The 44805-nt window shown below is 43.9% G+C and carries 41 protein-coding genes, 1 tRNA gene and 2 pseudogenes; 23 read left to right on the top strand and 21 right to left on the bottom strand.

Annotated features, from left to right (window positions below; all coding sequences use genetic code 11):
* From IM485_RS18780 to IM485_RS18735, 10 genes are all read left to right on the top strand, one after another.
* The coding region (locus IM485_RS18780; RefSeq protein ID WP_287744981.1) for a beta strand repeat-containing protein at positions 1-2800 on the top strand (2800 nt) is incomplete at its 5' end.
* A 207-nt stretch (positions 2801-3007) separates the two neighbouring features.
* Positions 3008-4693 (top strand): dihydroxy-acid dehydratase, encoded by a 1686-nt coding sequence (ilvD, locus tag IM485_RS18775; protein WP_045361701.1) that lies wholly within the window; start codon positions 3008-3010, stop codon positions 4691-4693.
* A gap of 403 nt (positions 4694-5096) precedes the next feature.
* Positions 5097-5957: a tetratricopeptide repeat protein gene (locus IM485_RS18770; RefSeq protein WP_287744978.1), complete on the top strand. Its 861-nt coding sequence runs from the start codon at positions 5097-5099 to the stop codon at positions 5955-5957.
* Positions 5958-6185: 228 nt separating this feature from the next.
* A complete protein-coding gene (locus IM485_RS18765) occupies positions 6186-6620 on the top strand; it encodes a ferritin-like domain-containing protein (RefSeq protein WP_002731529.1) in 435 nt (144 codons plus the stop codon).
* 34 nt (positions 6621-6654) lie between these two features.
* Positions 6655-7575, top strand: coding sequence for an FTR1 family iron permease (locus tag IM485_RS18760; RefSeq protein ID WP_045361704.1), 921 nt, complete (start codon positions 6655-6657; stop codon positions 7573-7575).
* Between the two features lie 185 nt (positions 7576-7760).
* Positions 7761-9374, top strand: a complete 1614-nt coding sequence (locus IM485_RS18755; protein WP_287744977.1) for an ABC transporter substrate-binding protein — start codon at positions 7761-7763, stop codon at positions 9372-9374.
* 43 nt (positions 9375-9417) lie between these two features.
* On the top strand, positions 9418-9876 hold the full coding sequence (locus IM485_RS18750) for a hypothetical protein (RefSeq protein WP_104397174.1): 459 nt from the start codon (positions 9418-9420) through the stop codon (positions 9874-9876).
* A gap of 201 nt (positions 9877-10077) precedes the next feature.
* The gene (locus IM485_RS18745) at positions 10078-10425 is read left to right on the top strand and encodes a helix-turn-helix domain-containing protein (protein WP_104397176.1); all 348 of its coding nucleotides are present in this window, start codon (positions 10078-10080) and stop codon (positions 10423-10425) included.
* Entirely contained in the window at positions 10347-10904 is a 558-nt protein-coding gene (locus tag IM485_RS18740) for a winged helix-turn-helix domain-containing protein (protein WP_287744975.1), read from the top strand. The genes IM485_RS18745 and IM485_RS18740 overlap by 79 nt, the downstream gene beginning before the upstream one ends.
* 14 nt (positions 10905-10918) lie before the next feature.
* A complete protein-coding gene (locus IM485_RS18735) occupies positions 10919-12004 on the top strand; it encodes a class I SAM-dependent methyltransferase (RefSeq protein WP_287744974.1) in 1086 nt (361 codons plus the stop codon).
* 193 nt (positions 12005-12197) lie between these two features.
* Here IM485_RS18735 and IM485_RS18730 read toward each other — a convergent pair whose 3' ends face one another.
* The 4 genes from IM485_RS18730 to ftsY form a co-directional block, all read right to left on the bottom strand.
* Positions 12198-13481 carry a DUF3086 domain-containing protein gene (locus IM485_RS18730; protein ID WP_287744968.1) on the bottom strand — a complete coding sequence of 428 codons (1284 nt, stop codon included), beginning with the start codon at positions 13479-13481 and terminating at the stop codon, positions 12198-12200.
* Between the two features lie 198 nt (positions 13482-13679).
* Complete coding sequence (locus IM485_RS18725) at positions 13680-14096, bottom strand: DUF3119 family protein (RefSeq protein WP_193961118.1); 417 nt, start codon at positions 14094-14096, stop codon at positions 13680-13682.
* 39 nt (positions 14097-14135) lie between these two features.
* Positions 14136-14936 (bottom strand): metal ABC transporter ATP-binding protein, encoded by an 801-nt coding sequence (locus tag IM485_RS18720; RefSeq protein WP_287744965.1) that lies wholly within the window; start codon positions 14934-14936, stop codon positions 14136-14138.
* Positions 14937-15151: 215 nt separating this feature from the next.
* Positions 15152-16507 carry a signal recognition particle-docking protein FtsY gene (gene ftsY, locus IM485_RS18715; RefSeq protein WP_104397182.1) on the bottom strand — a complete coding sequence of 452 codons (1356 nt, stop codon included), beginning with the start codon at positions 16505-16507 and terminating at the stop codon, positions 15152-15154.
* Between the two features lie 225 nt (positions 16508-16732).
* On the opposite strand from ftsY, the gene IM485_RS18710 reads away from it, so the two are divergent.
* Both IM485_RS18710 and IM485_RS18705 read left to right on the top strand, forming a co-directional pair.
* Positions 16733-17320, top strand: a complete 588-nt coding sequence (locus IM485_RS18710; RefSeq protein WP_104397183.1) for a Uma2 family endonuclease — start codon at positions 16733-16735, stop codon at positions 17318-17320.
* A gap of 100 nt (positions 17321-17420) precedes the next feature.
* On the top strand, positions 17421-17606 hold the full coding sequence (locus IM485_RS18705) for a PCP reductase family protein (RefSeq protein WP_002751785.1): 186 nt from the start codon (positions 17421-17423) through the stop codon (positions 17604-17606).
* Positions 17607-17610: 4 nt separating this feature from the next.
* On the opposite strand, the gene moaA is transcribed toward IM485_RS18705, so the two are convergent.
* Entirely contained in the window at positions 17611-18600 is a 990-nt protein-coding gene (gene moaA / locus IM485_RS18700; RefSeq protein WP_104397184.1) for a GTP 3',8-cyclase MoaA, read from the bottom strand.
* A gap of 318 nt (positions 18601-18918) precedes the next feature.
* Between moaA and IM485_RS18695 the strand changes: the two genes are divergently transcribed.
* Positions 18919-20262, top strand: coding sequence for a DUF3370 domain-containing protein (locus tag IM485_RS18695; protein WP_104397185.1), 1344 nt, complete (start codon positions 18919-18921; stop codon positions 20260-20262).
* Between the two features lie 7 nt (positions 20263-20269).
* Here the strand turns inward: IM485_RS18695 and IM485_RS18690 are convergent, their stop codons facing one another.
* Genes IM485_RS18690 through IM485_RS18680 form a run of 3 tightly spaced genes read right to left on the bottom strand, consistent with a single transcriptional unit; the run spans position 20270 to position 21203 of the window.
* Positions 20270-20782 (bottom strand): TolB family protein, encoded by a 513-nt coding sequence (locus IM485_RS18690; RefSeq protein WP_104397186.1) that lies wholly within the window; start codon positions 20780-20782, stop codon positions 20270-20272.
* A gap of 23 nt (positions 20783-20805) precedes the next feature.
* Entirely contained in the window at positions 20806-21021 is a 216-nt protein-coding gene (locus IM485_RS18685) for a hypothetical protein (RefSeq protein WP_002737387.1), read from the bottom strand.
* A gap of 32 nt (positions 21022-21053) precedes the next feature.
* The gene (locus IM485_RS18680; protein ID WP_002748420.1) at positions 21054-21203 is read right to left on the bottom strand and encodes a hypothetical protein; all 150 of its coding nucleotides are present in this window, start codon (positions 21201-21203) and stop codon (positions 21054-21056) included.
* A gap of 297 nt (positions 21204-21500) precedes the next feature.
* Here IM485_RS18680 and IM485_RS18675 point away from each other — a divergent pair, with 297 nt between their 5' ends.
* The 3 genes from IM485_RS18675 to IM485_RS18665 all read left to right on the top strand — a co-directional run bounded on the left by IM485_RS18675 (position 21501) and on the right by IM485_RS18665 (position 26022).
* On the top strand, positions 21501-23243 hold the full coding sequence (locus IM485_RS18675) for a hypothetical protein (RefSeq protein ID WP_287744930.1): 1743 nt from the start codon (positions 21501-21503) through the stop codon (positions 23241-23243).
* Positions 23201-24169 (top strand): DUF1822 family protein, encoded by a 969-nt coding sequence (locus tag IM485_RS18670; RefSeq protein WP_104397188.1) that lies wholly within the window; start codon positions 23201-23203, stop codon positions 24167-24169. Before IM485_RS18675 ends, IM485_RS18670 begins: the two co-directional genes overlap by 43 nt.
* Before the next feature lie 161 nt (positions 24170-24330).
* The gene (locus tag IM485_RS18665; RefSeq protein WP_287744927.1) at positions 24331-26022 is read left to right on the top strand and encodes a CHAT domain-containing protein; all 1692 of its coding nucleotides are present in this window, start codon (positions 24331-24333) and stop codon (positions 26020-26022) included.
* 57 nt (positions 26023-26079) lie between these two features.
* On the opposite strand, the gene IM485_RS18660 is transcribed toward IM485_RS18665, so the two are convergent.
* The 3 genes from IM485_RS18660 to IM485_RS18650 are packed head-to-tail and all read right to left on the bottom strand — an operon-like array spanning position 26080 to position 29644.
* Complete coding sequence (locus IM485_RS18660) at positions 26080-28164, bottom strand: serine protease (RefSeq protein ID WP_287744924.1); 2085 nt, start codon at positions 28162-28164, stop codon at positions 26080-26082.
* Between the two features lie 27 nt (positions 28165-28191).
* Positions 28192-29037, bottom strand: a complete 846-nt coding sequence (locus tag IM485_RS18655; protein WP_223210784.1) for a S1 family peptidase — start codon at positions 29035-29037, stop codon at positions 28192-28194.
* A 22-nt stretch (positions 29038-29059) separates the two neighbouring features.
* Entirely contained in the window at positions 29060-29644 is a 585-nt protein-coding gene (locus tag IM485_RS18650) for a COP23 domain-containing protein (RefSeq protein WP_287744920.1), read from the bottom strand.
* A 633-nt stretch (positions 29645-30277) separates the two neighbouring features.
* Between IM485_RS18650 and IM485_RS18645 the strand changes: the two genes are divergently transcribed.
* Positions 30278-30351: transfer RNA gene (locus IM485_RS18645), tRNA-Asp, on the top strand.
* 85 nt (positions 30352-30436) lie between these two features.
* Here the strand turns inward: IM485_RS18645 and IM485_RS18640 are convergent.
* A complete protein-coding gene (locus tag IM485_RS18640; RefSeq protein WP_287744917.1) occupies positions 30437-32971 on the bottom strand; it encodes a glycogen/starch/alpha-glucan phosphorylase in 2535 nt (844 codons plus the stop codon).
* Positions 32972-33185: 214 nt separating this feature from the next.
* Between IM485_RS18640 and IM485_RS18635 the strand changes: the two are divergent.
* A pseudogene (locus IM485_RS18635) lies at positions 33186-33360 on the top strand (dihydroflavonol 4-reductase); the annotation flags it as partial.
* 146 nt (positions 33361-33506) lie between these two features.
* Here IM485_RS18635 and crcB (IM485_RS18630) read toward each other — a convergent pair.
* Together crcB (IM485_RS18630) and crcB (IM485_RS18625) are read right to left on the bottom strand one after the other, a co-directional pair.
* Complete coding sequence (gene crcB, locus IM485_RS18630; protein WP_104397194.1) at positions 33507-33911, bottom strand: fluoride efflux transporter CrcB; 405 nt, start codon at positions 33909-33911, stop codon at positions 33507-33509.
* 145 nt (positions 33912-34056) lie between these two features.
* Positions 34057-34446, bottom strand: a complete 390-nt coding sequence (gene crcB / locus IM485_RS18625; RefSeq protein ID WP_002738216.1) for a fluoride efflux transporter CrcB — start codon at positions 34444-34446, stop codon at positions 34057-34059.
* Between the two features lie 124 nt (positions 34447-34570).
* Between crcB (IM485_RS18625) and rsmA the strand changes: the two genes are divergently transcribed.
* Together rsmA and ispE are read left to right on the top strand one after the other, a co-directional pair.
* Positions 34571-35377 carry a 16S rRNA (adenine(1518)-N(6)/adenine(1519)-N(6))-dimethyltransferase RsmA gene (rsmA, locus tag IM485_RS18620; RefSeq protein ID WP_287744913.1) on the top strand — a complete coding sequence of 269 codons (807 nt, stop codon included), beginning with the start codon at positions 34571-34573 and terminating at the stop codon, positions 35375-35377.
* 17 nt (positions 35378-35394) lie between these two features.
* Positions 35395-36336, top strand: coding sequence for a 4-(cytidine 5'-diphospho)-2-C-methyl-D-erythritol kinase (gene ispE, locus IM485_RS18615; RefSeq protein WP_287744911.1), 942 nt, complete (start codon positions 35395-35397; stop codon positions 36334-36336).
* A gap of 21 nt (positions 36337-36357) precedes the next feature.
* Here ispE and IM485_RS18610 read toward each other — a convergent pair whose 3' ends face one another.
* The 3 genes from IM485_RS18610 to IM485_RS18600 are packed head-to-tail and all read right to left on the bottom strand — an operon-like array spanning position 36358 to position 37821.
* A complete protein-coding gene (locus IM485_RS18610) occupies positions 36358-37170 on the bottom strand; it encodes an urease accessory protein UreD (RefSeq protein WP_104397197.1) in 813 nt (270 codons plus the stop codon).
* A complete protein-coding gene (locus tag IM485_RS18605) occupies positions 37170-37694 on the bottom strand; it encodes a hypothetical protein (protein WP_104397198.1) in 525 nt (174 codons plus the stop codon). Before IM485_RS18605 ends, IM485_RS18610 begins: the two co-directional genes overlap by 1 nt.
* Positions 37687-37821: a hypothetical protein gene (locus tag IM485_RS18600; protein ID WP_272948738.1), complete on the bottom strand. Its 135-nt coding sequence runs from the start codon at positions 37819-37821 to the stop codon at positions 37687-37689. Before IM485_RS18600 ends, IM485_RS18605 begins: the two co-directional genes overlap by 8 nt.
* A gap of 240 nt (positions 37822-38061) precedes the next feature.
* Between IM485_RS18600 and gyrA the strand changes: the two genes are divergently transcribed.
* Complete coding sequence (gyrA, locus tag IM485_RS18595; RefSeq protein ID WP_287744906.1) at positions 38062-40614, top strand: DNA gyrase subunit A; 2553 nt, start codon at positions 38062-38064, stop codon at positions 40612-40614.
* A 253-nt stretch (positions 40615-40867) separates the two neighbouring features.
* Here the strand turns inward: gyrA and IM485_RS18590 are convergent, their stop codons facing one another.
* Both IM485_RS18590 and IM485_RS18585 read right to left on the bottom strand, forming a co-directional pair.
* Positions 40868-41398, bottom strand: a complete 531-nt coding sequence (locus tag IM485_RS18590) for a ComEA family DNA-binding protein (protein ID WP_287744904.1) — start codon at positions 41396-41398, stop codon at positions 40868-40870.
* On the bottom strand, positions 41398-41793 hold the full coding sequence (locus IM485_RS18585; protein ID WP_287744902.1) for an NINE protein: 396 nt from the start codon (positions 41791-41793) through the stop codon (positions 41398-41400). The genes IM485_RS18590 and IM485_RS18585 overlap by 1 nt, the downstream gene beginning before the upstream one ends.
* An 81-nt stretch (positions 41794-41874) precedes the next feature.
* Here IM485_RS18585 and asnS point away from each other — a divergent pair, with 81 nt between their 5' ends.
* A complete protein-coding gene (asnS, locus tag IM485_RS18580; protein WP_287744899.1) occupies positions 41875-43239 on the top strand; it encodes an asparagine--tRNA ligase in 1365 nt (454 codons plus the stop codon).
* A gap of 162 nt (positions 43240-43401) precedes the next feature.
* On the opposite strand, the gene IM485_RS18575 is transcribed toward asnS, so the two are convergent.
* Both IM485_RS18575 and IM485_RS18570 read right to left on the bottom strand, forming a co-directional pair.
* Positions 43402-43725: a Txe/YoeB family addiction module toxin gene (locus IM485_RS18575; RefSeq protein ID WP_002771556.1), complete on the bottom strand. Its 324-nt coding sequence runs from the start codon at positions 43723-43725 to the stop codon at positions 43402-43404.
* Positions 43715-43999, bottom strand: a complete 285-nt coding sequence (locus IM485_RS18570; protein WP_002737712.1) for a type II toxin-antitoxin system Phd/YefM family antitoxin — start codon at positions 43997-43999, stop codon at positions 43715-43717. The genes IM485_RS18575 and IM485_RS18570 overlap by 11 nt, the downstream gene beginning before the upstream one ends.
* Before the next feature lie 347 nt (positions 44000-44346).
* Here IM485_RS18570 and IM485_RS18565 point away from each other — a divergent pair.
* Positions 44347-44670, top strand: a pseudogene (locus tag IM485_RS18565) (NF041680 family putative transposase); the annotation flags it as partial.
* Between the last annotated feature and the right edge of the window lie 135 nt (positions 44671-44805).

The raw sequence follows: 44805 nt of genomic DNA, 5'->3' as shown, positions 1-44805 counted from the left end.
TGGACAAACCACAGGGACAGTTACCTTTACCATTGTGGATGATGCTTTAGTGGAAGGTACAGAGACTGCTACCCTAACCTTGACTAACCCCTCATCTGGTTTGATTTTAGGTAGTACAATTTCCCAAGCTATCACCCTGACGGATAATGATTTTGCGCCGCCTGAAGATGGTAACTTTGATGGTATTCCTGATGACCAACAAGATAACGTTCTTTCCCTGCAAGCACCTAACAACCAATACGTCACTTTCGCCGCACCCTTGGGTCAACCGTCTGTCAATGTTCAAACAACTCCTAATCCTGACCCCGCGAATACCCCCCCAAATGTCGATTTTTCCCTAGGATTCTTTGCCTTTAACTTGCCTCAAGTTACTCCAGGTGACGCAACAACTATCACCCTATTCTTACCCCAAGGAAGCACCGTCAATAGTTATTGGAAATATGGGCCGACTCCTGATAACCCTAACCCTCATTGGTATGACTTTACCTTCGATTCCTTGACCAATACAGGGGCAATTTTCCAAGACATTAACAGTGACGGTCAAAATGAAATTATCCTCCATTTCGTTGATGGTCAAAGGGGAGATGAGGATTTAACTGCTAATGGAGAAATTATCGACCCTGGCGCACCTGCTTTTACTGAAAATCTTCCTAATACTCCTCCCACTGTCATCAATCCGATTACTGATGTCAATGTTAACGAAGATTCAGCTAATACCGTCATTGATTTAACTAATGTCTTTAGTGATGTTGATGGAGATGTGATTGTTAAATCAGTATTGACCAATGACAATACGGGATTAGTCACCGCTACCATCGTTAACAATCAATTAACCCTTGACTACCAAGATAATAAATTTGGTACGGCAAATATTACGATTCGGGGAACATCCAACGGTAAAACTGTTGAAGATACTTTCCTAGTAACAGTTAACCCAGTAGATGACGCACCAACCGTCCTCAATCCGATTACAGATGTCAATGTTAACGAAGATGCAGCCAATACCGTCATTGATTTAAGCAACGTCTTTAGTGACCCCGATGGAGATGTAATTACCAAGAGTGTGTTATCCAACACAAATACTAGCTTGGTGACAGCAACTATCGTTAATAACCAATTAATCCTAGATTATCTCCAAAATCAGTTTGGAACGGCTCAAATTACCATCAGAGGAACATCGAAAGGTTTATTTATTGAGGATACCTTTACCATTACCGTCAACCAAGTGACGGAAGGTATACTCATTACAGGCACATCTGGCAATAATAATCTTGTCGGTGGAGACGGAAACGACACCCTACAAGGATTAGCCGGAAACGACACCCTAAATGGAGGACTGGGTTCGGATTCTCTCGAAGGAGGCAATGGCAATGATGTCTATTATGTGGATAATAGTGGAGATCTTGTTCTAGAAACCGTTACAGGTAGCACAGGCGGAACGGACTTAGTTTATGCGAGTGTCTCTTATACTTTACCTAACCTAGTGGAAAATCTGACCCTAACAGGCAATTCAGCCATTAACGGTACAGGAAACACCCTTAATAATACAATTATCGGCAATAACGGTAATAACTACCTCCTAGGCGATGGGGGGAACGATACATTAGACGGCAAAGCAGGGGTAGATACCCTAGACGGAGGAGCAGGTAATGACACTTATACTATTGATAATATCAACGATGTGATTATTGATAGTGCAGGAACAGATACGGTTTCCGCCTCCATTAGTTATACCCTAGCAGCGGGATTAGAAAATCTAACCTTAACTGGGAATGGTAACTTAAATGGCACAGGAAACACCCTTAATAACACAATTATCGGCAATAACGGCAATAATTACCTACTAGGCGATGGGGGGAACGATACATTAGACGGCAAAGCAGGGGTAGATACCCTAGACGGAGGAGCAGGTAATGACACTTATACTATTGATAACCTCAATGATGTGATTATTGATAGCGCAGGAACAGATACGGTTTCCGCCCCCATTAGTTATACCTTGGCCGATAACCTTGAAAATCTCACCTTAACAGGTAGTACAGCGATTAATGGCACGGGCAACAGTGCGAATAATACCATAATCGGCAATAACGGCAATAATTACCTCCTAGGCGATGGGGGGAACGATACATTAGACGGCAAAGCAGGGGTAGATACCCTAGACGGAGGAGCAGGTAATGACACTTATACCATTGATAACCTCAACGATGTGATTATTGATAGTGCAGGAACAGATACGGTTTCCGCCTCCATTAGTTATACCTTGGCCGATAACCTTGAAAATCTCACCTTAACAGGTAGTACAGCGATTAATGGTATGGGGAACAATGGTAATAATGTGATAACGGGAAATTCAGGTGCCAATCTTCTCTCTGGGTTGGATAGTAATGATAGCCTTAATGGGGGAAATGGAAATGATACCCTACTCGGCGGAAATGGCGATGATACCCTCATAGGAGGGACAGGAAATGACAGCTTGACGGGAGGAAGTGGCCGTGATTTCTTCCGCTATAACTCCCGCACGGAAGGCATTGACACGATTACCGACTTTAATGTGCTAGATGACACGGTTTTGGTATCTCGGAGTGGATTTAGTGGCGGTTTAACGGTTGGTACGTTACTAAACACCCAGTTGACTACCGGAACATCAGCGACGACCTCCGCTCATCGTTTTATTTATAATGCCAGTAATGGTCAATTGTGGTACGACATTGATGGTACAGGAACAACAGCAGCCAGCCAAATTGCGACACTTTCTCCAACTTTAGCTTTAACTGCCAGCAATTTTGTGGTTTTCTAAGCATCATTAAAGGGAGTAGGCAATCATCGGGATAACTGTTACAGGATTTCCAGCTTTTTTCAAATGCAGTTTTATATTTTCTTTAGAGATGGGCTGTCCTAAAACCTGCTCAGAGCGGCCAAAAGTCAGAAAATAGAAATAAAGGTGCGATTGGAGAACTTGAGCCGCGATCGCACACATAAGCCGCCATTGGAGAAAGATAAAGTTATGGCAGATAACTACAGAAGTCGCATTGTTACCCAAGGTACCCAACGCAGTCCTAATCGGGCCATGTTAAGAGCGGTAGGTTTTGGGGATGAGGACTTTAGCAAACCAATCATCGGCATCGCTAACGGATTTAGCACCATTACCCCCTGTAACATGGGAATTAATGATTTAGCAATGCGTGCCGAAGCAGGAACCAGATTAGCGGGGGGAATGCCGCAACTTTTCGGGACTATCACCATTAGTGACGGGATTTCCATGGGAACAGAAGGAATGAAATATTCTCTCGTTTCTAGGGAAGTAATCGCCGATTCCATTGAAACCGTCTGTAATGGTCAAAGTCTCGATGGAGTCCTCGCTATCGGGGGTTGTGACAAAAATATGCCGGGGGCAATGATTGCCATGGCCCGGATGAATATTCCCGCTATTTTCGTCTATGGTGGCACGATTAAACCGGGGCGCTACAAAGATTGCGATTTAACCGTGGTCAGTTCCTTTGAAGCCGTAGGACAGTACAGCGCCGGTAAAATCAGTGAAGAAGACCTCATCGGAATCGAACGCAACGCTTGCCCCGGGGCCGGTTCCTGTGGTGGAATGTTTACCGCTAATACCATGTCTTCCATTTTTGAAGCCATGGGGATGAGTTTACCCTATTCCTCAACCATGGCCGCCGAAGATGCGGAAAAAGCCGATAGTACCGAAGAATCGGCCAAGGTTTTGGTCGAGGCGGTTAGAAAACAGATTCTACCTAGCCAAATTTTGACCCGTAAAGCCTTTGAAAACGCCATTTCGGTAATTATGGCGGTGGGAGGTTCCACTAACGCTGTGCTGCACCTTTTAGCCATTTCCCGCACCATCGGGGTAGAATTATCGATCGATGATTTTGAAACCATCCGCCAGCGTGTACCAGTTATCTGCGATCTTAAACCCTCCGGGCGTTACGTTACCGTGGATCTGCATAAAGCTGGTGGTATTCCCCAAGTGATGAAAATTCTCCTGGTTAATGGTTTACTGCACGGGGATGCTCTCACCATTAGCGGTCAGACTATCGCCGAGATTTTAGCCGATATTCCCGACCAACCGCCCTCAGGCCAAGATGTTATCCGTCCTTTTAGCAATCCTGTCTATAAAGAGGGTCATTTAGCCATTTTAAAAGGAAATCTGGCCACGGAGGGGGCCGTGGCCAAAATCAGCGGCGTGAAAACTCCGGTCATCACCGGACCTGCGCGGGTGTTTGAGTCGGAAGAAACCTGTTTAGAGGCAATTTTAGCCGGAAAAATTCAAGCCGGGGATGTGGTGGTTGTCCGTTACGAAGGACCAGTAGGCGGACCGGGTATGCGGGAAATGTTAGCTCCCACTTCGGCAATTATTGGCGCCGGTTTAGGGGATTCCGTGGGATTAATTACCGATGGTCGTTTTTCCGGGGGAACCTATGGCATGGTGGTCGGTCACGTCGCTCCAGAAGCGGCGGTGGGTGGTACAATTGCCCTAGTAGAGGAAGGGGATCAAATCACTATTGATGCTCGTCAGCGTCTCTTGCAGTTAAATGTATCGGAGGAAGAATTAACCCGTCGTCGTAACCATTGGCAACCGCGTCCCCCACGCTATAAAACGGGAATTCTCGGCAAATTCGCCAAGTTAGTCTCCTCTAGCAGTCTCGGCGCTTTAACAGATCTGAATCTGTTCTAAAAGTATAACGGGGAATGGCGATCAATTGCGATCGCCGTTTCCGCCACTGCTCACTGAACACCCCCAGTGATAACTGGTAACTGATAACTGATAAGACTGACGGCTCTAATTAGGGTTTGCGGCAAAAAGTAGGGGCGAAGCATTCGGATAGAAAATCTACGGTTTCACCGATAGGTTATTGCCCGAATGCTTCGCCCCTACAGGACGCGGGCCGATGAAGACACAAGGTTTTGAAGCATGATTCTCTCAAAATCTGGCACCTGTTTCGCTCGTAAAGCCACAAAACCCTTACCTTGCCTACATTTCACATTTATTCAGCCAGCCCTAATTAATGCTCATTCTTAATTCTCCTGACTCCTGACTCCTGACTCCTGACTCCTGACTCCGTTAAAGATTAATAACTATGACCTATCTACTCACTGTCTATCGAGCGCTCGAATGCCGTCCAGATACCTATCGGGACTGGTATGACCAAGGCAATATTTTAAGAGAAAGAATGGACTATTTTGGAGCCTTAATCAGCTACGAAAAAGCCTTAGAATATTATCCAGATGATTATTGGGCATGGTACAAAAGGGGTATGATACTAGAAGACTTGGGAATGTATGAAGAAGCGGCTCAAAGTTACGCTAACGCCGCACAGGTGAAGGATGATAACTATTGGGCTTGGTATGATCAAGGTTGTGTTTATCTACAGGAATTAAAGGAGTACGAAAAAGCGATCGCTTGTTTTCAACGGGCCCTAAGTCATAGTCCGGGGGACTATTGGGCAGCCTACCGGCAAGGGGAGGCCTATCGATTGCTGAAAAATTACGAACGCGCTATCACTTTTTATGATTTGGCCCTAGGGGCGCGACCCCGGGATTATTGGGCCTGGTATCGTCGCGGCGACGCTTTCCGGGATTGGGGCAATCCCCAAGAGGCTTTATTTAATTATCGTACCGCCCTCGATATCCGACCGCAAGATTACTGGTCCTGGTATCAACAGGGTGTGATCCTACAGGAATTACAGCGTTTACCAGAAGCGATCGCCTGTTATGAAGAATCGTTAAAAATCGATCGAGATGATCGCTATGCGTGGTATAATGCCGCCTGCTGTTATGCCGCCCTCGGTCAACAAGAAAAAGCGATCGACTGTTTACGCGAAGCCATGGACATAGAACCGGATATATGTGGCGAATTAGTGCGTAATAACTTTGTTTTCGATGGTTTAAGGCAAAATGAAACCTTTAATGACCTCTTGAGTTGCTATTCCCCCGGCTAAAGTCTTTTTGCAGCACCTAGGGTTTGCTGAAAGGGTTTGTCCTGGGGTGTGTGGGATTTTAGGCATTTTCAGGGAAAAAGTGCCTAAATTTTCCCCCGGATTGCTCAAATGGCTGGCACTTTTTGACGACAAAAAAGCCTAAAGATATTAGCCAACAAGGTTTTTAGATTTATTCAGCCAGTTTGGATTAGCTACAATTGCAATTAGAGAAAAATTATTGAGAATCTTATGCGAGAACTAGACAGAGACAAAACCATCGAACAACTAAACGAAATCATGGAATTTGAACTAGCGGGAGTTGTCCGTTATACCCACTATTCCCTGATGGTGACAGGTCCCCATCGCATCCCCATCGTCCAATTTTTCCAGACCCAGGCCACGGAATCCCTCACCCACGCGCAACAAGTTGGGGAAATTCTCACCGGTTTAGAAGGTCATCCCAGCTTAAAAATTGCCCCCATCGAGGAAAGCTATGAACACAATATCAAAGCAATCTTGAGTGAGAGCCTCAATCATGAGAAAAAATCCCTTGATTTGTACAAAGCACTCCTAGAAACCGTCGAAGATGCCAGTATTTACCTGGAAGAATTCGCTCGCGGTATGATCGGACAAGAAGAATTACACAATCTGGAAATTCGCAAGATGCTGCGGGATTTTGCTTGAGCTAGGATCAAAGCTAGAGTTTATCGACTAGCTTATGAATCTTAGTTCCGCTTTACCGACTTTTATTATCACTCTCCGGGAAGGTTTCGAGGCCGCTTTAGTGGTGGGAATTGTCCTCGCTTGTTTACAAAAATCGGGTCGATCGCAACTTAACTCATGGGTGTATCGTGGTATTGGTGCGGGAGTAGTGGCTAGTGTTTTGGTCGGTATTTTGCTAGGGGGAATCCTTTTGCAAGTGGATGCCTCTCCTAGTCCATTTGTACCAATGATTAAGGAATTGCTGGCCGCCACTTTTGGACTGATTGCCGTCTTGATGTTGAGTTGGATGTTAATTTGGATGACTCAACAGGCCAAATCTTTGAAATCTGAGGTAGAAAGTGCGGTAAAAGCGGGTTTAAAATCGGAAAATGGGGCAGGAAAAGCGATTTTTCTGCTCGTTTTTATCGCTGTCTTGCGAGAGGGATTTGAAACTGTCCTCTTTATCCTGGCCCAATTCCAAAAAGATTGGCAGATACAAACGTTCGGTGCGATAGCGGGGTTAAGTGTGGCGACTTTGTTGGGAATTCTCCTATTTGCAGGGGGAGTAAAAATTAATATCCGTCTTTTTTTCCAAATTATGGGGACTTTCCTCCTCTTAATCGTTGCGGGATTACTCATCGGTGTTTTGAAACATATCGACGCAGGAATCAGTCTTTTAAGTGAAATTGACCCTTTTTATCGCAATTTCTGTCCTTCTCTCCCCTCCTCCTGTCTTCTCGGTTTTCAAGTTTGGGACGGTTCCCAAATTTTGAGCGATCGCACTTTCCCCGGACTCCTCCTTAAATCCCTGTTTGGTTATCGTCAAAACCTCTATATCAGTCAAATTGTTGCCTATATCCTCTTTTTAATGCTTATCGGTGGCCTCTATTTCCAAAGCTTACGACAACGTCCTCAAACAGTGACCAGTAAACAGTAAACAGTAATCAGTAATCAGTGATCAGTAAACAGCGAAAAGATGGCAAGAAACTTCTATTTAATACTGCTCACTTAAAAACTCACATCTGATAACTGTTAACTTACCCACTGATAACTTACCCACTGATAACTGATAACTGATAACTTACCCACTGATAACTGATAACTGATAACTGATAACTGATTATGACTACTTGGCAATGTGACGGTATCCCTAAAGATGGTAAAACTTATCCGCAAGCGATTGCGGGAGGTCATGAACCCTGCGAAAATACTACTCCTGATTGTCCTATCTGTGGCCTGCCTAGGGAAGCGATGGATCCCGTCACAACGACGGTTAAAACCACAGTTGTCGTCTCCCCGGGGGGTACAACTAGAGTCGGTCAAAAATCTAACTGGTTACTTCCCTTCGCTTTGATAATTACCGCTTTAACCGCAGGTTTAGGGGGTTGGAGTCTATTGCAAATGCTGATTCCCAAACCCGATACTCCCCAAGTTGTCGGGGAAGAAACCCCAGACAAGCAAACCGAGGCAACTTTTGTGAGTGATACGGCTAAAAATCCCGATTTATTTAGCCAAGGTGAGAAAATACTGCTTAATTCCACTCCTAACAAAGAAAAAGGCGCAGCGGCCTTTAAAAAAGAAGATTGGATAAATGCGATTGCAGCTTATCAACTAGCAGCCACTCCCCAAGCAAACGATCCGGAGGGCAAAATCTATTACAATAACGCCAAAGCTAGACAAAAAGGTAATCAAAATACTATAGCCGTCGTTGTCCCCATCGCTAACGACCCCAACAGCGCCAAGGAAATTCTCCGAGGTGTGGCAAAGTATCAAGAGGAGTTTAATAATTCTAATCCGGGTAATCCTTTGGAAATAGTCATCGCTAATGATGGCGGTGGGTTACAATCAAAAGCGATCGCTGATGATCTGATTCAATCCGGTCAAGTTTTGGCAGTTATGGGCCACGGAATCGACCCTTTTAGTCAAAAAGCGATTGAAAGTTACGAAAAAGAAGGATTAGCGATTCTTTCTCCCCTGACTACCAGTGTCAGTCAAACGGGAAATGCAACCCTGAAAACTATTCCCCTTAAAGATAAATCTCAGGAAGTTTTAGGCAGTTATCTGGAAGCAGTGGCCAAAACTTTGGCTAATTATGCTAGTCAGCAAGAGAATTCTCCCTCAGTGGTTCTTTTTTATAATTCCGATAGTCCCTATAGTCAAAAATTAAAGGATTCCTTTGCTAAAGCGATCAAAGAACCGGGAGGCAAGATAGTTAAGGAAATAGACACCACCAAAGCCAATTTTAACGCTAAAACCGCCATAGATCAGGCAAGACAAGCCGGTGCTAGGGTGGTATTTTTGGCCCTGAGTAAAGACGGCGATCGCATAGATCAAGCCGTGGCTATTGCCCAAGAATCGTCTGGAATGCTCTTATTAGGCGGAAATGAACTTTATACACCCGATATACTTATTCAAGGAGCGGATAGCATCGACGGATTAGTTCTAGCAGTACCTTGGAGTTTCCAAGCAACGGATCCTTTTGCCAAAGATGCGCTGAAAAGTTGGCGCGGTCGCGTCAGTTGGCGTACTGCTACCGCCTACGATAGTATGAAAGTATTAGGAGAAGCGATCGCTAAAAGTTCTGACCGTGCTACTGTAGTCGAAACTTTAAATCGAGGAATCACCTTGCAGGGAAACACCACGGATTTTAAGATTTTTAATCAAGTTCCCCTGGTGCGTGCTAATCGCGGCAATGAGGGGCCAAAGGGTTCTCAATATCAGTTCGATCCTATCTAAAATAGATAATGTGATGTCGAGGAGTAGAATCAAGTCTAATTTTATGAACAATATCTTACCCATCCTAGCTTTTTTAATGTCGGTGTCGGGAATTGCCGTATCTTTGGGACGGGAGGAAGTCCGATGTCATCTCGGTTTAGAATCGGCAGCCTGTCCCCGGGAAGAACAAAAAACCAGCGAAGACACCCCCGCAACTACCCCCGCAACTACCCCCGCAACTACCCCAGAATCTCCCCGGATAGAAGAAACTCCCCCGGAAACCACCCGTAATATCGAAGCTTCCCCCGAAGTTTCCCCGTCTCCTGAAAGCGAAACCCCAGTGGAATTCACTCCCCTCCCGGAAAAGAACCCCAGTCCAGAAGTACCCCCCGAAAATCCCCCCACCCCGGAAACCAAAGCGGTGGAAAAAACTCCAGATTCAGAAAAAAGTCCCGATGTCAATCCATCTAAAGATGGAGAAACTGAAAGTATTCCGTTAGAAGTTATTCCCCCCGCACAGTAAAATCGGACAAAATCAATTTCTGGTGGGGTAGGGTTGATTCATGAATCAACCCTACAGACCCCGGACAGTAAAATCGGACAAAATCAATTTCTGGTTGAGGATAGGAACTCATGCACTCATGCAAGAAGTAGTTATACAAATTCTCCAAAATCTGACTACAGATAGGGGAGAATATCATATTAGTAGAGTTAAAGGAAAAATATGGCAGGAGTTTATAAGATAGAAATATCTGAAAGTGAAGCAGAACTCAAGGAACTGCTTAGACAAGAAAAAACTGGTTCAGGAAAAGAAAGAATACAAGTATTGTACTTATTAAAGACAAAAAAGGCAAAAACGGTGACAGAAGCGGCGGAAATGCTAGGAAGAAATAGAGTCACTGTACAAGATTGGTTAGAAAAATATCGTCAAGGAGGACTGGAAAAATTATTGTCTAAAAAAGTCAGTACAGGAAGACCCAAAAAAGTTACTCAGTGGGCAGAAAAAGCCCTAGAAAAAAGATTAAAAGAAAAGAAAAATTTGATAGTCGGGTCGATATTTGTGAATGGTTAGAGGAAAAATTAGGGATAGAAGCCAAGTACAAAACTGTACACAAATTAGTATATTATCGGCTAAAAGCGTCTCCAAAAATAGCTAGACCAAAAAGCCTAGAACAATCAGAAGAAAGGTTAGAATATTTTAAGAAAAAACTGTTAGAAAATTTGGCGATGCTGAGTTGGGTAGCGATAACAATGATGAGTAATATAGGGAAAATTCTCTTTTTATGTGAAGATGAAACTCGTCTGGCACTGAAAATAATCAGTGGGAGAAAAATAACAGCAAAAGGAGTAAAACCTTACGGGAAAGTGCAGGGTCAATTTCAAGCAACGTATATCTATGGGGTGTTAGAACCGAAGATAGGAGAGCATTTCTTTTACGAATTCACTCATTTAAACAGTCAATGTTTTCAAATATTTTTAGAATTAGTTTCTGAATATTTTGCTGGCGGATTTGCTATTAATCGTGAAAAGAAAGAAGCGATCGAGTGCTAATTATGAGATGAGCGATGCAGGAAGAAAAAGCGATATTTAATATCAACAATACTTTTTATCGACCGGAGAGTAAAATCGTCCGAGATTTAGGAGTTTTAGCGGCGGCAATTGTCAAAAAAGAGCGGGGCAGTTTGCGCGTTTTAGAGGTAATGAGCGGCTCTGGTGTGCGAGCGCTCAGGTATTGGTTAGAAAGTGGTGCGGATTGGCTGTGGGTTAATGATGGGAATCCAGAAATTAAGCCAACTTTAGACGCTAACTTAGAGAGTTTATTACAACAGAAACAAGGCAAAATAACCTATAAATCTGCTCAAGAAGTTCTCCTAGAATGTTATCTTGAAAAAGACTATTATGATCTAGTTGATATTGATGCTTTTGGTTCTCCTGCATCTCTGTTTAGTGCTATTCCTTTAGCCACTAAAATCGGTGGTTTAATTTATCTAACTAATACCGATGGACGGACGCTAACGGGTCATAATCTAGAAAATAGTTTAGCTGATTATGGAGCATCTGCTCGCAATCATCCGGCTGCCCACGAACAGGGATTAAGATTAATTATCGCCGGTTTGCAATTAGAATCGGCCCGATTAGGTTTAGGAATTACGCCGGTCTTTTCCTTCTTTTTTGGTCAAAGTTATCGGGTGATGGTGCGGTTAACAGCTAATAGACAATTAAATAGTCATAACTACGGTTTTCTCGGTTATTGTCATAGCTGCGGGGAATATCAATCAGTGCCTTGGCCGAAGCTAGGCAAGATAGTTTGTTCTGGGGACGGGCAACCTTTAACCTTAACTGGACCCTTGTGGTTAGGCAGTTTACACGATCGCTTTTATCTAGAAAAAATGGCAGATTTAGCCGAACAATGGCAGTGGAAAAAGGTAGTCAAATTGTTAGAAATAATGAGGGAAGAAAACGATTTTCCTCCCTATTTTTATAGCTTTCGAGAAATTGGTAGAAGGGGCAAATTAGATCTACCTAAAAGGGAAGATTTAATTGCAGCTCTCGTGCAACAAGGTTATCGAGCCGCTGCCACCCATATTAACCCGCAAGCGCTGAAAACTAACGCTTCTTTAGCCCAATGTATCGCACTACTCAAGGACTAATTAGGGTCTGCTGAAAAAGTTTTTCGTGGGGGTAGGGTGTGGGGTGTGGGGTGTGGGGTGTGGGGTTTTACCGATTTTCAGGGGGTCAATTTTCCCCCCCGATCACCCCAAGGTCTGGCACTTTTTGATGGGAAAAAAGTCTAAAATTCTTATCCAACAAGGTTTTTAGATTTATTCAGCACACCCTAATTAGTTAATACCAATAACTAGAACTTTGTTGGGGTTCAGGGGCAAAAGCTAACCAGTAGGGGAATTGTAAAAGAGCGAAATTCAGCCGTTCTTCGGTATCATCGATGATAATGAGCGGTGAATACTTATCGTCGATTAAACGTTCCGCTTTTTGAATTAAAGCTTCGGGAGACTCAAAGAGAACGATGCCGCGGTCAGGTCCAAAATCGGCGCGGGAAATGCCGAGACAATCTTGGAGACCGCGCCGCCATTCGCCTAAACGTTCGGGACTATTAGCCAGAACGAGAGAACGGAAGCGATCGCCCTGTAATTCTGCCATAATCGAGATAATTGCCGAAGCGACCAGAATATTCTGGAGACGGCTGCCCATACCGCGAATCGTACCCCGGCCCCCCTGTTTAAAGAACCACTGTTGCACCCGTTCGGCGTGAATTGGTTCAAAAGTGCGCCGTAGTTGCCAAGGCGGACCGTAATAATCAGGACGACTGCGATAACGGTCTAAAAGAGTTTGGATGCGCTGATTTTGCTCAGAAAAGCCCTGTCTAGGGGTGGATTGTCCCACCGGTTCCGATTCATAACCCGAACGGTTAGAGCGACGGGGTTCTTGCCAATTATCCCGGCCCTGGTTACTGGTACGGGGGGGACGGGGACTTTCTTCGCGATCATCCCGGCCTTGACTGCCACGGGATGGACGGGGGTTTTCCTCTCGTTCAGTTCGCAGGGGAGGTTCCACAGGTCGGGGGGATTTTTCGGGGGTTTCAAAACGGGGTAATTCCAATTGTTCGGCAGCCGCGGCCAAATCCTGTAAACTGCCCACCAGATAGTCTTTAAATCCCTGAACCCGCACGGCTATGTCCTGGGAGACTCCGGCGAAATTACTCCGCATTTCCTGCCGAATCCGCTCACGACGGCGTTCTAACTGTTCGATCGCCACTTCTAAAGCCTGTTTGCGTTGTTCTAGGTCTTTTACCCCTTCCTTGAGCATTCTTTCGATTTGAGCTTTGATATCTCCTAGTTCCTCGGCGATCAAGCGTTCTCTTTCCGCTTTTAACGCCGAGATTTCTGCCGCTAGGCTCTGTTTTTGCCGTTCTAGAGCCTCGATTTCTGCTCGTAGGGGTTGCACTTGGGCTGTGGGAACTAATTCGCCTTCGGGGGCGGTTTCCGATGGCAGGGGATTCTCTACCGGGCGATCGTTCCAGAGATCATCAAAACTAAATTCTTCGACAGATTCATTGGGTAAGTCTGTCATTTTGTCAAGGGGTAAAACATTAAAATCTTCTGAAGTCATCGGCTTTAGAAATGCAGAGCGAACAGAGGGCTAAGGCAGGTAATTAAGTAAGTGGTTCTAATTAATAGACGATAGATATTGCCTTTGATCCCCCCTGCCCCCCTTAATAAGGGGGGTGCCGATAGGCGGGGGGATCTGACAATTTTTAACACCTACCCACTTAAGACGCTATTAGCTAGATTTTATTTTATCTCAATCTTAGTTCGCTTCTGAGTCGATCGCTGGCGATGCTGCTAAAGGATAGTATTTTTCGAGGCACAGTCTCAGGGTTGCGCTGTCAAAGATAATGGGCAAAAAATGAATGCTGTTAATTTCTTTGAAATAAAATAGGATCGGGACTTGGTTCCAGAAAATCCGCCAGTTTTGCCATTCTTGGTAGGGAAAGGAGCGAATTTGTTGCCCGGACAGATAGACATCTAAGGAGGTGGGGGTAAACTGGAGACGAATGCGGGTAGTCTGGAACATCAAGAATAGCCCTAACAGGGAGAAAATTATGCCGAGCCAGACCTGTAAAAAGAGCAATGGCAGCGATAAAATTACCAAAAACAGGGGAATTCGATAGTTAGGAGCCAGTTCGATCGTTCCTGTTACTTCTTGCGGGGAAATAGTTTTCATTGGTGTCCCTATCGGCAGTCAGCCAAAATATCTTCGCTTCTAGTTTATCGCATTGTTTTTCGAGAAGCGATCGAGATAATCGAGACTCGATCGGCGATGATCTGGTGGTGTCATGGCATCGTAGAAGGAGACTTTACCCCCATAGGCACGCCGGAGATTAAAATCGGTTAAGACCTTAGATCGTTGATCGGCGAGGATCAATTCTTTATTTAAGAGGATTAAATCAGCAAAATGGGTGATAGATTCGCCTAAATCATGGTTAACCACCATGACAATTTTATTTTCTTGGGCTAACTCACCAAAGATATTAAAAAGAATCCCCTCGGTTTTTTGATCTACCCCAACGAAAGGCTCATCAAAACAGAAAATCTCCGCTTCTTGGGCCAAAGATCTGGCTAAAAAGACTCTTTGCTGTTGTCCCCCCGACAGCTGACCGAGGGGACGATGGCGTAAATCAGCCATTTCCACCCGTTCTAGGGCATTTAAAGCCTGTTGACGACTAATATGGGAAAAAGGACGAAACCAACCCGTTTTCCTGACTCTCCCCATCATTACCACATCCCAAGCGGTGACGGGATAGGTCCAGTCGATTTGAGATCTTTGGGGAACATAAGCGACTTTATCCAGTTGTTGCTGTAGAGATTGCCCTTGATAGTTAACGCTTCCCTGTCGTACAGGAATTAATCCTAGCATGGCTTTGATCAGGGTACTTTTGCCCGCACCGTTGGGACCGATAATACCGGTTAATCGTCCGGGATAAATTTTCAGGGTGATATCCCGTAGGGCTTCCACGCCGCGATAATATACTCCTAGATGACTAACTGTAATTGTCCTTTGCATAGTTGTTACCCCGAGTCTCCAGTTCTAGCATAGCTAAAAATGAGACAAATATGAAGCAATCATGAAAAGATTATGAAAGATAAGCTGTTCGTAATTTAAATTGCTTGTTGAGACGAGGCAAGAGGCAAGAGGCAAAAGGCAACAGTAAAGCGATTGAGGTTCGGCTAATCTAAGAATAAGCGGTTTAAATGCGTCTTAGCTTGGCTAGGGCGAGATCAATCGCCACTCAGTAAAGCTTCCACGAATTCGTAACTGGAAAAAGGCCGCAGATCCTCGATTCCTTCCCCAGCGCCAACAAAGCGAATCGGTAGGTTAAGCTGACGCGCTACGGCAAGGGCAACACCCCCTTTAGCTGTACCATCGATTTTAGTCAGGATCACGCCGCTTAATTGGGCAGCTTCCGAGAAAACCTCGGCCTGTCGCAGCCCGTTTTGTCCTAAAGTGGCATCGAGAACTAGAAGCGATTCCACCACGGCACTCTCAGCTTTTTTGTCGATAATGCGGCGAATTTTGCTTAATTCTGCCATTAAGTTCTTTTTATTCTGCAATCTTCCCGCCGTATCCACTAAGAGTAATTCTACCTCCCTGGATTTAGCGGCTTCGATGCCATCGTACACCACGGCGGCCGGGTCGGTATTTTTGCCCGGGTTGGCAATTACTTCGACTTGCGATCGCTCTCCCCAAACTTTCACCTGTTCCACGGCAGCAGCGCGAAAGGTGTCGGCAGCGGCGATCATACAGCTATAGCCAGATTGTTTAGATAAATGGGCTAATTTGCCGATAGTCGTAGTTTTACCCACTCCGTTAACTCCTGTGAGCATCCAGATATTTAATTTGCCTTTTTCTGGCTCAAAACCGGGGTTGCTATAATTGGCTAAAGGTGCATCTAAAATCTCGCGGATAATTTCTTTGAGATATTCGATCGCTTTTTCGGGGGGCAAAGCTTCCTGTTTTAGCTTATTTTGGAGGGTAGTGATAATATAATCGGTGGCATCTACCCCCACATCGGCCTGAAGCAATAAAGCTTCGATTTCCTCCACCGCATCTTGATTGAGGGGACCCTGACCGACCACGGCCTTAAGCTGATTGACCAAGCTGCGGCGCGTTTTGCCTAAACCCTGACGCAATTTTTTTAACCAGGTGATTTCTTCTTCCGAAACGTCCTCTGCTTGTCGTCCCTGATTGGCTAAAACTTTGGCTGACCAGATAAAGTCCTCATCCGGTTCTGTGGGGGTTTCGATGGCGGTTTCTTTGAGAATTTCGAGGCGATCGGATTTTTTCAGCCATGCGGGGGTATTATCCTCGGTTTCTTCTTCTTTAACCGGTTCTTCCTCTTGCAGAGGTTCCGTTTCAGCAATGGATGTTTCAGGGGTTTCGCTGACGACGGCCTCGGCCGTGGCTTTTTTCTCTTGAATATTTTTAAAGGCTTTTTTGGCCCAATCTAAATACTCTTCCTGACTGGTTGTCTCGCTAGTCGTCGGGGTTGCCTCGCTGGGGGTTTCCTCTACGGGTGCGGGGGGTGCTTGTTCTTGTTCGGGTTGGACTTTCTGACGACGGAACCAGTTAAACATAGGAGAAACTAAACATAAAACTATTTATCTAGTTTATCTTAACTCTTGAAGTGAGCAATTTTGATACTTAGATTTTTAATTATGGATTTCTCCGCATTTTTTGCCAGAGATTAAGGTAAAAATATGATGCGAGTAACTCAATTGATAGCCTTGCTCAAGGATAACTTTGTCTCTTTTTAGAGAAATGCTGTATCCTAGAAAATAGAATAGGAAGGAGAGTCAAAAATGTTAAGCGCTACTGAAACCAAATATTATACTCCCGAAGAATATCTCGCTCTGGAGGAAACGTCCGAGGATAAAAATGAATATCGTCAAGGAGAAATTATCCCAATGGTAGGAGCCACCACTAATCATAATCAGATTTGTCTAAATTTTTGCCGTAATTTTCCCTTAAATATCAATAATCAAGATTATTATACCTACATGGAAACGGTGCGTTTATGGCTGTCAGATTATAGTATTTACACCTATCCCGATGTGATGGTGATTAAAGGTCAACCTCTCTATCAAGGGAATAGTCAATCTAACGTGATCAATCCTTTAATTATTGTCGAAGTTCTCTCCAATTCTACCCAAGCTTATGATCGAGGGGATAAGTTTAAATTCTATCGTTCTCTGCCAACTTTTCAAGAATATATTCTGATCGAACAATCTAGTTATAGTGTGGAACGTTACTCTAAACAAAAGGACGATCAATGGTTAATTGATTTCGTCACGGGGGAAAATGCGGTTTTACAATTGCTGTCGGTGGATTGGCAGATTTCTTTTCAAGATTTATATCAAAGAGTCAATTTCAACCTAGCAGAAACCTAAAATTAAGAGAAAGGTGAAAAAGACTCGCTGTTAAGAAAATCGTTATCTCAAAATAGCTCATCTTTTTTGGTATAATAGACGGACTACTATTGTTAAATCTATGGATGCTCTAGATTTTTCCGATCAACTACAATGGACCGCAGAAGCAAAAGCAAAACTAAAAAATATTCCCTATTTTGTTCGTTCCCAAGCGCGTCAAAGGATAGAAGAATTAGCTCGTCATGCCGGTTCCGATCGAGTTACCGTGGAAATGGTAGAACAGGCTAGAGTAGAATTCGGACAGTAGATTTTTAGCCGCCAATTTGGGACATAGTACGGGTATAAATGCCACTTGATGTGCCGGAATCACGCAGTTTAAAGTTTATTTCTGCCTTCAGTTCTATTAATTCCCGCACTCTTTCCCTGATTTCTACCGGCGAAATTCCCTGACGGAGGGCAGTTTTTAGGTCAATTTGTCCGGTTTCGTTGAGGAGACAGGGACGCAACCAACCATCGGCCGAGAGACGTAGGCGGTTGCAGCGATCGCAAAAACATTCCGACATCTGACTAATAAAGCCAATTGTACCCTTAGCCCCTGGAATTTGAAAAACATCGGCTGGACCATTTCCCCGCACTTGACCCTCATTTAAGCCCCATTTTGCCCGAATTCGCCCCCTTAATTCCTCGCTCGCAATCCAAGCTTTTTCTTGAAATAAATCACCGTTACCGATGGGCATAAACTCGATAAAACGGACGTGCCAACGCTTCTCAATGGTCAAAGCCGCTAAATCCTCCACTTCTGCCTCATTTATCCCCGGAATCACCACCACATTCAATTTTAAGGGGTCAAAACCCACCCTCTGGGCCGCTTGAATACCTGCCCAAGTTTTTTGCCAACGACTCCGGCCGCGATTACCGATAATTTTATCGAAAGTGTCGGGGTCGAGGGAGTCTAAACTGATATTAATCCGTCTTAGTCCGGCCTCATACAACATTTCGGCTAAATTGTCAAGTAAATAGCCATTAGTGGTCAAGGCTAAATCGCTAGTGGCAGATAAAGAGGCGATATCGCGTACAATCTCCACTACTTCGGGATGTAAGAGAGGTTCCCCACCAGTAAGGCGAAATTTGCGGAAACCGAGGGGAATAAAGACATTTTTGACTAAAGTAAGAATTTCCTCCCGGGTGAGTAAGTCTTGCGGTCGAACATAGGCCAATTCTGCATCTTCAGGCAGACAATACTGACAGCGAAAGTTACAGCGATCGATTAAACTAATCCTGAGATAGTCGATTTGGTTCATGTTCACGGGGAAATACTGTTATAAAACTTCATGAATTTATCATAACAATTCCGACTCGATCGATATCTAGACATCGGGCGAAGTTTCCAGAAAACCACGGTTAAATCTAGATTTTAGTCTATGATGACAATAGATTTGGTCAATGGCAAGAGCAAATAAAGATTGGTAAGTTTGATAATTTTTCTTGATTGTACTTAACCAAAAAGGTCAGCTAACACCGGCAAGAAATATTAAACAATCCTCTAGATATGGACAAACAGAATACTATCTAAATTGAGCGAGCCAGTAATGCTATGATCAAAAATTAATTATCTTGAGATGGTAATTTGTGTGATGTTACCTTTTTTACTACCCATTGCCCAAACTCCCCCCAGTGTAGAAATAATTCGACCAGCGCAGGTGCGTCCTTTACCGAATCAACTAGATCAAGTTCCCGTTTTTAATAGCAATAGTCCCGAATTATTGCTAGGAGAAGGGATTTTGCTTTCGACTTTTCCCCCCCAAGAGAAAAGTTTCCCCTCGGCCCATTTAAATTATGCTTTTCAGGGACGCTTTGATATTTTTGCCCACCATGTAGCTAGGGGGAGTTTTCCCGATAATTTACGCACCCTTTATTTGGGGATATTACTCCACAATCCCAGTCTTAATCCCGTGACCGTTAAAATTCTGCAAGGAGCTAGTTATTTGAGTCAACCCGATGCAGCTTTTATCGATTTACCCGCACAAGTGGAAAATAATCAGGGGACAGTTTTTGCCGGGCCGGGAAGTCGGGTAATGGGGGATATTTTAATGGGGCAGCGTCAGGATATTTTTCCCGATAGGATTATTATTCCGGCGGGGGAGAGTTTTATGGTCTTAAATGCGGCGATTCCCGTGCGCGATTTGACTCCCCCTTTAAACGGTAGGTCCACTTATCTCCGTCTGGAAAGTGACGGTCTTCTCTACGCTGCTAGTTTAGCTCTTTATGCACCCCTAGATGAAAATGGACAGGAAAGACCACCAAATCTTACAGAGTGGCAAAATTTGCTAGAAAAAGGCGATTTATCGACTCCGCGCGATCGAGCGCCCACTCCTCCCCATAGTCAAGGACAGATAATTTATGGACGGGTAGCGGGGGTGTCCCAAGGTTCAGCTTGGCCAGCCCGATTGGTCGATCGAGCTTCTTTATGGTTAAATATTCCTGATTCTGGTCAATCTATAGCCTATGGGATTAGCACTCTACCCGGGGGCAAACTGGGAACGGAACAAAATCAAAGTGCTAGTATGTTAGTTCGCTATCCCGATACGGCCTATCAAGCTCATGGTAATTACGGTGTGGAATATCGGTTAAGTTTACCTCTATTTAATCGAAGTGATGAGGCGAAAACAGTGACTATTGCGCTAGAAACACCGATTAAAGAGGATATTATTGGGCAGGGTTTGCGTTTTCTCGATCCGGCTGCCCCACAAGTGTTTTTTCGAGGAACGGTAGCCGTCAATTATAGCGATGACCAGGGACAGGCACAAAGCAGATTTTTCCATCTCGTCCAAAGACGCGGACAAGAGGGGCAATCTTTAGTGACTCTGACTATTCCTCCGGGGGATTGGCGTGTAGTACAGGTAAATTTTTTATATCCACCAGATGCGACCCCTCCGCAGGTTTTAACGATTAAGACCGAGTAGAACAAATTTAAAATTGGCCGTTAATGATCGCAATATTCCATTGACCGTCTTGGTTGGTTTCAAAGGCAATTTGGCGACCATCACCGCTAATGGTGGGATTGCGGACGCTTCCCCGCAGGTTAGCGGTTAACAGGGTTGCACGGGCTCTGGAACGATCATAAACCATGACATCACTTTTACCGCGTTCGCTGGAGATATAGGCAATTAAACGACCGTCAGCATTCAGAGATGGCTGATCTTGGCTAGAATCGCTACGATTTAGGTTAGGGAGATTAACTAAGCGCTTTTCTTGCAGATCGAATAAATATATACTACGACGACCGGAGCGATCGGAAGCGAAGGCTAAATAGCGACCATCAGCACTATAACTGGGGAATTGATCGGGGGCAAAACTATTTAAACCACCAGCGGGAACTTGAGGAGTGATCAAAAGAGGGGAATTACAGCCACTTATCCCCGATAACAGCCCAAAAGAGGCCAAAAATCGTCCCAGCCAGACAAAAAAAATTTTTTCTTTCATCTTGACTTTTGACCCCAAATGTGCTAGTAACTTTCTTCCTTGCCGACGGTTTTGAGGGTCAGTAGTTGATTGCCTTGACTGAGACTATCGGCGATCGCTTCTCGAATCGGCAGGTCAATACTGGTTTCAGCGAGGATTTCTTGGGCTTTTTGCCGCAAATCTGCCCCGGTATCGGCATCTACTTGGTCTAGATCGAGTAATTCCTGCGATAGCTGTTCGATCGAATTCGGGTTAGTCATAGCTCAGGCTCCCAACAAGCTTAATTACACTTTTATTGTATTGTAAAGAATAAGGCTTCTGTTTGTTTTTGATTTTTCTCAGCGATTAAGGGATTTTGACAAGCAATTAACTTTTCTGATGGATAATCTTCACTCTCAAATTCCACTAAGTTCACTCGATCGAATAATACTAATTGAATCACTATACACGGCCGCCATTTTAGCCTAAACTTCCCCCATTTGTCTATTTAAGGAATATTACAATAAACACGGGGTATATAAAGAAAAGTTAATGGGTTTATCCATTGATGGATAAGGGTTTTCGGCTATTGTAGTAGATATGTATGGGGGGGGAAGTTCAGCAATACTACCCAATCAGCACCCTCAAGTCTGGCGGTTTAGTGGAAGAGCAGTTTATTGTCCGCATGGCAAGAGGAAAGGCTAGAATTAGAGAAGATTTTAGACTTTAATAGCAATTACATTTTCTAAGTAGTACGGCTATGAGCATCAGCGATCCCACTAGCCAAAAAGCCTCGTTAACTCAGCTAAATCGCGCTCTCCGGCACTTTACCGACCGACACGAGTTAACCTTGCGATTTGCAGAATATCTCAACGATGACGAGCTTGACCCCCATAAAATCCTATTCTTCTATGGGGATGGTGGCAATGGCAAGTCGCTGCTGCTGAAATTCTTATTGGAAAATTGTTGCAAGCGCTTTCCTTTAGAAACTTGGACAGAACTTAAAACCAAAACCCATCCTGAAATTGTTGAGTTTATTAAGACAATTACTGACTGGGAAAGTGACTTTCAATTTGTGCCAGCCACACTGTTGGATTTTGAATCCCCAGCCAGGTCATCGCGACCAGAACAACCTCAAGAAAATTTCGACGGGCTACTGATTTTGCATAATCAGTTAATAACCAATGCTGCTCGCTTGGGATATAAACTCTCTTTTCCGCTCTATCAGTTTGCTTGCATCTTGTATTTACAACAGAAGGGAAAACTGACAAATGAATCCGTGAATAGATTATTTCCTTCACCGGAACTTTTTGCCTCTAAATTGGCAGTCTTCCTGATTAAAGAATTACCAAATGTACTTGCCGCCCATATTTTACCCGGTTTCCTGGCGAGTTTGACATCTAGCAGTTGGAATATAATCACCCAAGACTTAGGCAAGGATTTGTCCCTTTATCTACAAGGTCGAGGACTCCAGAAAAAAGATTTTCAACGGATCACCGAGTTAGATCCCGATACGGAATTGATTGTTGCTTTGCCTAACTTTTTTGCGGAAGATCTCAAGGTCGCCATGCAAAGAGAAGGCGCTCCTGAAAAACTGGTGCTGTTTTTCGACACCCACGAAGCCTTTTGGGGAGAAGGGCGCAATCAAGGAAGTGCCAGATTTTTCAAGCAGGATGAATGGCTGCGGTGTCTGTTGTCGCAGTTGTTGGAGTTGCCCCAAATTGTCATCGTCATGGCAGGACGGGAAATTCCCCAGTGGCATCGAGCCAACTATTGTTCAATTACAGCGGACAAGTTGGAGTGCAAGCAACTGTTGAACTTTAAAGTAACCGATGCCCTCGACTACCTACAAAGAGTCGGAATTGAGGATACCCAAGTGCAGCAGAGCTTGATTGCCTATAGTAGTTTTGATGGCGATTCCGTTCATCCGCTCTTGCTGGGGCTATGTGCAGATTTAGTCAGGATGGCGCCAGAAAAAAAAGAAGCCTTTACCGCTGCCGACTTTCAATCCTTTGCCGAGATAGGAGAGGGATTTAATCAGAAATTAGGGATTTTGGGAGAAAGGCTCCTAAAATACACAGACAGGGTGTTGGAAGATGCCGTTTCTGTCTTGAGTGCCTGTCGAGCCTTTAATGAAGACCTTTACTTTCATCTGGGCGAATCCTTGAAATGCAATCCCTCCCATGCTGTCTTTGACTCGCTCCTCAGTTTTTCCTTCGTCTGGCAGGCAGAACAACAAGGTGAGGGGTGGTATCGTCTTCACCCCCTGATCCGTCGTTTAAACCACGAGCAGAAGCGGGAGCGAACCCAGGCTGCCCATCAAGTCTTGGAGCGGTACTATCGAGAAAGGGGCAATCTGGCTGAAGCTCTCTATCATGCTTACTGGCAAGAACCTCTGAGAGCGAAAGAGGAGTGGATCGAAGTTTTTGGAAAAGCCAACCAACAGGAGGACAATGAACTATGTCAGGCACTAGCGGAAATCAAGAAAGAAATTCCTTTCTAGACGGCCAAATTGCCCAATTAATGGGGGATTATCTAACTCGCTTGCAGCGATATGAGGAAGCTAGGGAGGAATACCAAGAAGCTAGTGAGGGGTATGAAAATATCTCTCCCGCTTCCCCGGACTTTGAGACAGCCCAAAATAACCAAAAAGTAGTTCTGGGAAAACTTAATCGATTACCAGAGCGGCAGAAATCCAGTCAAGACTACCGTTTAGAAAAGCTCTTTGCTGTTGAAAAGGAACAATCTCGTTCAGTTTCCTTAAAAAGCCGAGTCAATTTGAGCCAATGGTTGCAAAATGTTTTTGAGGAAAGCTGGCAGACGATTGAACAGCTTTTTGCACCTGGAGAACCCTGTTTTGCCTATGCTTATGCCTTACGCGAGCGCGGGGCTGATTTTATGGATTCCAAGACGGTTAGCGATTTAATTGAGACGATTTATACCAGTCAGGAGGAGCATCGCCGCAGACAAGCAGCACTGCGCTTGGGAGAGATGGGAACTGCATCTTCTGAGGTATTGGCGGCTCTGACTCACTTGCTGGAGGTAACTCAGGATGAAGAAACCCGTTGGAGTGCGGCAGAGAGTTTATGGCGGCTGGCTCCGCATAACTTGGCAGGTGGGTTGAGGAGAGTTAAAGATTTAGGAATGCTGATCGGGGAACACTCAGTGACTCTAATGGTGGCTGTCTTGCCTAAAACTGACCAAATGATGGCGGTTCTCCTCAGGGTCTATCCGATGCGAAACCAGAAATATTTGCCTGCCCACTTACAATTAGTGGTGCTGGATGAGGCTGGGAAAACCTTTTTGGAAACTGAGGCAAGAGAACTGGACAATTATATCCAACTCAAGTTTAGTGGTTCACCGGGAGAACAGTTCAGTGTCAGGGTGGGACTGGGAGAGGCAAATATTACCGAAGATTTTACCCTCTAGCAGAACTTTCCCCCTGAGAAATTGCTAGGAACTAAAGTACAAGTAAACGGAGAAAGTTTAATCATGAAAACCGCACTAACCGAATACAAGCATATTCAATACTTACCCTTTTAAATAGGCGATCTATTAATATTTTTTTTTAACAACGACAGGTGGTAGCAATGGTTAAGTTAGTGACTGTTAAATTGGGAGAAGGCAACTGGGAACAGGGATTTCCCGTTATCCTGCAAATTGCTGAGGAAGGCTCCCCTCCTTCGATCGAAGTTACAGGTAGATTACCAAGCGCTCCGGAAATTCCCCAAAACTATGACCAATGGCAGTCTAGCTATAGACATTTGCCTGTTGTTGTCAGGCTAACAGCACCTGCTACCCAAATTACCAATGTTTCCACTACTGCCGACTGTCGCCAGACCCTTCAAACTTTGCAAGATAGCCTCAAAAGCTGGCTGAACTCCGAGTCGTTTCGTCCAGTGAGAGAGCGTCTATTGGAAAATTTGAACCGTTCCGAACCCATTCGCTTCATCATTCAAGCTGGGGATGGCTATTTGCGGCGGCTACCTTGGAATTTGATTGAGTTCTTTGACCATTATCCCAAGTTAGAGGTAGCGATCGCCGCTCCTGTCTTTGAAAAAATTGTTAGCCCACCTTCCCCCACCAAAAGGCTGAGAATCTTGGCAATTTTAGGCAATAGCGAGGGCATTGACGTGACGGCAGATAGACGCTTCTTGGAGAATTTGCCAGGGGCTGAGACGGTTTTTTTGGTAGAACCGCCTCGACAAAAGATTAGCGAACAACTTTGGGAACAACACTGGGACATCCTTTTTTTTGCCGGACACAGCCATACGGAAGGGGAAGTGGGGCGCATTTATATTAATCAAAGGGAAAGTTTGACTATCGGTGAGCTAAAACATGGTTTGAGGACAGCGATCGAAGGGGGGTTACAGTTAGCCATTTTTAACTCTTGTGATGGGTTAGGGTTGGCCAAGGAATTGGAGAATTTGCAAATTCCTCAAGCGATCGTCATGCGAGAACCTGTACCCGATAAGGTGGCACAGGAGTTTTTAAAGCATTTTCTCAAGGCATTTTCTAGGGGTAAATCTTTGTATTTGTCGGTGCGGACGGCGAGAGAACGTCTAGCTGAAGAAGGATTAGATACGGAACTGCCGGGGGTGATGGGGCTGCCCGTTATTTGTCAAAATCCTGCTGCCGTTCCTATAATTTGGCAAACTCAGAAGAGGCTGCCTATCCGTTTTTGGATAGCACTTCCCTTTGTTTTTGCCGCTTCGATGGCACTGGTGTTTATTATACCTAGCATTATCTCAATGTCAAATCACAATGAAAATTCACCTCCAAATCGACCGCCAGAAATTGAAACCTATCAATTCCACAAGTACGGAATTTCAATAAAATATCCCCGTAACTGGCAATTACAAGAGGGAAAAAACGACCTAGAAGGATCAGGAATTTTTGTCAAATTTTCACCAGATAAAAACGATTTATCCTCTTTTCCTCCTCGCCTTACTATTAGCCTAGACGAATATTTGATTAGTCCACCTATGTTAGACGATTATGTGAATGACACTATCTCTAAAATAATAAATCAACAAAACTCCAGCATTATTCTTAGGTCTGAGCAGACGACCTTAGCGAATAATCAAGCTCATCTCATTGAGTATACTTGGCAAGATGATCTAGGTTTTCAGTTGAAATCTTTACAGTTCTTAATGATAAAAGGAGAAAAAATTTACAGAATCACCTACACGGCGGAAAATAAAGAATTTCCTGAGTTTTTGCCGCTTGTAACAAAGGTTATGATTAATTCATTCCAAGTTGAACTGAATCCAAATCTCTAGCAAAATATGAGGAGAAAAATCAATTTTGATAACAGGTCTACAGATTGAGAGAGAAATTTATACTCTTCCACCTAGAAGCTCATTAATTCTGTCAATCGCATCTTGGTAATCTTCTTTTCTATTTTGTTGTTTATAAAGTTCTGCTGCTTTTTTAAAATCTTCTAAGGCTTTTGGTTTTTCTCCGAGATCTCTATATGAAAGCCCGCGGTTGTAGTAAGCATTCGCCCAATCGGGAACCAGACGAATAACCTGAGTATAATCATTAATTGCTCCCCGATTATCTCCCAACTCACGATGAATCAAACCTCGCTCAAAGTACGCAATGCGATATTGAGGATCGTTGAGAATTGCTTGATTATAATCCTTGAGTGCTTCCTGATAAGCTTTAAACCGATTAGAATGAATCCAACCCCGAAGAAAATAGGCACGAGCATCTTTGGGGTTGAGGCTAATAGCTTGGTTCAGATCTTTAATAGCTTCTTGGTGTTCCCCTAATTCATCTCTAGCATCTGCCCGTTCTCTGTAGGCAGCTGCATATTTTGGGTTGCGCTTAATTGCTTCATTGTAATCGGATATTGACCCTTTATAATCTTTTAAGTAATAGCGGGCGTTTCCTCTGCCGAAATAGATACTCGCAGATCTAGGGACAGCAATATTCTCCTTAGTTAGAGTAACATCAAAATCTCCTCTATCTTTGCGTCTAAGCTTCAAGGTGACTTGAGTAACCGACTCACTGCTCATTTGATTAACAGTTAGTTCAACTAAATCTTCCGCACTTTTGTTCAGTGTTGATTTACCATTAATAGCTATAATTAAATCATCTAGAATCAAGCCTTGTTTGAAAGCAGGAGAGTTTTCAAAAATCTTGGTAATAATTAGCCCTTGACCAGATTCATGTCTCCGATATTGAAAACCCAAGCCAGAGTATTCTAAGAAGTTAAGGGCTTGAGTATAATCAGAGATCGCTCCTTGGTAGTCTTTTAAAGAATAGCGGGCATCGCCACGATTTTCGTAAGCCAGAAAAACATCAGGGTCGAGGCGAATTGCCTCAGTGTAATCCAAGATTGCTTTCTGATATTCCCCGAGTTCTGCATAGACAGTTCCTCGGTTGTTATAAGCTCCGCTGTATTCTGGATCGAGACGGATCGCATGGCTATAATCTTCGAGCGCACCTTGGTTATCTTCACTATAATCACGAGCTAAACCACGCCAAAAATAAGCTCTGGAGTTGTTCGGGTTCAGCTTGATAACTTCAGTCATATCCGCAATGGCTGCTTGATATTTGTTTTGCTCGATATATGCGATGCCTCTTTGTAAATAAGCATCAACATTGTTAGGTGAAATTTGCAAAACGCGATTGTAAGCTGCAATCGCTTCTTCATAGTTACCGCTATTGGCCTTAGATATTCCTAGAGTTAGTAAGTCTTCTGCAGTAGGCTGAAGAGCTACCGCAGGTGGCGATAGTACTGGATTATTCCGAGCCGCCAAAAAAGTTTTGATAGGAATTGCCAACCTCAAAGCTCTATCATCTGGTGACTCACGTAGCCCATTAATACCAATTAGAAAACCCTTTTCATCTAACAACGGACCCCCTGACATCCCAACAAAGATAGTATTATTAACAACTAAAGCATAACCTCCACCTTCTGGCGTAGAGCGTCGTTCTATAAAAGAGCCAACATTAAAACTGTATTCACGTTTTTCGGTTTTTGGTTGTTTAGCCGTCCAACCCGAAGCGTAAACTATTGCAGAACCTATGATTTTGTCAGAATCGCCTAACTTAGCAATTCTATAATTTTTATTACTCTCAAACTCCACTACTGCTAAGTCTAGCCCTGGTATTTCTTTTCTATTATAAATAGGATAACGATTTCCATCTGAGGTTTGAATTTCATATTGTCCTGCTTGAAATTCATTACTTTTGTCGTTATAGAAAACATGACGACAAGTTAAGACAAAATATTTGTTACCTTGTCGGTCAAAAATCACCCCAGAGCCAGTTCCTGCACCGTCAATTTTTACCGTAATTTCTTCAGCAATAACTTGAATCTCTTGAAGTGTCAACGCTATAGCAAGCTGAGGTTGCACTAGACAAACCACTGCCCCAATTAGTGCGACTGGAATTTGATAGGAAAATTTCATCATTATCATATTTCTTTTGAAGAATTACTACTGCTTGTGGGTTCTGAGTGCTGGAAGTCCTAACTGTTTGAAGGTTTCAATGGGGATTCCCCAACTATATTGGCTCATTTTCTTATGTTGATCTGGTGTTGCTTCAGAATTATCTGTAAATTCATAGGGAATATCCCAGAGAGGTTCTGCGTGCATTCCATTAATAGCAATAACTTCACCCCGATGATTGAATAGTGGCCCCCCGCTCATTCCTTTTTCAATTACATTAGTATAGCCAATTTGATAGCCACCTTTTAAGGGCTTACTTAGTATCTGCGTGACTTTCCCGCTGGTAAAAACAAAGCCAGTATTATAGTCTGTAATGGACGGTGAGATTGGCCTTGTAGATGATTCTACTGACAAGGGAAACCCTGCAGCAAACACCTCTTCTCCCACTATCGCAGGATCACCAAAAGACGCTACTTTATATACAACCTTAAAGCTACGAAACTGCAACAAAGCCAAATCATTACCCTTAAATGATACAGACTGGAATAAATTAGCTAAATAAACATGGCCATCTGAAGTCTGAATATGATATGGGGGAGTACCAGATCTCAGGACATGGGCATTAGTCAGAACTGTATAAACTGTTCCCTGCCGGTTTACTAGGAATCCCGACCCTATGACTTCTCTTGAGAGAATTCTGACTGTGATAGACTGAGCCTGTTTTGGCAATTGCTCCGATATTAAAGATAGCCCAGCCGCTTGCCAAGATAAACCCAAAAGAGAAATCTTTGAGTCTCTACTTGGAATAGACACCCCACCATTGAGCAACCCAAAAGGAATGAAGATCGATGAACTCCCCATACAAGCAACTACTATTACTGTCCACCACCGCATATTAGTTTGTTTTGTAATTCACTCACTGATCCCAAATGTCTGAATTTTGATCAAATGGCGAGAAAAAATTTGAAGGATCCACCCCTCCCAACAAACTGTTTACATCTAGGTAGAATTCGCCATTGACTTTGGAAATTTCGCTATCCCCACTTAGAAGGACGGGTTTACCTGAAGCAAGTCTGGCATTATCTTTGATCTGTTCTAAAATAATCTCAGGATTTGTCCCGCGTTTGAAAGTCACTAGCACTCCGTCTTTAAGACAAGGGCCGCCTTTAAAAGTGGCAACGCACAAGATAGGTTCCCCTCTGAGTATTGCCGCTTTAATAAACTTCAATGTACCATTGGAGTAAAATCTTTGGAATCTTTGAGATACAATTACACAACGCTGTTGAGGAGTATGAGGTGGAGGAAAAGAATCGTCTTGCCAACGAATTAGCTCAACATTACCCGCAAGTTCAGTGACAACAAAGGTTGCAGGTCCTCCTTCTCTGCTCATACTGCAAAAAAACTTCTGAGTTTGAGCAGAACTGGGCTGCCCACCAATAGCCAAAGCCCCAACAGCCAGCGTACTAGCCGCCATTAGTGAAGCGAACAAGTTAAGTTTCATAGAAACCTCCTTCTTAGTCTGTCCACAACTGGATTCTAGCTCAAAGTCTTTGCTGCGGGTGTTAGCTCAAGGACTTTTTTTGATAATTCTTTACATTTTTCCTGATTGACTTGATTGGGATTTTTTGGCTTTAACTAACGGATCGGCTCTCCCCGGTTTGGTGGGTAAAATGTATTCTAAGATACAGTCTTGCGGGCGAGGGAGTGGAACGAACCACAGAGACACAGAGGACACAAAGATCGATCGCTACTATATAAGTTAAACTTATCACACAAAGTCGAGAAGAGCCACGGATCTTCTCGTTTCTGTGTGGAAGGAAGAGGAATAGGGATAATTTTCCAGAACTATAGTCTTCAAAGCCTTGCCTAGCAAGACTACTAGGAATGATCAGCACTGATTATCATACAAAGTCGAGAAGAGCCGCAAAAACTCGCATTGTGACCGTTTGAAGTATAGCAAATCCGTTTTTGATCGATAGTACGATTAACTCCCAATCCAACTTTCAAAACCCAGTTATCAATTGTTTCCCCCCTCTCCCCATCTCCTCTCTCCCCACTCCCTCAAAAAAAATTTTCCCAGAGATGCTTGACATAACCCTAATGATGAAGCTACAATCAGAATTGTCGCAAAAATGGGATTGTAGTTCAATTGGTTAGAGCACCGCCCTGTCACGGCGGAAGTTGCGGGTTCGAGCCCCGTCAATCCCGTAAAAATCTGGATTAGAGTCGCTCAAGGCTGGTTATCCTGTGGGCAGTAGGATCGATGAAGACGTTCCCACTGCCTAGATTTGTTCTAATTTACCGATAAACCGGCATTAGCTTGAATATAATCGGGTAATTCAATCTTTACCGGTTGTACCCACCAGATTTCCTCGCAGTATTCCCGAATCGATCGATCGCTAGAGAATTTACCCATGCGGGCTACATTAAGAATCGCTAAACGACTCCAATGTTCTTGATCTTGATAGGCACGACCGACTCCTTCCTGACAATCGATATAGGATTGATAATCGGCCAGTAACATATAGGGATCATTGTAGATAAGATTATCCACAAGCGGGCGGAATAAACTACTATCACCCCGGCTAAAAAATCCCGAACCAATGAGGTCTAATACTGCCCGCAATTCTTCGTTATGGTAATAGTATTCTTGGGGATTATAACCAGCGGCTTTTTTAGCATAAACCTCCTCGGTTGTCAATCCAAAAAGAAAGAAATTTTTCGCCCCCACCTCTTCACGAATTTCGATATTTGCCCCATCGAGAGTGCCGATAGTTAAGGCCCCATTCATAGAGAATTTCATATTACCAGTTCCCGAAGCTTCTTTCCCAGCCGTGGAAATTTGTTCGGACAAGTCGGCAGCTGGATAAACCCGTTGACCGAAGGTGACATTATAATCGGGGAGGAAAACCACTTTTAAACGTCCTCCAATTGTCGGATCATTATCGATCACTTCTGCCACAGAATTAATCAATTTGATGATTAATTTCGCCATAAAATAACCCGGGGCTGCCTTCCCACCAAAAATAAAGGTACGGGGGGTAATATCGAGATTGGGATTATTTTTGAGGCGATGATAGAGAGTGACGATATGTAAAACGTTGAGATGTTGCCGTTTATATTCGTGAATGCGTTTTACCTGCACATCAAAGAGGGTACTAGGATCAACTTTAATGCCGACTTTTTTAGCGATATAATTGGCTAAATCTGCCTTAATATCGTATTTAATTCGTCGCCAATAGTCCCGAAATCCCCCATCATCCACATAGTTTTCTAAACCGCGTAAATCCTCCAGATGCTTAATCCAATTTTCGCCGATTTTTTCTGTAATCGCAAAAGTCAAGCGGGGATTACTAGAAACTATCCAGCGCCGGGGAGTAACTCCATTGGTTTTGTTGCTAAACTTTTCGGGAAAGAGTTCATAGAAATCGCGCAGAACATCTCTTTTTAGTAATTCTGTATGGAGGGCTGCCACCCCATTAATTGCCTGGGAACCCACACAGGCGAGGTGAGCCATACGGACGTATTTTTCGCCGCTTTCATCGATTATAGATAAACGGGACATTTTGCCGTCATCCTGGGGATAAATAATGCGAATTTTATCCAAGAAACGATAGTTAATTTCGTAGATAATTTCCATTAATCGGGGGAAAAGACGACCAAAAATACTCAAAGGCCATTTTTCTAAAGCTTCTGGCAAAAGAGTATGATTGGTATAGGCGAAGGTATTTTGAGTAATAAACCAAGCTTTATCCCAATCGAAATGATGCACATCAATTAACAAGCGCATTAACTCAGCTACCCCGACAGAAGGGTGAGTATCATTCAATTGTACCGACCATTTTTGATGAAAATTATCGAGACTGGGGTTCTCATGTAAGTGAATACGAATCATATCCTGTAGGGAACAGGAAACAAAGAAATACTGCTGTTCTAAACGTAGTTCTTTGCCTTGAATTGGTTCATCATTAGGATAGAGAACTTTACTGATATTTTCCGAGTGAACTTTATTATCCACCGCACCATAATAATCACCGCGATTAAAGCGACCAAAATCAAAAGATTCACAAGCTTCTGATTTCCAGAGACGCATGGTATTAGCGGTGTTAACTCGATAGCCGAGAATTGGGGTATCGTAGGGAATTCCTTTGACTACATAATCGGGAATCCAATGACTGCGATAATTACCATTTTCGTCGGTATAGGATTCGGTATAACCGCCAAATTTTACCTCTACCGATGATTCCGGTCGGGCAATTTCCCAGGGATTTCCATACTGTAACCACTTATCGGTTATTTCTACCTGCCAACCGTCGTGAATTTCTTGATCAAAGATACCAAATTCGTAGCGAATACCGTAACCAATAGCCGGAATTTCTAGGGTAGAAAGGGAATCGAGATAACAGGCAGCTAAACGACCTAAACCACCATTTCCTAACCCTGGTTCTTCTTCCTGGGCAATTAATTCTTCTAGTTTTAATCCCGATTCGCTGACAGCTTTCTGAACCTGTTCGTAGATACCGAGATTAATTAAATTATTAGCCAAATGGGGACCGACTAAAAATTCGGCCGAGAGATAACAAACGGTTCTGACATCTTTTTTTAGATAGGTTTGTTGGGTGGTTAACCAACGCTGCAATAAACGATCGCGGATTGTATAGGCTAGGGCCATATAAAGATCGTTTTTGCTGGCTAATTCTGGTAATTTACCTTGAATATAGAGTAAATTATCCCTTAAAGCCCGTCGGATAGTTTCTGTGTCTAATCCTGTTCTGTCGTCTTCGATGATAATCGGACAAACAAAAGTTGACTCTGGAGATGGATTCATAGGAGCATTTTTACTGAAGATTTACTGCTCTTAGTCTAAAATAACCCGACCCCAAATTGTATCAAGAAAAGCTTAAATATTGACTAAGATTAAGGTATAGTAATAATAAAGTTAAGGTGATTAAATTTCAGTTACTGATAGGAAGCGAAAACAGGGGAAAGTTTGAATAATGGGTGCTTTTGTGACGGGTGGAACGGGTTTGATCGGGGCGATAATCTCGGGAAAATCGCCCTCTATACCCCTTGATGGCCTGAAAATGTCAAAACAGTCCATATACTAAGATTCCTCGAAGGCAGTGCAAGAAACTGGGCTTACCGCAATCGCCGATTAGACAAGCTTTAGCTGATGCTGTCAATTGGTTTCAAACCCATGGAGACATTACCTATTAAGACTGAGTAGGAAAGGAAAAAGATAGTCTCAATTGTGCTGAGATGCTTAAGTAGTTAGGTGTTAAAAGTTGTCAGCTCCCCCCGCCTATCGGCACCCACCTTATTAAGGGGGCAGGGGGGATCAGACGCAAAATCTATTGAATAATTCATCTAGGAAAACCCGTTCTTGCTAAAATAACTCCAATTTTAAGCGCCATCATCCCCCCAAGAACACTGCCCAACCAGTAAATTAAACCGAAAGTCATATTTCCCTGCTCTAAAAACTTGTTAACCTCCAAACTATAGGTGGAAAAAGTTGTATAGGAACCACAAAAACCCGTGGCAATCATCAATCCTAATTCTGGGGCAATTATGCGAATATTTTCCCTAACTATAGTAAAGATATAAGCAATAATTAAACAGCCAGAAAAATTAACAAAAAATGTCCCCAAAAATTGCCATTCTTGACCGAAAATACTTTCAACTAATTTCGCAATATAAAAACGACTCAAAGCCCCAAAAATAGCCCCAATCGCCACGGATAAACCATAACGTCCCCTGAAAAAATCCATGCAGTCTGTCCTAGCCTTAAATAGTCAATAAATTAGAGAATTAAGTAGCTGGTTATAATTAAATTTAAAATGGATTTTAGGTTCGATCCCTCCTTAATCCCCCCTTGATAAGGGGGGCATCTGATAGTTTTTAACGCCTACCTACTTAGCCTAGAAAAAATTGGGCAATAGCTGCCCCGATTCTCACGGCAATCAATCCGAAAATTATACTAGCAACGGCAAAAAAAAGACTGAGAAAATTTTGCTGATTGCGCCAGAGGATCAAGATATCTAAACTATAGGTAGAAAAGGTGGTATAAGCTCCTAAAAATCCCGTTCTAACCATTAAATCTAGTGCGTGGGAATAAAAGGGAAAACTGGGTAAAATAGCCCAAAAAAAGCCGATAGCTAGACAGCCAGTTAAATTAATAATAAAGGTTCCATAGGGAAAGCGCAAGCCGAATTTTGCTTTTGTCCATTCGGTAATATAATAACGAGATAACGCCCCCGGAACCGCTCCGGCTACAATTGCGAAAACATCGTTTAAATCTGACATTGTATCTAATTTTTTTGCTATCTTTGTCTAGGCTCTATGATAATTGATGCGGTTATCGATCGCATGGCCTATATTTTCAGGGGTGTTATTGTCGAGGACAACCCTCTGATTTTAAAATAGAGGTATGAAAATTCAACCGCGTAAACGTTTTGGACAACATTGGTTAAAAGATGAATCGATACTCGATCGCATCATCGGCGCTGCTAATTTACAATCCGAGGATCGGGTATTAGAAATCGGACCGGGTACAGGCATTTTAACCCGTCGTCTTCTCGATGGCGCTCAATTGGTTGTCGCTGTAGAAATCGATCGAGATCTATGGACAATTTTAAACAAAAAATTTGGCCAACAAGATAACTTTCATCTCATCCTGGGCGACTTTCTTGCCCTTAAACCGGAGCAACTGCCGCCGGTTAATAAAGTAGTGGCTAATATTCCCTATAATATCACCGGTCCGATCCTCGAAAAGCTGCTCGGTTCGATCGCCCATCCCTTCACCCCCCCGTACCAGAGTATTACCCTCTTAGTCCAGAAAGAAGTCGCCGAAAGATTGGTCGCTGTCCCCTCCACCAAAGCTTACAGCGCTCTCAGCGTCCGCATTCAATACCTTGCCGATTGTCAATGGATTTGTGATGTCCCCCGGCGGGCCTTTTCCCCACCTCCCCAAGTGGATTCGGCGGTAATTCAGCTTTTACCCCGTGTTTTGCCGAATAATGTCAGCAATCCAGCCTTTTTGTCCACTTTAATTAGCTGGGGTTTTGCCAACCGGCGCAAAATGTTACGCAATAATCTAAAAAATTGTCTGGATAGCGATCAATTAAGCCAAATCCTGACACAATTAGAAATTAATCCCCTCGCTCGCGCCGAAGACCTCAGTTTATCGCAATGGATTGACTTGGCGGAAAAATTAGGTCAATTGCCAAAATTTTAGATTTTTTTCCTTGACAAATGCACAGTTATACCCTTCTAGCCCCCGCTAAAATTAACTTATATCTAGAAATCGTTGGCGATCGCCCTGATGGGTTCCACGAGTTAGTCATGGTGATGCAGACGGTGGGATTATGCGATCGCATCACTCTCCGGCCCAACGGATTGCAGGAATTCCGCCTCTTTTGCTCTCATCCCCTCGTCCCCCAAGATAGCAGTAATCTCGCCCATCGGGCCGCCACTTTGATGGCGAAGGAATTCCCCCGCCTCTTTGCCAATTACGGCGGTATCGATATCACCATCGACAAATATATTCCCGTGGCTGCGGGTTTAGCGGGGGGTTCCACCAACGCGGCGGCGGTGTTAGTCGGCATCGATTTAATCTGGGAATTAGGCTTAACCCGTCCGGAATTAGAAACTTTAGCGGCAAGATTGGGGTCCGATACTTCCTTTTGTGTGACAGGAGGAACGGTTATCTGTACGGGAAGGGGAGAAATTCTCGATCCGATCGCTCCTCTGACTGGATTATGGGTGATTTTAGCTAAATACGATCATTTATCCGTTTCTACACCCTGGGCCTACCAAAGCTATCGGCAAAAATTTCAAGATACCTATCTGTCTTCTCCAGAGGACTTTCATCACCGCCGTCAGCAGGTGAGTTCCGGGGCTTTGGTACAAGCGATCGCCCAGAAAAAACCAGCTGCTATCGGCAAATTTATCCATAATGACCTCGAAAAGGTGGTTTTACCGGAATTTCCCCTCGTTGCCGAGTTAAGACAGGTTCTAGGCGATTTAGGCGGCTTGGGAACGATGATGTCAGGCTCTGGCCCGACGGTTTTTACTCTCTGTTCATCTCAGGAAGTGGCGGAAACTATTGTTAAAGAGGCCCGGGAAATTCTCGTCGCTCCCGATCTACAATTTTGGATAGCTCCAATCACCGATACAGGCATTCAAGTGACTTGAGAAAATGACAATTAACCGCCTTTACCAAGACAACCAAACTCGCGGAATAATTGCATCTCGATCGCTCATTTCTCGCCTTAAAATTTGCCAAACCTGCTGAAACCATTGTCGCACTTCACCGCTAGAATTACCCCGATAACGACATAAAAGACCATCTCCTAAAGTGCTAGTAACTCCCATCTCTCCTTCTAGGGAAAAATCTCTCACTTTCTCGATTAAATTTCTGCCCACCGGTTGACCGATATAAACTAAAGTACCGATCAGGGCGCTATCATTTAAACCAGAAAATCCCTCGATCATTTTACCACCCAACAGGAAGGATCGATCGAGCCATAAAGGTTGTCCTGATCGCCAAATTTCCCAATTAGAATGCCATTCTCCCGCTAAAAATTTCTCGCCTCGCGCACTGCGACCAAAACGGGTAATTTCCCATCCCAACCAACTGCTATTTTCCCCTAAATCCACTCGTAAATGTTGGCGAAATACCGCCCCATTAAAGATAATTGTTTCTTGGGGTAGCCATTCTAAACTGGCATTGTCATCGATTTTAATCTCGATTAATTGCTGGGCCATCTGACCGTTACTCTGGTAAACTTTTCCAGCAGAAGCAGTGGTAATCAGGGCATTGGTAGCGGCTTGGAGATGAATTTTTTGTTGAAGAACATCACCCCCAACTATTCCCCCCGCCGTGTGTAAAATTACCGTATGACAAAGGTTTTTTCCTTCGGGATAAAAAGGTCTTTGTACTTTTAAAGGGGCGGTAGCATAGACGTAATTAATCTCGGTTGCGAGATTTTTTTGCTTGTAAATTAGTTCTAGGTTTCCCTGCCACATTATTTATCCTCGGTCATGGTTTCTAGAAATTGGCGATAATTTTCGGGACTGAGATTAATTTTAACTTCTATTTGCTGTTCTTTATCCCTGATCAGTAAAATATATTCACTTTCCGCTTTTTTGCCGACCAGGAGAGGATTTTTTAGCTCGAATTTTTGATAAACTAGATGGGGTTTCGTCACCCGAATAACTAAACTAGCTTGGGATTGGGGATAAATGTCTAATTGCTCCCGTTCCCGATCTAAAATTAATTGTTTAGGTGTCATGCTTCTTTCGTCAGCAAAAGTAGATTTATGCCAATAGAGGGTAATCCCGCGAATTTGGGGCATTTGGATGCTAAACTTTTCATCAAAACCTTGCTGCTCCCAATTAATATCTTCCAGAGAGCCAGTATCGGGAATTAAACGCTGTTGCCAGAAGACTTCCTTAAGATTTAAATCTTGCCACCATTGGCTAATAATTTGGAAATTATCCAGATTATCGGGGTGGGGATTGGCACTTTGCCAGAGGAGAGGATTAAGCATTTTTGGGGAATTTTTGAGCTGGGAAAATCAGGTTAATAGTTTTCGCTGGAGTTAAGGGATCATTAATCTCAATTATCATCGATTCTCGAGCTGCCGATCGGGCCATGGTATTAACTCTCGATCGCATTTTTATTTTATCCTAAATTATCGGGGGAAAAACTACTAAAAGTAGTCTTCACCATTTGCTTTTTCCTCTTGTGATCGCTGCTAACTTGACACTATTCTAAACCCGAAAAAAGAGGGATTTTATGGTAAAATAGTCCTACAAATGGGCATATTCTGCACATCAAAAGGGTAAAAACCCGACTTTTAGCGAATTTACTCACAAAAACGCTTTTTTTGCCTTGTTATTGGAGTTAACCCCCCTATGACCGCCGCCCAGGATCATGTCGTCCCCACAGACTTAAGCAATGAAATGTCCCGTTCCTACCTAGAATACGCCATGAGCGTCATCGTCGGGCGCGCCTTGCCCGACGCTAGGGACGGACTGAAACCCGTACACCGGCGCATTCTTTACGCGATGTACGAACTAGGATTAACCCCCGATCGCCCCTTCCGGAAATGCGCTAGAGTCGTCGGGGAAGTATTAGGAAAATACCACCCCCACGGGGATACTGCTGTTTACGATGCTCTCGTCCGCATGGCCCAGGATTTCTCCATGCGCGATCCCCTGATTAACGGTCATGGTAACTTCGGATCGATCGATAACGATCCCCCGGCAGCCATGCGTTATACCGAGTGTCGTCTGCACACCCTAGCCACCAACGCCCTACTACAGGATATCGAGTCAGAAACCGTCGATTTCGCCGATAACTTCGATGGTTCCCAACAGGAACCCGTGGTTTTACCCTCTAGAGTCCCACAACTGCTAATTAATGGCTCATCGGGCATCGCCGTCGGTATGGCCACCAATATCCCCCCCCACAACCTGGCCGAGATTATCGATGGAACCGTTGCCCTCATCCATAACCCCGATCTCACCGATACGGAATTACAGCGTTATATCCCGGGGCCGGACTTTCCCACCGGGGGGCATATCCTTGGTAGAGACGGCATTCAGGAAGCTTACACCACCGGCCGCGGTTCCATTACCCTGCGGGGAGTCGCTACCATTGAAACTATCGAACAAAGGGGAAGACCCGATCGAGATGCTATTATCATCACCGAACTGCCCTATCAAACCAATAAAGCGGCATTAATCGAAAAAATCGCCGATTTGGTCAATGATCGCAAAATAGACGGTATTTCCGATGTGCGGGACGAAAGCGATCGCGACGGCATCCGGGTAGTGATCGAACTGAAACGAGATGCCTATCCTCGCGTCGTCCTCAACAATCTTTATAAACAAACGCCCCTCCAGTCGAATTTTGGGGCGAATATGTTGGCATTAGTCGATAACGAACCGAGATTACTGACTTTAAGGGAGTTTCTCCGCGTTTTCCTCGATTTTCGGGTAGAAGTGATCACCCGTCGTACCCGTTATGAACTCCGCAAGGCCGAGGAAAGGGATCATATCCTTCAGGGTTTACTAATTGCCCTCGCTAGTCTCGATGCAGTCATTGCCCTAATTCGCAGTGCTGCCGACACAGCTAGTGCAAAAGAGGGATTAGTGCAGAATTTTGGTCTTTCAGAGGTGCAAGCGGACGCAATCCTACAAATGCAGCTGCGACGGTTAACCGCCCTAGAATCGGAGAAAATTCAGCAAGAACACGGGGAATTACTGACAAAAATCGGCGATCTTCAGGATATTTTAGCCAGAAAAGAACGGATCGACAGCATTATCGAGGAAGAACTGCAACAGATCAAAACGATTCACGCTACCCCCCGTCGCAGTCATATTGAACAACGGGAAGGAGAAATCGCCGAAACTGACCTGATTGCCAACGAACAGGCCTTAATTCTCGTCACCGAACAGGGTTACATCAAAAGAATGCCCGTTAATACCTTTGAGTCCCAAAATCGGGCGACAAGGGGCAAAGCTGGGGCGAAAATGAAAGAAGACGACGGCATCGATCACTTTATCACCTGCCGCGATCACGATAGCGTCCTCTTTTTCACCGATCGCGGGGTTGTCTATAGTCTCAATGCCTATCATATCCCCACCGGTTCCCGCACCGCTCGCGGCGTTCCCATCGTGCAACTGTTAGAGATTCCCAAAGGGGAGAAAATTACCTCGGTGGTGGCAGTCAGCGAGTTCAGCGAGGATAATTACCTGATTATGCTCACACAAAAGGGATTTATCAAGAAAACCGCCCTCGCTGCCTTTAGTAATATTCGATCGAACGGTTTAATCGCCATTTCTCTCGAAGACGGTGATCAACTACGTTGGGTTCGCTTGGCTAAAGAGGAAGATAGCGTCATTATCGGTTCTCGTCAGGGGATGGCAATTCATTTTAAGGCCGATAGTCAACAATTGCGCTCCTTGGGAAGGGCAACTAAAGGCGTAAAATCGATGAAATTGCGCTCAGGTGACGAATTAATTAGTATGGACATCCTTCCTAGTCAAATTGTCGCCCAAATCGCTGAATCTAACGAAGAAGAAACCGAGGACGAAAGCGAAGAAATTAACCCCGAAGTGGCTAATAATGGCCCCTGGGTGTTAGCGATTACCATGGCAGGACTGGGAAAACGGGTTCCCGTTACCCTCCTCCGGTTGCAAAATCGGGCGGGATTAGGAGTCAGAGTGATTAAATTCCGCAAAAAGAACGATAAATTAGCGGCTCTGCACGTTGTTAACCCCCACGAGGAATTTATGATTATCACCGAACGGGGTATTATCATCCGTCAATCCGTCGATGCTATTACTCCCCAATCGCGCTCGGCCGGAGGCATCCGGGTGCAAAAACTTGATGAGGACGATGCGATCGCTGCGGTGGCCCTAGTTCCCCCTAGTGATGCGGAGGAATCTGAAGACATTTAGATTTACTGGGAAGTGGGAAGTGGGGAGAATAAATAAAAATAATCTTCTGACTCCTCTCCTATCTCCTGATACTAAATCCGTTGAGTAACGCACAGAAAACGGGTTTCTCGGAGAAACCCGTTTTCTACTCATGCACTCATGCAAAAAGGGGAATAAATAATCAGTCTTTAATAACCAGATTTAGTATGACTCCTGACTCCTGACTCCTGACTCCTGTCTCCTGTCTCCTGTCTCCTGTTCTGAGGATTTGGGATTAAAACTGAAAAAAGTGCATTAATTGGGAGATTTCCTGCGCTTCTAGGGATAAACGCCCTTTAAAATCCACAATATTCTTAAATAATCCCTGTTCTTCTCTATTTTTAATAATGGCAGCTGCTAAATTATCACTGATCAGGGGCAGGGTAGTTAACTGCTCGATCGAGGCAGTGTTAGGATTGATTTTAGGGGGTGCGAGTTGACTTTCGGGACTATAATAGGCAAATTCTAGAATCGGCTCCCAAGCTTTCAATCTAGCCACAGGAACACTCAAAGCAGCCGCTAGATCTTCAAGACAAAGCAATTCTACCCCCATACCCAGCAATTCCACCAACATCCGCGCTTGATGGATGGATATCCCCGGCAATCGCAGCCAATCATCCACACCCGCTTGACTGACATTAATTTTAATGCCCAATTGTGCCGCCATAGCGATCTCATCAAGGGAACGAAAGCGATAATAGGGATCATTGCTAATTTTGGCTTTTAAAGGGTTAAAAGTGCGCCCTAACCAGTTTTGCGGTGTCATTATAGTAGTTGTCGCCGTTTTTCTTCAAATTCGTACTCAGAAATTAATCCTTCTTGCCGGAGGCACTCTAATTCCCTTAAAGCTTCCCCGATCGCCTCTACTTGTTTAGGCTCTAAACTGGGGACAGTGGCAGCAGCGGTGGCAGTGGGAAAATAGTTAGCCAAAAATTGGTTATCTTGGATTAAATACCACACTGCATCGATCGCGCAAGCCACCCGGGGAATCGGAGTTTGCCAGAGGAGAAGATAAATAATTCCCCAGAGAGGTTGACCGAGATAGAATTTATGAATACCAGCGATAGGAAAGGGTAAAGCGAGAATGCTGCCGATAAAAGCCAAAAAAATCGCTAATTTACGGCTTTTGGGCTTACTTAATAATTTTTCCACCAGAAGCATGACACCTGTTCGAGATTGATTTTAGCCTGATCTGGACTTTCTATCCTAAAATACTCTTTGGTTCTAACATAGGGATACGCGATGACTAGCAGAATCAAGGAAATCTTTCAGACAGGACAACCGGATCAATCCGTCACCGTGCAGGGTTGGGTGAGAACAAAACGAGAATTAAAAGAATTTACTTTCCTGGAAGTTAATGATGGCTCATCCCTGGCCAACTTACAAGTTATCCTCGAACCGACTTTACCCGATTATGAAAATGTACTAAAAGCAATTAGTACGGGAGCAGCGATCGCTGTTTCGGGAAATTTGGTTCCTTCTCCGGGTAAAGGGCAAAATATCGAGTTAAAAGCGGCCGAAATCACCCTTTATGGTGACTGTCCCCCGGATTATCCCCTACAAAAGAAACGTCATTCCTTTGAATTCCTAAGAACTATTGCCCATCTGCGAGCAAGAACCAACACCCTAGGAGCAGTAATGCGGGTTAGAAACGCTTGCGCTACCGCTATCCACAGTTTTTTCCAAGAAAAGGGCTTTATTTGGGTACATACTCCCATTATTACCGCTAACGACTGCGAAGGTGCGGGAGAATTATTTACTGTCACCAGTTTAGATTTAAAAAAACCCGCCAATTTTGCCGAGGATTTCTTTGGTAAACGGGCCTATTTAACCGTCAGTGGACAATTACAAGCGGAAGTAATGGCCATGGCCCTATCTAATGTTTACACTTTTGGCCCGACTTTTCGCGCCGAAAATTCTAATACTTCCCGTCATCTGGCCGAGTTTTGGATGGTGGAACCGGAAATGGCTTTTTGTGACTTGGAAGGAGATCAGGATTTAGCGGAAGCTTTTCTGAAATATATCTTTAAATTCGTCTTGGAAAATTGTCCCGAAGATTTGCAGTTTTTTAACGAACGTATCGATAAAACGGTGTTAAGTACGGCCGAAAATATCGTTAATAGTGAGTTTGGCCGGATTACCTATAGCGAAGCGATCGAGTTATTAGAAAAAGCCGATCGTCAGTTCGAGTTTCCCGTAGAATGGGGCGTAGATTTACAGTCAGAACACGAACGTTATCTAGCGGAGGAACTATTTAAAAAACCCGTGATTGTCACCAATTATCCCAAGACAATCAAAGCTTTTTATATGCGTCTAGATGACAATAATAAAACTGTTTCCGCCATGGATATTTTAGCCCCCAAGATCGGCGAAATTATCGGCGGTTCCCAACGGGAAGAACGATTAGATGTATTAATCCAAAGAATGCAGGAACAGGGAATGAATCCCGATGATTTGTGGTGGTATTTGGATCTGCGTCGCTACGGTTCCGTTCCCCACGCCGGTTTTGGTTTAGGATTCGAGCGTCTGGTACAATTCATGACGGGAATGACCAATATTCGCGATGTGATTCCTTTCCCCCGTACCCCTTTAAGTGCCGACTTTTAGGTTGATGTCTAGAAACCACCGGAGAAAGGAGGAATGTAGATATTTATTAAATTGTAGCTTAGGCTACAGACTTGGAGTAGAAAATGTTTGTTGTTTCACTGTCCCCCTCTACGTTCTTTGTCCCCTTTCTCCTGTAACAGTTCTTAATGGGTTTGTCTGAGTTTAGCCTGATTGATAATGATAACGAGCTTGTAAAAAATAAACCTTATTTCCTGTGACTTTATAAACCAAACGATGCTCTAAGTCGATCCGTCGTGACCAAGTGTCGGCAGCAATATACTTAAGAGGTTCGGGTTTACCCAATCCTGTAAACGGATCGCCATCCAAAATATCTGCCACTAAGTCTAAAATTTTATCGCCTTTTTTCGGTTCGTTTCGATACCACCAAGCTAAATCTGCTTTGAAATCAGGACTAAAAACGGGCAAATAACCATGAATAGGATTGTTTTTAGGTTTATCTGGCTTATTTTCTCTTTTAGGACTCAATTCCTAACTCCCCTTTCAATTCAGCTAATGTTTGAGGAGTTGCATCTTCTGTCTGGGTCCATGCTAAAGAGCGAAATAAGCGTTGGGCATTTTCTGGCGAGCGCAGTAAATAAACACACTCTAATAAACTGGAAAGCTCATCTTCAGCAATTAAGGCCACATTTTTCTGATTGCGACGCTTAATGACGATAATTTGAGATTCGTCACACACCTGATCTAAGAGACTCGCTAAATTCATTCTCGCCTGAGAGTAGGTGGTTTCTTTGCTTAACATGATTTTTAGGGGAGAATTGTACAACCTTATTGTACAATTCCAAGCCCTTGAACTCCCCAAAAACCCCAAAATCTGAAGGGAGAGGAATGTAAATATTTATTAAGTTGTAGCTTTTGATACATTTGCGGGGGGAAGTGTGTACACTAGCCCTAAATCGTCCTTAACGGAGTGTCGCCATTAACGGAGTGTGTAAATTACATGAGTGTCGCAAAGCAATATTCTATCAACTGGAGTTTAGACTAACTCCCCCCAATCATACCGTACAGTCTATTCCACTCAGAGGGGGAGTATGGGGGAAGAGGAAAATCAAGAGATAATGAGGTAAAGTTACTCAATAATCAAAAGCCTTGAATCAATCTCTCCAAAAACTCCAGAATTTCAGAAAGGAAGCCTATCAACTACTAGACCCGGCCAAAGATGCCACTTTTGACTTAATGGATGCGGTTTTGACTACCCGAAAAGTCGATTCTTTTGCTGAGTTGTCCCTATCGACCGTATTTCGGAGAAAGTGGCCGAGCATCTATGAAGCCCTAGATGATTGTCGTCCCAAAACCAATAAATTAATGGAACTTTATCTGAAGCAAATACCGACACCAAAACTAGAGCAACGAATTATATTAGCAGGAGATCATACCCCATGGCCGAGGACTGAAGCTCCAACGTTAAGGGAGCATCTCACCTTTGCAATAAGTAGAAATGCTTAATGAGATCAATAAAAAAGTTAAAAAAGGCGGCTCTACCGAACCTGTCATGTAAAACTATCAATAACTCATGCTTGTAAAGTTTGTACACTAAGGCTTTGAGTT

The organism is Microcystis sp. M169S2 (genome assembly GCF_020245865.1).
GTDB classification, from domain to species: domain Bacteria; phylum Cyanobacteriota; class Cyanobacteriia; order Cyanobacteriales; family Microcystaceae; genus Microcystis; species Microcystis ichthyoblabe_A.
This window is presented reverse-complemented; position numbering and strand designations above follow the sequence as displayed.

Excerpts from the sequence above, each read along its gene's own strand:
- IM485_RS18690 (WP_104397186.1), bottom strand. The coding sequence starts at position 20,782 with ATGAAAGAAAAAATTTTTTTTGTCTGGCTGGGACGATTTTTGGCCTCT.
- IM485_RS18770 (WP_287744978.1), top strand. The coding sequence starts at position 5,097 with ATGACCTATCTACTCACTGTCTATCGAGCGCTCGAATGCCGTCCAGAT.
- IM485_RS18710 (WP_104397183.1), top strand. The coding sequence starts at position 16,733 with ATGTTAAGCGCTACTGAAACCAAATATTATACTCCCGAAGAATATCTC.
- IM485_RS18610 (WP_104397197.1), bottom strand. The coding sequence starts at position 37,170 with ATGTGGCAGGGAAACCTAGAACTAATTTACAAGCAAAAAAATCTCGCA.
- IM485_RS18675 (WP_287744930.1), top strand. The coding sequence starts at position 21,501 with ATGAGCATCAGCGATCCCACTAGCCAAAAAGCCTCGTTAACTCAGCTA.
- IM485_RS18590 (WP_287744904.1), bottom strand. The coding sequence starts at position 41,398 with ATGACACCGCAAAACTGGTTAGGGCGCACTTTTAACCCTTTAAAAGCC.
- ispE (WP_287744911.1), top strand. The coding sequence starts at position 35,395 with ATGCACAGTTATACCCTTCTAGCCCCCGCTAAAATTAACTTATATCTA.
- IM485_RS18695 (WP_104397185.1), top strand. The coding sequence starts at position 18,919 with ATGGTAATTTGTGTGATGTTACCTTTTTTACTACCCATTGCCCAAACT.
- asnS (WP_287744899.1), top strand. The coding sequence starts at position 41,875 with ATGACTAGCAGAATCAAGGAAATCTTTCAGACAGGACAACCGGATCAA.
- IM485_RS18735 (WP_287744974.1), top strand. The coding sequence starts at position 10,919 with ATGCAGGAAGAAAAAGCGATATTTAATATCAACAATACTTTTTATCGA.
- gyrA (WP_287744906.1), top strand. The coding sequence starts at position 38,062 with ATGACCGCCGCCCAGGATCATGTCGTCCCCACAGACTTAAGCAATGAA.
- IM485_RS18605 (WP_104397198.1), bottom strand. The coding sequence starts at position 37,694 with ATGCTTAATCCTCTCCTCTGGCAAAGTGCCAATCCCCACCCCGATAAT.
- IM485_RS18760 (WP_045361704.1), top strand. The coding sequence starts at position 6,655 with ATGAATCTTAGTTCCGCTTTACCGACTTTTATTATCACTCTCCGGGAA.
- IM485_RS18730 (WP_287744968.1), bottom strand. The coding sequence starts at position 13,481 with ATGACTTCAGAAGATTTTAATGTTTTACCCCTTGACAAAATGACAGAC.
- IM485_RS18655 (WP_223210784.1), bottom strand. The coding sequence starts at position 29,037 with ATGCGGTGGTGGACAGTAATAGTAGTTGCTTGTATGGGGAGTTCATCG.
- IM485_RS18570 (WP_002737712.1), bottom strand. The coding sequence starts at position 43,999 with ATGTTAAGCAAAGAAACCACCTACTCTCAGGCGAGAATGAATTTAGCG.
- crcB (WP_104397194.1), bottom strand. The coding sequence starts at position 33,911 with ATGGATTTTTTCAGGGGACGTTATGGTTTATCCGTGGCGATTGGGGCT.
- IM485_RS18720 (WP_287744965.1), bottom strand. The coding sequence starts at position 14,936 with ATGCAAAGGACAATTACAGTTAGTCATCTAGGAGTATATTATCGCGGC.
- moaA (WP_104397184.1), bottom strand. The coding sequence starts at position 18,600 with ATGAACCAAATCGACTATCTCAGGATTAGTTTAATCGATCGCTGTAAC.
- IM485_RS18640 (WP_287744917.1), bottom strand. The coding sequence starts at position 32,971 with ATGAATCCATCTCCAGAGTCAACTTTTGTTTGTCCGATTATCATCGAA.
- IM485_RS18660 (WP_287744924.1), bottom strand. The coding sequence starts at position 28,164 with ATGAAATTTTCCTATCAAATTCCAGTCGCACTAATTGGGGCAGTGGTT.
- IM485_RS18670 (WP_104397188.1), top strand. The coding sequence starts at position 23,201 with ATGTCAGGCACTAGCGGAAATCAAGAAAGAAATTCCTTTCTAGACGGC.
- IM485_RS18685 (WP_002737387.1), bottom strand. The coding sequence starts at position 21,021 with ATGACTAACCCGAATTCGATCGAACAGCTATCGCAGGAATTACTCGAT.
- ftsY (WP_104397182.1), bottom strand. The coding sequence starts at position 16,507 with ATGTTTAACTGGTTCCGTCGTCAGAAAGTCCAACCCGAACAAGAACAA.
- IM485_RS18750 (WP_104397174.1), top strand. The coding sequence starts at position 9,418 with ATGAACAATATCTTACCCATCCTAGCTTTTTTAATGTCGGTGTCGGGA.
- IM485_RS18600 (WP_272948738.1), bottom strand. The coding sequence starts at position 37,821 with ATGCGATCGAGAGTTAATACCATGGCCCGATCGGCAGCTCGAGAATCG.
- IM485_RS18765 (WP_002731529.1), top strand. The coding sequence starts at position 6,186 with ATGCGAGAACTAGACAGAGACAAAACCATCGAACAACTAAACGAAATC.
- IM485_RS18725 (WP_193961118.1), bottom strand. The coding sequence starts at position 14,096 with ATGAAAACTATTTCCCCGCAAGAAGTAACAGGAACGATCGAACTGGCT.
- rsmA (WP_287744913.1), top strand. The coding sequence starts at position 34,571 with ATGAAAATTCAACCGCGTAAACGTTTTGGACAACATTGGTTAAAAGAT.
- ilvD (WP_045361701.1), top strand. The coding sequence starts at position 3,008 with ATGGCAGATAACTACAGAAGTCGCATTGTTACCCAAGGTACCCAACGC.
- IM485_RS18650 (WP_287744920.1), bottom strand. The coding sequence starts at position 29,644 with ATGAAACTTAACTTGTTCGCTTCACTAATGGCGGCTAGTACGCTGGCT.
- crcB (WP_002738216.1), bottom strand. The coding sequence starts at position 34,446 with ATGTCAGATTTAAACGATGTTTTCGCAATTGTAGCCGGAGCGGTTCCG.
- IM485_RS18745 (WP_104397176.1), top strand. The coding sequence starts at position 10,078 with ATGGCAGGAGTTTATAAGATAGAAATATCTGAAAGTGAAGCAGAACTC.
- IM485_RS18665 (WP_287744927.1), top strand. The coding sequence starts at position 24,331 with ATGGTTAAGTTAGTGACTGTTAAATTGGGAGAAGGCAACTGGGAACAG.
- IM485_RS18705 (WP_002751785.1), top strand. The coding sequence starts at position 17,421 with ATGGATGCTCTAGATTTTTCCGATCAACTACAATGGACCGCAGAAGCA.
- IM485_RS18755 (WP_287744977.1), top strand. The coding sequence starts at position 7,761 with ATGACTACTTGGCAATGTGACGGTATCCCTAAAGATGGTAAAACTTAT.
- IM485_RS18585 (WP_287744902.1), bottom strand. The coding sequence starts at position 41,793 with ATGCTTCTGGTGGAAAAATTATTAAGTAAGCCCAAAAGCCGTAAATTA.